The 57,671-nt window shown below is 69.5% G+C and carries 26 protein-coding genes (2 of these 26 cut by a window edge); 10 read left to right on the top strand and 16 right to left on the bottom strand.

Annotated features, from left to right (window positions below; all coding sequences use genetic code 11):
- A protein-coding gene (locus AB0K11_RS16360) for a non-ribosomal peptide synthase/polyketide synthase (RefSeq protein ID WP_364978379.1) crosses the window boundary here: on the bottom strand, positions 1 to 108 show its start. Its footprint begins 20,940 nt before the window's first position; only the first 108 of its 21,048 coding nucleotides appear in the window; the start codon lies at positions 106 to 108; the stop codon falls past the left edge of the window.
- Positions 109 to 1,201: 1,093 nt separating this feature from the next.
- Here AB0K11_RS16360 and AB0K11_RS16355 point away from each other — a divergent pair.
- Positions 1,202 to 2,515, top strand: a complete 1,314-nt coding sequence (locus tag AB0K11_RS16355) for a hypothetical protein (RefSeq protein WP_364978376.1) — start codon at positions 1,202 to 1,204, stop codon at positions 2,513 to 2,515.
- Between the two features lie 46 nt (positions 2,516 to 2,561).
- Here AB0K11_RS16355 and AB0K11_RS16350 read toward each other — a convergent pair whose 3' ends face one another.
- From AB0K11_RS16350 to AB0K11_RS16335, 4 genes are all read right to left on the bottom strand, one after another.
- Positions 2,562 to 2,900, bottom strand: a complete 339-nt coding sequence (locus AB0K11_RS16350) for a hemophore-related protein (RefSeq protein WP_364978373.1) — start codon at positions 2,898 to 2,900, stop codon at positions 2,562 to 2,564.
- 159 nt (positions 2,901 to 3,059) lie between these two features.
- Positions 3,060 to 6,005, bottom strand: coding sequence for an RND family transporter (locus tag AB0K11_RS16345; protein WP_364978370.1), 2,946 nt, complete (start codon positions 6,003 to 6,005; stop codon positions 3,060 to 3,062).
- A gap of 9 nt (positions 6,006 to 6,014) precedes the next feature.
- Positions 6,015 to 8,924, bottom strand: coding sequence for an RND family transporter (locus AB0K11_RS16340; protein WP_364978367.1), 2,910 nt, complete (start codon positions 8,922 to 8,924; stop codon positions 6,015 to 6,017).
- A complete protein-coding gene (locus AB0K11_RS16335; protein WP_364978529.1) occupies positions 8,921 to 9,397 on the bottom strand; it encodes an MmpS family protein in 477 nt (158 codons plus the stop codon). The genes AB0K11_RS16340 and AB0K11_RS16335 overlap by 4 nt, the downstream gene beginning before the upstream one ends.
- Before the next feature lie 680 nt (positions 9,398 to 10,077).
- Between AB0K11_RS16335 and AB0K11_RS16330 the strand changes: the two genes are divergently transcribed.
- Positions 10,078 to 10,575 carry a DUF2505 domain-containing protein gene (locus AB0K11_RS16330; protein ID WP_364978364.1) on the top strand — a complete coding sequence of 166 codons (498 nt, stop codon included), beginning with the start codon at positions 10,078 to 10,080 and terminating at the stop codon, positions 10,573 to 10,575.
- A gap of 15 nt (positions 10,576 to 10,590) precedes the next feature.
- Here AB0K11_RS16330 and AB0K11_RS16325 read toward each other — a convergent pair whose 3' ends face one another.
- The 3 genes from AB0K11_RS16325 to AB0K11_RS16315 all read right to left on the bottom strand — a co-directional run bounded on the left by AB0K11_RS16325 (position 10,591) and on the right by AB0K11_RS16315 (position 43,685).
- A complete protein-coding gene (locus AB0K11_RS16325; RefSeq protein WP_364978527.1) occupies positions 10,591 to 41,826 on the bottom strand; it encodes a non-ribosomal peptide synthase/polyketide synthase in 31,236 nt (10,411 codons plus the stop codon).
- A 41-nt stretch (positions 41,827 to 41,867) separates the two neighbouring features.
- A complete protein-coding gene (locus AB0K11_RS16320) occupies positions 41,868 to 42,092 on the bottom strand; it encodes a hypothetical protein (RefSeq protein WP_364978361.1) in 225 nt (74 codons plus the stop codon).
- A gap of 672 nt (positions 42,093 to 42,764) precedes the next feature.
- Positions 42,765 to 43,685, bottom strand: a complete 921-nt coding sequence (locus tag AB0K11_RS16315) for a LysR family transcriptional regulator (protein WP_364978358.1) — start codon at positions 43,683 to 43,685, stop codon at positions 42,765 to 42,767.
- Between the two features lie 85 nt (positions 43,686 to 43,770).
- Here AB0K11_RS16315 and AB0K11_RS16310 point away from each other — a divergent pair, with 85 nt between their 5' ends.
- Positions 43,771 to 44,787, top strand: a complete 1,017-nt coding sequence (locus AB0K11_RS16310) for an alpha/beta hydrolase (protein WP_364978355.1) — start codon at positions 43,771 to 43,773, stop codon at positions 44,785 to 44,787.
- A gap of 129 nt (positions 44,788 to 44,916) precedes the next feature.
- Positions 44,917 to 45,723, top strand: a complete 807-nt coding sequence (locus AB0K11_RS16305; protein ID WP_364978352.1) for an Ig-like domain-containing protein — start codon at positions 44,917 to 44,919, stop codon at positions 45,721 to 45,723.
- 827 nt (positions 45,724 to 46,550) lie between these two features.
- Here AB0K11_RS16305 and AB0K11_RS16300 read toward each other — a convergent pair.
- The gene (locus AB0K11_RS16300; RefSeq protein WP_364978349.1) at positions 46,551 to 47,483 is read right to left on the bottom strand and encodes an AraC family transcriptional regulator; all 933 of its coding nucleotides are present in this window, start codon (positions 47,481 to 47,483) and stop codon (positions 46,551 to 46,553) included.
- An 80-nt stretch (positions 47,484 to 47,563) separates the two neighbouring features.
- On the opposite strand from AB0K11_RS16300, the gene AB0K11_RS16295 reads away from it, so the two are divergent.
- The gene (locus tag AB0K11_RS16295; RefSeq protein ID WP_364978346.1) at positions 47,564 to 48,412 is read left to right on the top strand and encodes an NAD(P)H-binding protein; all 849 of its coding nucleotides are present in this window, start codon (positions 47,564 to 47,566) and stop codon (positions 48,410 to 48,412) included.
- A complete protein-coding gene (locus tag AB0K11_RS16290; RefSeq protein ID WP_364978524.1) occupies positions 48,409 to 48,831 on the top strand; it encodes a pyridoxamine 5'-phosphate oxidase family protein in 423 nt (140 codons plus the stop codon). Before AB0K11_RS16295 ends, AB0K11_RS16290 begins: the two co-directional genes overlap by 4 nt.
- On the opposite strand, the gene AB0K11_RS16285 is transcribed toward AB0K11_RS16290, so the two are convergent.
- The 3 genes from AB0K11_RS16285 to AB0K11_RS16275 are packed head-to-tail and all read right to left on the bottom strand — an operon-like array spanning position 48,794 to position 51,805.
- On the bottom strand, positions 48,794 to 50,509 hold the full coding sequence (locus AB0K11_RS16285) for an alkaline phosphatase D family protein (protein ID WP_364978343.1): 1,716 nt from the start codon (positions 50,507 to 50,509) through the stop codon (positions 48,794 to 48,796). The genes AB0K11_RS16290 and AB0K11_RS16285 overlap by 38 nt on opposite strands.
- Positions 50,510 to 50,513: 4 nt before the next feature.
- Positions 50,514 to 51,377, bottom strand: a complete 864-nt coding sequence (locus AB0K11_RS16280) for an NmrA family NAD(P)-binding protein (protein ID WP_364978340.1) — start codon at positions 51,375 to 51,377, stop codon at positions 50,514 to 50,516.
- Positions 51,374 to 51,805, bottom strand: coding sequence for a nuclear transport factor 2 family protein (locus tag AB0K11_RS16275; protein WP_364978338.1), 432 nt, complete (start codon positions 51,803 to 51,805; stop codon positions 51,374 to 51,376). Before AB0K11_RS16275 ends, AB0K11_RS16280 begins: the two co-directional genes overlap by 4 nt.
- A 79-nt stretch (positions 51,806 to 51,884) precedes the next feature.
- Between AB0K11_RS16275 and AB0K11_RS16270 the strand changes: the two genes are divergently transcribed.
- A complete protein-coding gene (locus tag AB0K11_RS16270) occupies positions 51,885 to 52,478 on the top strand; it encodes a TetR/AcrR family transcriptional regulator (RefSeq protein ID WP_364978335.1) in 594 nt (197 codons plus the stop codon).
- 24 nt (positions 52,479 to 52,502) lie between these two features.
- Here AB0K11_RS16270 and AB0K11_RS16265 read toward each other — a convergent pair whose 3' ends face one another.
- Positions 52,503 to 52,772 carry a 50S ribosomal protein L12 gene (locus AB0K11_RS16265; RefSeq protein ID WP_364978332.1) on the bottom strand — a complete coding sequence of 90 codons (270 nt, stop codon included), beginning with the start codon at positions 52,770 to 52,772 and terminating at the stop codon, positions 52,503 to 52,505.
- A gap of 14 nt (positions 52,773 to 52,786) precedes the next feature.
- A complete protein-coding gene (locus tag AB0K11_RS16260; protein ID WP_364978329.1) occupies positions 52,787 to 53,707 on the bottom strand; it encodes an ATP-grasp fold amidoligase family protein in 921 nt (306 codons plus the stop codon).
- 147 nt (positions 53,708 to 53,854) lie between these two features.
- Between AB0K11_RS16260 and AB0K11_RS16255 the strand changes: the two genes are divergently transcribed.
- The 3 genes from AB0K11_RS16255 to AB0K11_RS16245 are packed head-to-tail and all read left to right on the top strand — an operon-like array spanning position 53,855 to position 56,006.
- Positions 53,855 to 54,484: a TetR/AcrR family transcriptional regulator gene (locus AB0K11_RS16255; RefSeq protein ID WP_364978326.1), complete on the top strand. Its 630-nt coding sequence runs from the start codon at positions 53,855 to 53,857 to the stop codon at positions 54,482 to 54,484.
- Positions 54,481 to 55,809 carry a glycosyltransferase gene (locus AB0K11_RS16250; RefSeq protein WP_364978323.1) on the top strand — a complete coding sequence of 443 codons (1,329 nt, stop codon included), beginning with the start codon at positions 54,481 to 54,483 and terminating at the stop codon, positions 55,807 to 55,809. Before AB0K11_RS16255 ends, AB0K11_RS16250 begins: the two co-directional genes overlap by 4 nt.
- Entirely contained in the window at positions 55,740 to 56,006 is a 267-nt protein-coding gene (locus AB0K11_RS16245; protein ID WP_264012553.1) for a F0F1 ATP synthase subunit C, read from the top strand. Before AB0K11_RS16250 ends, AB0K11_RS16245 begins: the two co-directional genes overlap by 70 nt.
- Before the next feature lie 13 nt (positions 56,007 to 56,019).
- On the opposite strand, the gene AB0K11_RS16240 is transcribed toward AB0K11_RS16245, so the two are convergent.
- Both AB0K11_RS16240 and AB0K11_RS16235 read right to left on the bottom strand, forming a co-directional pair.
- Complete coding sequence (locus tag AB0K11_RS16240) at positions 56,020 to 57,294, bottom strand: HNH endonuclease signature motif containing protein (protein ID WP_364978319.1); 1,275 nt, start codon at positions 57,292 to 57,294, stop codon at positions 56,020 to 56,022.
- Positions 57,295 to 57,352: 58 nt separating this feature from the next.
- Positions 57,353 to 57,671 carry the final stretch of an ammonium transporter gene (locus AB0K11_RS16235; protein ID WP_364978316.1) on the bottom strand. It continues 1,031 nt past the right edge of the window, so 319 of the gene's 1,350 nt are visible here — the last part of the coding sequence; its start codon lies beyond the right edge, outside the window — the gene reads right to left on this strand; its stop codon occupies positions 57,353 to 57,355.

Genomic DNA, 57,671 nt, shown 5'->3' with positions numbered 1-57,671 from the left:
GAACATGCCCAGCTGCCACGCCGTGCCGAGATCACCCGTCTCCTGCGCGAGCCAGATGTCGAGCTGGCCGCGCGTCAACGGAAGGGCGCCCCCACCCGATTCCCCCATCGGTATCAACTCCTCAACCCCCTGCTGGTGTCACACACGTCGAGACCGATCCGCCACCAGTGGCCCGCATGGGCGTCCCGGCCGGACCTCGCGCCGGTCCGGGCTCACGTGGCCGGTGCCGCAGCGCGCTCGGCTTTGCCGTGGTCCACCAGCCGGTGGACTCCTCCGTGAGCGGACACGCGCGGGTTGCGTTGCTCGATGTGACACATCAAGGTCAGAGGGACGTCCCGATCGTGATCGGACGGAATGACGTCCACCTGGCCCTCCCCTCGCTTCGCCCGCGTCCAACGGAATAACTCACAGCACACTACTGGAAGGTAGCAAGGGCGTTCGGCCGATTCGTCAGGTTCGGGGCGGAGCAGCGAAAACATTAGCCGAATCCGTACGGAATTTCATCCCGCAGTGCCGTCCGAGATGTGCGCACACAGCACTCTGCCTGCACTGATCGCCGAAATACCCGGTGCATCGATCGTCGGGCGAATAGCTGCGTCGACCAGCAGTGACATTTGCGTCTCCATCGCCGACAGCGAATTCACCCTCGCCATCAGGGGGCGACGTGGCAAACGGCCGTTCAGTGCCGGTGCTGACAGCGGAGCATCGTAGGCCGGCGACCGAGGAAACCGGGGCGCACCCGTCCCATCTGGCGACGCAATATACGAGATACATATCGCCGGCGTTGCTCAGAGTGTTACAGGTCCATTCAAGCCACCTGCGAGGAGGCGTAGCGCCGATAATTGCGAGATGTCGCGTCGGCCCGCCTCCGACCCGTGCGCGACCGCGCAGCGATGCCACGGACTCGACCGTCGCAAACACGCGAATCGGCACACCGCAAAGCAGCCACACCCCTATGGGCGCGACCGGCCACAGTGGAATGCGAACCCGGTAATTGCCGGGGCAGTTCGAGCCCGACGTGCACGCTGTGACACGAAAGCCGGCCGGATTCGATCTCGCCGAAACGGCCGCGGAGTGAGGCCGCAGAGCTACCTTGAGAATGGCTCGGAGAACGGTCGAACGTCGAACTCGGGGGATGCTGTGGGCTCGGATCGAAATGCCGCCGAAAGTCCTGTCGACCGGCGATTGTGACCACGATCCGATGACGAACGTCCTCGAGCCGCTCGATCAGGCGGTGTTCGACATCGAGCGGGCGACAGGTACGGCCAATCTCCTCCAATGCGCCTGGATTCTCCCCGGCCCGGTGAACCGGCCGGGCCTCGAGCTGTTCCACGAGCGCCTCCGGCGCGGTGTCCTGGTATCCCGCCGCATCGAACGTTCGGCTCTGCCCTTCGGTCGCCATCGCTGGGTTGCGTCCTCGCGCGCGTCGGACATCGAGTTCGTGAGCTCGGCGCGGCCGCGTGGTGAGTTCAGCGACTGGCTGAACGAGCAACCGAGCATCACGCTCGATCCCGAGCACGGACCGGGCTGGCACCTTGCGGCACTCCCCTTCACCGACGGCGGCTCAGGGGTGAGCCTCGTCATCTCTCACTGCCTCACCGATGGCATCGGGTTGTGCGAGTCGTTGGTCAGTGCGGTCGGCGACCGCGACGTCGGCAGGACCTGGCCCGAGGCGGCATCGCGGAAGCGCTCGCGCGCCCTCCGCGAAGATCTCCGTCAGGTGGTGCGCGACGCTCCCGCCATCCGACGAGCCGGTGCCGCGGTGTTCAGAATGGGCCGGCAGAGGCGTGAGGCGGCGGGATCGACGACGCCCCCTGAACGCACCGGTGGAGACGAGATGGTCGTCATCCCGAGGGCGACGATCCTCGTCGACGCCGGCGACTGGGACAGCCGCGCCGAGGCGCTCGGCGGAACAAGCAACACCCTGCTCGCGGCCTTCGCCGCCCGGCTCGCGAGCGGGCTGGGGCGAGTCACCCCGGACGGATTCGTCACGCTGGACATGCCCGTCAACGAACGCACGCTCGAGGACACCCGCGCAGGCGCCGTGCGGGATGCCCACGTGACGGTCGACCCGAGGTCCGCGACGAGCGATCTGCGCGAGATGCGGGCCGCGATCAAGCACGCCCTGATCCAGCACAAGGACTCGGTGGACGATGAGATGGCCCTGATGCCGCTCGTCCCGCTGCTCCCGCAGCGGGTGGTCAGACGCATGGTCAACGTCGTCCACGGCAGCGCGACGAGAGTTCTCTCGTCGAATCTCGGGGCCATCGACGGATCGGCGAATCGACCCGACGGCACCGAAGCCGACTACTTCGCCATGATGTGGAAGTACCCGCACGTGACGAGGAAATTGCTCCATCTGGGCGGGGGAATACTGGCGCTGCTCTCCGGGCGGCTGCACGGGAGCGTCTTCGTGTCAGTCTTCGCGTACCAGCCGGGTCACTCGAACGACCAGCTGCCGCAACGCCTGTTGGACACTCTGCGTGAGTTCTCGCTCACCGGCGCCGTGATGTGAATCAGCGGAGCAGATCGGTCGCGATCCGCTCCGCCGATTCGGCCGCTCAGTACTTGCTGCAGGAATTGAAAGCCTGCGCCATGACCGGAACGTTCTGGTCGGCGCCCGGCAGGCTCATGAACATCTGCGCCAGCTGCTGGCGCTGCGCGGGACCGGAGGCGAAGAACTGCCGAAGGTAGGACTGCGACATCGGCTGTGAGTCGAATGCGGAGGCAGGCCCGGGGTTCTCGGTGCGCAGTGCCGCGACCCACTGGTCGTAGGTACAGGTGGAGTTGATCGCCGGCCCGAGATCAGGCTGTGCGGCGGCCACGCCGGCCCCGGCGCTCAGCGTCAGCGCGAGCCCTCCGAGCGCTACGGCGACTTTGCTCATCGACAATTTCATCATGCTTGTCTCCTTTCCCCCCGGCATCGAATCCTAATCGCCGAGACCGATTGTTGCCCATACTTTTGTGTCATCGTCGGCGCCTGAATGTTCGTTACCGACCCGGACCCATTTGCCCGCGCAATGTGAAAAGACCGGTACCGCCGACGGACAATGGCGCGCCTAAACGGGCGCCCGGGGGAACTCGACCGTGGGCGGATCGTCGTCGTCGCGGCGCATGGGGGTGCCCAGCAGGGCCCGCACCAGTGGTCGCGGCCCGTACGGGCGCAGCATGGCGCTCGCAGGACGCGGTCGCACCCGCTGCGGCCACCAGAACCAGCGGCCCAGCAGCGCGGCGATGGCGGGGGTCATGAACGAGCGGACGATCATCGTGTCGAACAGCAGGCCGAGGCCGATGGTCGTGCCGATCTGACCGATGATCCGCAGGTCGCTGACCGCCATGGACGCCATCGTGGCGGCGAACACCAGACCGGCGGTGGTCACGACCTTCCCGGTCCCGCCCATCGCCCGGATGATGCCGGTGTTGATGCCTGCGCCGACTTCCTCCTTCATCCGGGACACGAGCAGCAGGTTGTAGTCGGATCCCACGGCCAGCAGGATGATCACCGACATCGCCAGCACCATCCAGTGCAGGTTGATGCCCAGGATGTACTGCCACAGCAGCACGGACAACCCGAAAGAGGCACCCAGGGACAGCACCACGGTGCCCACGATGACCAGCGCCGCGATGAGGCTGCGCGTGATGACCAGCATGATGATGAACACCAGGCAGATCGCCGCGATGCCGGCGATCAGCAGGTCGTAGGTGGACCCGTCCTGCCAGTCCTTGGCGGTCGACGCCGTCCCGGCGAGATAGATCTTGGCGTCGCTCAGGGGTGTGCCCTTGAGCGCCTCCTCGGCGGCGACCCTGAGCTTCTCGACGCGTTCGATGCCCTCCGGTGTGGCCGGATCACCGTTGTGGGAGATGATGAACCGGGCCGACTTTCCGTCCGGCGACAGGAACGACGCCATCGCGCGTTTGAAGTCGGGATTGTCGAAGACCTCGGGCGGCAGGAAGAACGAGTCGTCGTTCCTGGCCGCGTCGAACGCCTGTCCCATCGCACTGACCTCGGTGGTCTGCTCATCCATCTGTGCCGAGATCCCCGACATCGTGGAGTACATGGTGAGCGACATCGTCTGGATGGTCTTCAGTACCTCGATGATCTGCGGAAATTGCGCGGCGAGTTGGGGCAGGAGCACGTCCAGCTGCTCCATGTCCTTGGTGAGGATCTGAATCCTGTCGTGGAGCGCGTCCACGCCGTCAATGGTGTCGAAGATCGACCGCAGCGCCCAACAGATCGGGATGTTGTAGCAGTGCTTCTCCCAGTAGAAGTAATTCCTGATCGGTCGGAAGAAATCGTCGAAGAGGACGACACTGCCCCGCAGTTCGTCGGTGATCGCCGCGATCTCCTGTGTGCTGACGATCATTTCGTGCGTGACTTCGTTCAGGCGCTGGATCATCGCGTACTGCTCCTGCATGATCTCGATCATCACGCCCATGCTCTCGGCCTGCTTGAGCATGTCCCCGTTGCGTTCGCCCTGGAACTTCTGCACTTGGACCTGGGTGGCTTGCTGGAGGCTGAGCAGGAAGGGGATGGACGTCTTCTCGATCGGTGTCCCCTCTGGGCGGGTGATCCCCTGCACCCGCGAGATCCCGGGTATCCCGAAGAGGGCCTTGGCCAGCTTGTTGAGCGTGATGAAGTCCGTGGGGTTCCGCAGGTCGTGACCCGTCTCGATCATGAGGACGTCGGGCGTCAGTCGCGCCTGGGTGAAGTGGCGTTCCGCTGCCGCGAACCCCTGGTTCGCCGGAATGTCCGGGGAGATGTACTCGCGGTCGTTGTAGCTCGTTTCGTACCCCGGCAGCGCCAGCAGTCCGACGAATGCCGTCGCGAGAGCGGCAACGAGGATGGGACCCGGCCAGCGCGTGATCGCCGTGCCGATCCCCCGCCACCTACGGGACTTGAGTCTGCGCTTGGGTTCGAGCAGCCCGACAGCGCTCGCCAGGGCAATCCCGCCAGGCACCAACGTCACCGCGACGGCGACCGCGGCCAGCATGCCGATGGCACACGGGATACCCATGGTGTGGAAGTACGGCAACCGGGTGAAGCTGAGGCAGTAGATGGCGCCGGCGATCGTCAGTCCTGATGCGAGGACGACAGGAGCGGTACTGCGATAGGTGGTGTAGTAAGCGGTTTCCCGGTCTTCGCCCGCTTGCCGCGCCTCCTGATAGCGGCCGAAGAAGAAGATGCCGTAGTCGGTGCCCGCCGCTATCGCCAGGAACACCAGCATGTTCACCGCGAAGGTCGAGAGCACGAAGACTTGGTTGGCGCCCAGTATCGCGACGATGCCACGGGCCGCCGCCAGTTCCACGCCCACCATGACCAACAGCAGGATGACCGTGATGATCGAGCGGAAGACGATGAGCAGCATCGTGAAGATGATCACGACCGTCACGATCGTGATCTTGAGGATCGAGTCGTTGCCGCTGTGCTGCATGTCCGAGGCCAGCGGCGCCGCGCCGGTCACGTAGACCTGCACACCGGCGGGCGGCGAGGAACGCGCGGCGATGTCGCGCACCGCTGCCACCGACTCGTCGCCCAGCGGCGTGCCCTGGTTCCCGGCGAGATTCAACTGCACATAGGTGGCCTTGCCGTCCGGGCTCTGGACGCTCGACGACGTGAGCCGGTCGCCCCACAGATCCTGCACGTGGGTCACGTGTTCTGGATCGTCGCGCAACTGCTGGATCAGCCCCGCGTAATACTGCCGGGCGGCCTCACCGAGCGGCTCCTGGCCTTCCAGGACGAGCATCGCCGAACTGTCCGAGTCGGATTCCTCGAACGCCTGTCCCATCCGCCGCATGCCCTGCGCCGAGGGCGCATCGGCCGGCATCAGGGACACCGAATTCTCTTCCGCCACCTTCTCGAGCGCCGGGATCGCGGAGCGCCATTCCCAGCCGACCGAGGCCAGCGTCGTGTAGATGATCACGGCGATCCAGGCGACGATGATGATCGGCGAGAACCGGCGTATCGTCCGCGGGATGAACGGCGGGCGGTCTCTTCTTGTCCTCATGCGACCTGACTAGTCCCGCGACAGCAGGGAGCGGACCAGCGGGCGGGGACCCACCGGTCGGAGCATCGAGCTGGCGGGACGGGGACGCACCTGCTGCGGCCACCAGAACCACCGGCCGAGCAGGGCGGCGATGGACGGCGTCATGAACGCACGCACGATCAGGGTGTCGAAGAGCAGGCCGAGACCGATGGTGGTACCCACCTGTCCGATCGTGAGCAGGTCGCTGACGATCATCGAGCCCATCGTGGCGGCGAACACCAGACCTGCGGCGGTCACGACCTTGCCGGTCCCGCCCATGGCCCGGATGATGCCGGTGTTGATGCCTGCGCCTACTTCTTCCTTCATTCGCGACACGAGCAGCAGGTTGTAGTCCGAGCCCACCGCCAGCAGGACGATGACGGACATCGCCAACACGACCCAGTTGATCTGGATCCCGAGTAGGTGCTGCCACACCAGGACGGACAGGCCGAACGACGCTCCCAGCGACAGCGCCACGGTGCCGACGATGACCAGGGCCGCGATCAGGCTCCGCGTCATGATCACCATGATCAGGAAGATCAGGCACAGGGCGGCGACGCCGGCGATCAGGAGATCGATCTTCGAGCCGTCGATCTGGTCCTTCACCTGTGCGGCGGTGCCGGTCAGGTACAGCTTCGAACTCTCCAGCGGAGTTCCCTTGAGCGCTTCTTCGGCCGCGGTCTTGATCGGCTCGACCAGCTTGGTCCCCTCGGGCGTCGCGGGATCGCCCTTCTGCGAGATCAGTAAGCGCGCCGCCTTGCCGTCTGGAGACATGAAGATGTCCAGAACGCGCTTGAAGTCCTTGTTCTCGAAGATGTCCGGCGGCAGGTAGAAGGACTCGTCGTTGTTCGAGGCGTCGAACGCCTTGCCCATGGCGGTGGAGTTGGTGTTCGAGTCGTCCATCTGGGCGAAGATCCCCGACATGGTGCTGTGCATCGTGAGCATCATCGTGCGGGTGCTCTGCATCTGAGCGATCATCGGCGGGAACGAGGTCAGCAGCTGCGGCATCAGCTCATCGAGCTGGTCGAGGTCCTCCGTGAGGTCCTTCATCTTGAGCGTCACCTGGTCGATGCCGTCGATGGAATCGAAGAGGCCCCTGAACGCCCAGCAGATGGGGATGTTGTAGCAGTGCTTCTCCCAGTAGAAGTAGTTGCGGATCGGCCTGAACCAGTCGTCGAAGTCGGCGATGTGGTCCCGCAGCTCCACGGTGATCTCTTCGATCTCGTGGGTGGTGCCGACCATGCGATGCGTCGTGCCGACCATCTCGGTCATCAGGCTCTGCATGCGCTGCATCACGGCGATCGTCGTGGACATCTCGTCGGCCTGTTTGAGTAGATCCTCCATGCGCGCCCGCTGGAACGGCATGGTCAGCTTCTGACTGGCGTTGCTCATGCTCAGCATGAACGGGATCGACGAGTGCTTGATCTGCGTACCTTCGGGGCGCGTGATCGACTGCACGTTCGCGACACCGGGGACGGCGAAGACCGCCTTGGCGAGTCTGTTGAGCACCAGCAGGTCTGCGGAGTTACGCATGTCGTGGTCCGACTGGACCATCAGGAGCTCGGGTGAGGCCATCCGGGACTCCGGGAAGTGCCGCGCGGCAGCCGCGTAGCCCTGGTTCGCCGGGATGTCCTGGGGCAGGTACTTCTGGTCGCTGTAGCTCGGGTTGTAGCCGGGCAGCGTCAACAGGCCGATCAACGAAATGGCTATCGTCGCAACGAGAATCGGCGCCGGCCACCGGACGATCGCGGTACCGACTCGCCGCCACCGGCGAGTCGCCACCGTCCGTTTGGGGTCGAAGGTGGCCCAACGACTGGTGGCGGCGATGCAGGCGGGCACGAGTGTGAGCGCCACCGCGACGGCGACGAGGATTCCTATCGCGCCGGGGACTCCGAGCGGTTGGAAGAACGGCAGTCGGGTGAAGCTGAGGCACGCGATCGCGCCGGCGATCGTCACACCGGACGCGAGTACCACTTTGGCGACACTGCTGTACGACGTGAAAAACGCGTTCTCCCGGTCCTCACCGGCCTGGCGTGCCTCCTGATATCGGCCGGCGAAGAAGATGGCGTAGTCGGTACCTGCGGCGATGCCGACGGAGACGAGGAGGTTGACGACGTATGTGGTGAGGCCGACATAGCCCTGCAGGGCCAGGAACGCCACCACACCCCGGGCCACCTGAAGCTCGACGAAGACCGTGAACAGCAGGATGATGACGATCAGGATCTTGCGGTAGAGCAGCAGCAGCATGATGCAGATGACGCTGATGGTGACCAGAGTGATCAGCAGAACCGTCTTGTTACCGCTCGTACCGAGGTCGGCGACGATTGCCGACGGACCGGTCACATAGGTCTTGACGCCCGGCGGAGCGGGCGTGCGGTCGACGACGTCGCGGACGGCCGTGACCGAGTTCGTCGCCTCGGCCTGACCCAGTTCACCGACCAGGTCCATCTGCACATACGCGGCTTTTCGATCTGCGCTCTCCGCTGCGCCCGCGGTCAACGGGTCACCCCAGAAATCCTGGACGTGCTGTACGTGCTGGGGGTCGTCCTTCAGCTGACGGATGATCTCGTCGTAGTACCTGTGCGCTTCTTCGCCCAGGGGCTCGGTGCCCTCGAGGACGATGATCGCCACGCTGCCGCCGGTGGATTCCTCGAAGGCCTGACCGATGCGCTCCGCCGCGATCACGGACGGCGCGTCCGCCGGGCTGAGCGAAACCGATCGCTGCCGCTCGACCACCTCCAGCGGAGGAATGGTGACGGACAGCAGGACCATGACAGCCAGCCAGCCGATGATGATCAGGGGCGAGAAGGATCGGATGAACGAGGCGATCCGCGGCCGTCGCACCCGCCGGTGCTCCGTGGAGACGTTGCTCGTGCGGCCTTCAGGAGGCAAGTTGCTCATGCGGCCTTCAGGAGGCATGAGGTGAACGCGTTGGTGTTGTCGGACACCTTCTCGGACTTGACCTCACCGTCCACGGTGATACGGCAGCCGATGTAGTTGCTGTCGCCCTGCGCCATGAGACTTCCTGTCGCAGTGGCGTTCCCGATGTCGAACTGCAGCGTCCAAGGCAGGCTGATGCCCGTGATGTACTGCGGCTCGGAGTACTTGTCGAAGTAACTGATGTTGGCGACGGTGCCCGACGCGCCGAACACCTCGTACACCAGCTGCTTCGGATCGAACGGCTTGGTGTCGGCTGCCCTCGTGTCGGCATAGGAGACTCTTCTCTCGGAGCCGAAGATGCCGTGCAGACGCGACACGGTGAAGCCGCCGGCAGCGACCACGGCGAGTACGAGCAACGGAATCCACGCCCGTTTCAGCAGCCTGAAAATCGCAGGACTCCTCCCCTGTGCCACACCAGCACCATGCTGAGGCATGGCGCCGTCTGATCGCAAACGCTGAACGCCCCTTCGGGCGTCAACCGGTGGATGAAGGGTAACCCATGCCCGAAACCCCCATATGGGCTTGTGCCCGACGCGATATGCGATTGCGATGATCGCTTGATAAGTGCACGGCAGTACGAGTTTTATCGTTGCTATAGCAAACGACTCCGAGCGCTACTAAGTGTGCCGTCCCCGCAGGTGACAGCAACCTCGTGTCCTAGTGCCCAAGGCGGCGCTGAACTGGAACGAATTCACAGATGGAAATGTCTGGCGAATTTCTCATGCACACAGGCCGGCGTTGCTCGCGGCGGTGGTCGTGAAGTCCGCCGCCGGTTCTTCACATCGAATGCGAGGACGGGCGTCACCAAAATGTAATCAATTACGGTGGCCGTTCGGCTTGACCACTCGGGCCGGCGAACCCCGTTCTCAGGACCCGACGGGGACTAGCGCCTCCGTCAATTAGCTGTTGCGCCGGCCCCCCGGCCTCATGTGGACCGGAGTCGCCCGCCTCCTCGACACTGTCCGTTTGCCCGATGTGTTCCGAGCGCTCATTTCGACTGTTCGCCTCTGTACCGTTCGCACTCGCACGAACCGTTCGAAACCCCTTCGGCGCGCATCTCTACGGTGGGACCGACAGTCTGCACTGCGCAGGACGCGACGGGGTGGGAGCTTGCATGTCACGAACGGTCGACTTCCAGGTCGAGTCCGCGATCGGCGTCGAACAGATCCATGCCGCCTATTCCGAGGCGGACTACTGGGTGTCACGACTGGCGGCCTACGGCGACAACGGCCGTCTCGACGCGATCGACGTCGTCGACGGCTCCGTACAGGTCGTCACCGTCCAGGACCTGCGTACCGCCCTGTTGCCCAAGCCGTTCGGAAAGCTGTATCCCCGGGACCTGGAGATCGTCCAGGATCAGACGTGGACCCTGGTCGACGGCGAGCTGCACGGAACGGTCCGCATCGAAGCGCGGGGCGCACCGGGTTCCGGTCGCAGCAGCGTGGTGCTGGCGCCCGCGGGCGATGACACGCAGCTGCGCTGTACCGCGACGGTGAAGGTCGACGTCCGCTTCGTGGGCAGCACGATCGAAGGCATGCTCAGCCGCCAGATGGTGGACGACACCCCCGAGATGCTGCGCTTCACCACAGAGTGGCTGAACGAGCAGGCCTAGCGGACGAGCCCGTCGTCACCGGACCCGGCGCAACCGGCGTCCGGTGGAGTCGACGGACGCCAGCTCCTCGACCGGGCCCAGCCTCAGAGCCTGCTCGAGTTGCTCGCCGTAGCGGGTCAGCGTCTCCGCGCCCAACATCTCCTCGTGCGTGCAGTCGACCGAGTGCACGGTGATGTTGCCTGCGACATGAGGACTCCAGGCGCGCAGTATCTCGGCACTTCTGTCCTGGTGAGCACCCTCGGCCCCGAACAGCACCATGTCACCGCCGAACACACCCGGCTCGTGAATCCGGTACGACTCGATGTTGGCGCTCCCGTTGCGGATGATCCGGTCGACGAGCTCCTTGTACCGGCCGAACACCGCCTCGCCCTGCATGCGCAGCATCACGTCGATCTGCTCGTTGGTGACCGACTCGTCCAGGCCGGCGTTGCTGATCTGATAGAAGCGTGCGAGCTCCTCCCGGACGTGCGTCATGCCCAGGATCTGATTCGGCGTCGCGAGCCGCCCGTCGAGTTCCGGCTGGGCGTCCAGGATGATCAGGCGCGCCACCTCGCCGCCGCGCCGTTCCAGTTCGATCGCCACTTCGTGGGCGACGACGCCGCCGAAGGACCAGCCGAGCAGGTGGTACGGCCCGTTCGGCCGCATCTGCTGGATCCTGTCGGCGTAGGTCCGCGCCATGCCGCGGATCGACCCGGCGGCATCGTCATCCGTCTGCTGGATTCCGACGATCGGGCAATCGAGATGGCGGCCGAGCGCCTGGTAGGGCCAGCTCAGCCCGCTCGCGGCGTGGATGCAGAACAACGGAGCGCCGCTGCCCTTCTTCAGGGTCTGGATCGGGGTGACCTCCCGCGGGGAGTCGGCGCCGATCCGCAGTTGCTGACGCAGTCCGGCCACGGTGGGCACCTCGAACACCGCCGACACCGAGATGTCGGCATCGAGGCTGCTGTTGACCGCGGCGACGAGGCGCATCACCGACAGCGAGTCCCCACCGAGTTCGAAGAACGAGTCGTCGACGCCGACGCGCGGCAATCCGAGGATCTGTTCGAAGATGCCGACCAGGACCTGCTCGACGGTGTCGGCGGGGGCGCGGTACTGCGCTGCGGTGTACTCGGGGGCGGGCAGGGCCCGGGTGTCCAGCTTGCCGTTGACGGTGAGCGGCAACGTGTCGAGCACCACCACCGCCGCGGGCACCATGTACGTGGGCAACCGCTCCGCCAACCGCGCACGGATAGCGCCGGGATCGACCGCGCCGCTGCGTGATTCGGTGACGTAACCGATCAGCCGCGTGATGCCGGTTCCGCTCTCGAGGGCGACCACCGCGGCCCGGTCCACCTCGTCGAGCGCAGCGAGTGCGGACTGCACGTCGCCGAGTTCGATCCGGAAGCCGCGGATCTTGACCTGCTCGTCGGAGCGTCCCACATAGCGCAACTGCCCGTCGTCACCCCAGCACACCAGGTCTCCGGTCCGGTACATCCTCATGCCCGGCGCCCCGAACGGGCATGCCACGAACCGCGATCCGGTCAGGCCCGCCCGACGCACATAGCCCTGTGCGACGCCGTCGCCGGCGATGTAGAGCTCCCCGACCACGCCGGCGGGTACCGGCCGCAGCCAGTCGTCGAGCACGAACAACGCCGCTCCGGCCACCGGCGCACCGATGGGCGCCGGCCCGGATCCCGCTACGAGCGGGGTGCTCATCGACGCATAGATGGTGGTCTCGGTCGGGCCGTAGGCGTTGACCATCACCCGGCCGGGCGCCCAGCGGTCCACCGCCTCAGCCGGGCAGGCCTCACCACCGACCAGCAGGGCGGTGCGCTCCAGTCCACTCGGCGAGAGCATCCCCACCGCCGACGGCGTCTGGGTCAACACGTTGACCCCCTCGTCGGCGAGCAGCGCATGGAAGTCCTCCGGTGATGCGGTGACCTCCTCGGGCACCACGACCAGCCGGCCACCGCCGAGCAGCGCACCCCAGATCTCCCAGACGGAGAAGTCGAAGGCGTACGAATGGCACTGCGTCCACACCTGTCCCGGCGGCAGACCGGCATCCAGCGACGCCAGCAGCGAGGTGACGTTGCGATGGGTGATCGCCACGCCCTTCGGCACACCGGTGGTGCCGGAGGTGTAGATGATCTGGGCGATGTCGTCCGGCGCCGGCTCCGGCACGGCGCCGTGCCAGAAACCGATCCCCCAGTCGTCGACCGGATCGTCGACGTCGATCACCGCCACGTCATGGGCCGCGACCCGCCACCGCAGATCCGAACGGGTGATCACCGCCGCCGGTGCGGCGTCGCCGAGCATGAAGTCGATCCGCGCGTCGGGGTGCATCGGATCCATCGGGACGTAGGCCGCACCGGACTTGAGGATGGCCACGATCGCGATGACCGCCTCCGCGCACCGCGGCATCAGCAGCCCCACACACTGTCCGGCTCCCACTCCGCGGCCCATCAGCACCCGGGCCAACCGGTCGGACGCCGCATCCACCTCGCGATAGGACAGCGCGTCGCCGCCTGCCGACAGCGCCACCGCCTGCGGTGTCCGCCGCACCTGCGCAGCGAACGCCACCGGCACCGAGACACCGGCCGCCGCGGGGCGGGTCAGTGTCGCCCGGTTGCCGACCTCGTCCAGCCGCGCCCGCTCGGTGTCGGCCAGCACCTGCACCGAGGACAGCCGCCGTCCCGGATCGCCGGCCATGGCGGCGAGCACACGACTCAACCGGTCCATCATCCTGCCGATCGCGGCCTCGTCGAACGCCTCGGCGTCGTACTCGACCCGGAAGCCGATCTCGTTGCCCGGCAGCGCTTCCAGGGTCATCGGATAGTGGTTGTTCTCGTGGTGGTTGAAGTCGCTGACGGACAGCTCGTGCTCACCTGTCACCGCAGCGGCGTCGATCGGATAGTTCTCGTAGACGAACAGCGTGTCGAACAGCTGGTCGTGGCCCGTCACCCGGTGGATGTCGGTGAGCGCCAGGTGCTGATGATCGAGCAGCCCGTTGTGGAAGTCCTGCAGCTGGTCGAGCAGATCGGCGACGGTGGTGGCCGGCGTGATGTTCGCCCGCACCGGCACCGTGTTGATCATCAGACCCACCATGGACTCCGCGCCCGCCACGTCCGACCGGCCGGACGCGGTGGCGCCGAACGCGACATCGTGCTGACCCGTCAGTGACGTCAACAGCATCGCCCAGCCGGCCTGCAGCACGGTGTTCATCGTGGTGTGGCACGAGCGGGCCAGGTCGCCGAGCGCCTCGGTGACCTTCTCGGACAGCCGGTGTGCACTCACCCCGCGCGGGCCCGCATACGGGCGCGGAGCGACCAGGGTGGGGGTGGCGAAGCCGTCGAGTGCCTCACGCCACGCCGCGCGGGCGGCCTCGACGTCGCGACCGTCGAGCCAGGTCACGAACCGGCGGTACGGCGGCGGGGAGGGCAGCCGGTGTCCGTGGTACCCGGCGAAGATCTCGCCGAGCAGGATCGGCAGCGACCATCCGTCGACCACGATGTGGTGGAACGTCAGGACGAGCCGGTGCCGCTCGCCGGGCATGCCGATCAGCGCGGCCCGCACGGCCGGCCGGTGGGCCAGGTCGCACACCTTCGCGCGCTCGTCGGCGCACAACTGGGCGATCTCCGGCCCCGGATCCCGGTCGTCGCCCCGCAGGTCGAGGTACCGCCATGCCATCAGCGGATCGGCCGGGATGATCTGCACCGGTTCGTCGAACTCGTCGCAGAAGCGGGCCGCCAGGTGCGGGTGCCTGCGGACAACGGCGTGCACGGCATCGCTCAACCGCTCCGGGTCGAGCGGGCCGGTGATGGTGAAGTCCAGTTGCACGGCGTACACGTCGTCGTCGGTGCGGGCGGTGGCCGCGTGGAAGAGCAGGCCCCGCTGCAGCGGGGTCAGCGGCAGGATGTCGGCGGCCCGGCACTGCTGCTGCAGCTGGTCGATCTGTCGCTGTTCCAGCTGGGCGGGAACGATGTCCGACGGCGTCAGCCCGCCGCCACCGGAGCTCACGTGAGCGCAGATGCCTGTCAGCGCTTCGAACCACAGCTCGCTCAGCCGGCTGACCTCATCGTGGTCCAGCGCCGACGGCGCCCACGTCCATGAGGCCTGCAGGCGCGGTCCGGCGTCGGTGTCCATGGTGACGGCGTTCAGTTCCAGCGTGTGCGGCAACGGCATCGGCACCGCCGCGGCGGCACCGGTCAGCGACAGGCCCTCCTGGGAGATCCGCCAGAGGTCGTCGGACAGCTCACCGCCCGACACACCCAGCCGGCCGAGGTAGTTGAAGCCGACGGTCGGGTCGGCCGCGGTCAGCCCGACCTCCGGCTTCAGGTAGCGCAGCAGTCCGTAGGTGAGGACGTCGGGCAGCGCCCGGAGTTGTTCCTTGGCGGCCTTGACCGTCGCACCGAGCGCCGGGTCGCCCGCGCACACCTGCGCCCACGACAACCCGCCGGGCGTCAGCGCCACCGGGTACTTGGTGGTGAACCATCCCACCGTGCGCGAGAGGTCGACGTCGTCGGCGAGTTCCTCTGCGCGCCCGTGCCCTTCGACGTCGATGGCGACCGGGGCCGTGCCGGTGCCCAGCAGCTCCGCGACCGCGAGGCCGAACGCGATCAGCAGGATGTCCTGGACCCCGGCGTGGAAGGCCGCGGGCACCTCACCGAGCAGACTGCGGGTGGTCTCGGCGTCCAGCGCGGCCGAGAGGTGCCCGGCGGTGGCGAAGGTGTCGCGCTCGGGTTGTACGGCGGGCAGCATGGCGGTGGTCTCGGCGATCTCCCGCCAGGCGGCGGCGTGCCCCGCCACCTCTGCGGTGCTGGCGTGTTCGACCAGCAGCCTCGACCAGCGCAGGAACGACGTGCCGCCGGCAGGCAGCGCCACGGGTTGGCCGCCGCGGTGCTGCGCCCACGCGATGTTGAGGTCTTCCAACAGGATTCGCCAGGACACCCCGTCGATGGCCAGGTGGTGCACCACCAGCGCGAGCCGGCCGGTGGACGTGGCCCACAGCGCGCTGAGCATCGTCCCGGCGGCCGGGTTCAGGCGGGCCCGCACCGCGGTCATCGCGTCGTCGGTGAGCTCGTCGACGGTGTGCAGGCAGCTGCGGGCGTCGACCGAGCCGGGGTCTGGCACGTAGATCGTCCAGACGCCGGAGTCCCCGTCTGCGGCGCGCAGGCGCAACGTGGCGTGCCGGTCCAGCAGGGCCTGCAGCACCACCACGACGTCATCCTCGGTGACTCCGGCCGGGGCCTGCAGCACCATCGTCTGGTTGAACTCGTCGACCGGGCCGTGCACGCTGTGCAGCCAGCGCATGATCGGCGTCGGCACCACCGGTCCGACGCCCTCGTCGACCTCGGTGGCCTTGCCGTCGGCTGCGGTGGCCACCCGGGCCAGCCTGGCCACGGTCTGCTCGACGAAGACGTCCCGCGGCCGGCACAGGATCCCTGCCGCGCGAGCCCTCGCGACCACCTGCATCGACAGGATGCTGTCGCCGCCGAGTTCGAAGAACGAATCGTCGACGCCGACCCGCTCGACGCCGAGCACGTCGGCGTAGATGCCCGACAGGATCTCCTCGACCGCGTCGGCCGGGGCACGGTATCCCTCGACGGTGTACTGAGGTGCGGGCAGGGCGCGGGAATCCAGTTTGCCGTTGACCGTCAGCGGCACCGCCTCGATCGCCACCACCGCCGCGGGCACCATGTATGCGGGCAGCACCTGCATCAGGGCGTCCCGCGCCTGCACGACATCGACTGCGCCGGTGTGTGACTCGATCACATAGCCGACCAGACGCCGGTCGCCCGGGCGGTCCTCGCGCACGGTCACCACCGCCTGTTCGACGCCGGGCAGCTCGGAGAGCGCGGTCTGGATCTCGCCCAGCTCGATGCGGTAGCCGCGGATCTTCACCTGCTCGTCGGCGCGACCCAGGTACTGCAGTTGCCCGTCGGCGCCCCACCGCGCGAGGTCGCCCGTGCGGTACATCCTCTCACCCGGCGCACCGAACGGGCATGCCAGGAAACGTGATCCGGTCAGACCGGGGCGCCGCCAGTAGCCGAGAGCCACCCCGGCGCCTGCCACGTACAGCTCGCCGACGACGCCCTGGGGCGCAGGCCGCAGCGACCTGTCGAGGACGAACAGCGCGCCGCCCGGCACCGGTGATCCGATCGGCACCACGCCGGTTCCCGCGGCCAGCGGCCGACTCATCGCCGCGTAGATCGTGGCCTCGGTCGGCCCGTAGGCGTTCAGCATCACCCGCCCCGGCGCCCACCGGTCCACCACCTCCGCCGGGCAGGCCTCGCCGGCGACCACCAACGCGGTCGACCCCAGGCCGTCCGGTGTCAGCATCCCGACCGCCGAGGGCGTCTGGTGCAGGACGGTGACCTCCTCGCCGACCAGCAGCTCGTGCAGCTCGTCCGGTGCGGCCACCATCTCCTCGGGCACCACCACCAGCCTGGCGCCGTGCAGCAGGGCACCCCAGATCTCCCACACCGAGACGTCGAAGACCAGCGAGTGCCACTGCGACCACACCTGGCCGGGCCCTGCGGGTAGGTCGGCGTGCAGCGTGTCCAGCAATCGGGTCAGGTTGCGGTGCGTCACCGCAACGCCTTTGGGGACGCCCGTGGTGCCGGAGGTGTAGATCAGGTACGCGAGGTCGGCAGGGCCGGGCTCGCGGGCACACCGCGGCGAGCCGGTCACAGCCGGTGCGGGGTCGGCGACGTCGACGATCGCGACACCCGATCCCTCGAGCCGGATGCGCAGCTCCGCCGTCGTGACGGCGGCCACCGGTTCGGCGTCGGCGAGCATGAACTGCAACCGCGCCGCGGGCAGAGCCGGATCGATCGGCAGATACGCGGCGCCGGTCTTGAACACCGCCAGGATCGCCATGACGGCGTCGGTGGACCGCGGCAGCAGCAGGGCCACGCACCGTCCCGGTCCGGCGCCCTCGGCAGCCAACGCCGACGCCAACTGCCCTGCGGCGTCGTCGAGTTCGCGGTACGTCATGCGTCGTCCAGCGCCACTCAGCGCGACGGCGTCCGGTGTCCGGGCCACCTGTTCGGCGAAGAGCGCGGGCACCGGGACCGGCGAGACGGCCCGATCGGCCAGCACCGCCCGGTGACCCCAGTCGTCGAGTCGTGCCCGTTCGACGTCTCCGAGCACGTCCGTCGACGACACCCTGCGGGTGGGGTCGGCGGTCATCGCCTCCAGCACCCGCCGCAACCGTGCCACGAATGTCTCGATGGTGGCGGCGTCGAACACGTCGGTCCGGAACTCGACGTTGCCACCGATACCCGCGCTCGTGCCGTCCCCTGACCAGCGTTCGGCCAGTGAGAACACCAGATCCATCCGCGCGGTGCGGGTCTCCGTGGGCAACGGTGTCGCCTCCAGGTCCCCGAGAGCCAGCCCGGCGCCAGGGTCGCCCGCGTAGTTCTGCCAGGCCAGCATCACCTGGACCAACGGGTGGTGGGACATGCTGCGTGCCGGGTTGAGCCGCTCGACCAGCACCTCGAACGGAACGTCCTGGTGTTCGTAGGCGGCCAGGCTGCGGCGCCGCACCTGTGCCAGCACCTCGGCGAACGTCGGGTCCCCGGCGAGGTCGACGCGCAGTACGAGGGTGTTGACGAAGAAGCCGACCAGGTCGTCGAGGGCGGGATCGCGACGGCCGGCGATCGGGAAGCCCACTGCGACATCGTTACTGGCGCTCAGCGTGGAGCAGAGCACCGACAGCGCGGCCTGCATCACCATGAAGGTGGTCGCCTTGTTGTCGCGCGCCACCCGGGCGACCGCGTCCTGCAGTTCGGCCGACCAGTCCACCGGCACGGCGGCGCCACGATGGTCGGCCACCTGGGGACAGGGCCGGTCGGTGGGCAGTGCGAGGCGCTCGGGCATGCCTGCCAGGGCGTCCTGCCAGTACGCCAGTTGCGCGGCGATCGAGCTCTCGCCGTCGTCGAGATCGCCGAACTGCTCGCGCTGCCACAGCGTGTAATCCGCGTACTGCACCGGGAGCTGCTCCCAGTCGGGACGACGCCCCGCACACCGGGCGGCATACGCCTCGCCGAGGTCGCGCACCAGCGGGGTGATCGACCAGCCGTCGGCCGCGATGTGGTGTACGACCGCGACCAGTAGATGCTCGTCGCCGTCGACGTGGAACAGCCTCGCGCGCAGCGGGATCTCGGTGGCCAGGTCGAAGCTGTGGCAGACGGTCTCGGCGACCGCCGACTCGAGCCGGCTGCGCGACCAGGTGCTCGCGTCGACGACCTCCCAGCCGAAGTCGGCCCAGCGGGCAGGCAGGACGAGCTGCTGGGGCACGCCGTCGGGCGCGGCGATCAGGGTCCGCAGGCTCTCGTGGCGGTCCACCACGTCGGTCAGGGCCGCGGCCAGCGCCTCGCCGTCGACCCGCCCCCGCAGCTGCAGCGCCACCGGCATGTTGTACATCGGTGAGGGACCCTGCAACTGGTCGATGAACCAGAGCCGGTTCTGGGCGAACGACAACGGCAGTACGTCGGGCCGCTCGACACGCGCCAGCGGCGTGCGCCCGGCCGCCTGCTCGTCGAGCCGCGACACCAGCTGTGCGACCGTGGGTGCGTCGAACACCGCGCGCACCGACAGCTCCGACTCGAGGATGTCGTTGACCGCGGAGATCAGCCGCATGGCCGAGACGGAGTCGCCGCCGAGGTCGAAGAAGGAGTCGTCGACCCCGACCCGGTCGACGCCGAGGACCTGACCGTAGATGGTGGCCAGGATCTCCTCTGTCGGGGTCGTGGGGGCGCGGTAGCTGTCGCCGTCGCGGTACTCCGGCACGGGAAGCGCACGGGCGTCGAGCTTTCCGTTCACGGTGACCGGGAGGGCGTCGACGACGACGACGGCCGCGGGCACCATGTACCCGGGCAGCCGCTCCGCCAGCGCCGAGCGAGCCGCGGCGGGGTCGAGGGTTCCGACGAGGTAGCCGACGAGGCGCTTGTCGCCCGGGCGGTCCTCGCGGGCCACGACCGCGGCCTGCTCGACCCCGTCCAGCGCCGCGAGCGCGCTCTGGATGTCGCCGAGTTCGATGCGGTAGCCGCGGATCTTGACCTGCTCGTCGGCACGGCCGAGGTAGCGCAGTTGCCCGTCGGCGCCCCACCGCACCAGGTCGCCAGTGCGGTACATGCGGGCACCCTGGCCGCCGAACGGGCACGCCACGAACCGGGCCGCGGTGAGTCCGGCGCGGCGGAGGTACCCGGCTCCGACGCCGCGGCCAGCGACGTAGAGCTCGCCCACCACGCCCTCGGGCACCGGACGCAGCCACTGGTCGAGGACGAACAGTCCGGCCCCCGGCACCGGGAGGCCGATCGGCACGTCCGAGTCGGCGCTCAGCGGCGCGCTGATGGTGGCGTAGACGGTGGTCTCGGTGGGCCCGTAGCCGTTGATCATGGTGCGGCCCGCGGCCCACCGGTCGACCACGTCGGCCGGGCAGGCCTCGCCGGCGACCATCACGGCCACCGAGTCGAGGCCGGCGGGAGACAGTGCCGCGATCGCCGACGGTGTCTGGCTGAGCATGGTGACGTGCTCCGCCACGAGCAGCTCGTGCAGGTCCTCCGGTGCCGCGGTGACCGACTCGGGCACCACGACCAGGCGGCCGCCACGCAGCAGGGCGCCCCAGATCTCCCACACCGAGAAGTCGAAGGCATACGAGTGGCACTGTGTCCACACCTGGTCGGTGGCCGCGTCCAGGCCGACGTCGAGGGAGTCGAACAGTCGGGTCACGTTGTGGTGGTTCACCGCAACGCCTTTGGGCACACCGGTGGTGCCCGAGGTGTAGATCACGTGCGCGATGTCATCGGGTGACGGGCCCGGCAGCGCGCCGCTGGACCGGGTGGCGATGCGTGGGTCGTCGACCCAGACGACCGGCAGGTCGCCCACCGCGAAGGTGTCGGCCAGCTCGGTGGTGGTGATGGCCACCACCGGTGCTGCATCGGCGATCATGAACTCGACGCGCGCCGCCGGGTGGGCCGGGTCGATCGGCACGTACGCCGCACCGGACTTGAGCACCGCGAGGAGGGCGGTGATCGCGTCGGCCGACCGCGGCAGCAGCAGCGCGACGTACCGGCCGGGCCCCGCCCCGAGCTCGACCAGCAGGTGCGCCAACCGGTTCGACGCCTCGTCGAGCTCGCGGTAGGTCACCGACCGCGCACCACACGACACCGCCACCGCGTCGGGCGTCGCCGCAGCCTGCGTGCCGAACGCGGCCGGAATCGCCACCGGCGCGCAGGCTTCCGTCAGCACCGACCGGTGGCCGACCGCATCGAGGTGCGCGTGCTCGGCGTCGTCCAGCACGTCGACCTTCGACGGCCGCAGCGCCGGGTCGGCGGTCATCGCCTCCAGCACCCGCCGGAACCGGTCGACGATCGCCGCGATCTCCGCTGCGTCGAAGACCGCCGTGTCGAACTCGATCCGCAGGCCGAGTTCCTCACCGGGCAGCGCCACCACCGACAGCGGGTAGTGGTTGTGTTCGTGGCTGGCCACCTCGGTGACGGCCAGTTCGTGCGCGCCGGACAGCGCCGTGGCGTCGACGGGATAGTTCTCGTAGACGAACAGCGTGTCGAAAAGCTGGTCGCGACCGGCGATCCGGTGGATGTCGGTCAGTGGAAGATGCTGGTGCTCGAGGGTGTCGGTGTGCGCGCCCTGCAGCTGACCGAGCAGGTCGGCGACGGTGGTGGTCGCGGAGATGGTGGCCCTCACCGGCACCGTGTTGATCAGCAGGCCGACCATCGATTCCGCACCGGCCAGGTCGGTCGGCCGCCCCGAGACCGCGACGCCGAAGGCGACGTCGCTCTGGCCGGTCAGCCACATCAGCATCTGCGCCCACGCGGCCTGCAGCACCGTGCTGGCGGTGGTGCGGCACGAGCGGGCCAGCTCGCCGACGGCATGTGTGTCGGCCGCAGACATCCGGAACGTCTCGACGCAGCGAGCGCTGCGTCCCGCCGCGTGCGCCGGACCGACCAGGGTGGGGGTGTCGAATCCGTCGAGCACCGTCCGCCATGCGGCGCGGGCGCTCTCGGCGTCACGCTCGGCCAGCCACGTCATGAATCTGCGGTAGGGCACCGCCGGGGGCAGCGGCTGCCCGTAGTAGCCGGCGAAGATCTCCTGCAGCAGGATCGGCAGAGACCAGCCGTCGAGCAGGATGTGGTGGTTGGTCAGAACGAACCGGTGCTCGTCCTCGGCGACGCGGATGAGGGCGGCACGGAAGGCCGACTCGTGGCCGGGATCGAGTACCGCGGCCCGTTCGGCGGCGAGGATCTCCTCGGCGGTGTCCACGGCGCCGAGCTCGACGTAGCGCCAGGCCGCCCGGGGCTCGGCGGGCAGGATCTGCACCGGCTCGTCGAACTCCTGGCAGAACCGCGCCACCAGGTGGGGATGGCGCCGGACCAGCGCCTGGACCGCGGCGTGCAGGCGCTGCCGGTCGAGTGGACCGCTCAGGCCGATGTTCAGCTGCACCGCGTACAGGTCGTCATCCTGAGCGGCGCCGGCGTGGAAGAGCAGTCCGCGCTGCAGCGGGGTGAGCGGCAGGATGTCGGCGACCTCGTGCCGCTGCTGCAGGACGTCGATCTGCGGCTGGCTCAGGCGCGCGGGCGCGATGTCCGACGGTGTCAGCCCGCCGCCACCGGACCGCACGTGTGCGCAGATGCCTTTCAGTGCCTGCGACCACAGTTCACTCAACCGGTGGACCTGGTCGGGACCGAGTGCGGACGGCGCCCAGGTCCAGGTCGCCTGCAGGCGCGGGCCCGAGACACCGTCGATGGTGGCGGCGTCGAGCGACAGGGTGTGGGCCAGCGGCATGGGCACCGCGGCAGCCGCATCCGTCGGGACCGCCTGGTCGACCCGCCACAGCTCGTCGGACAGCCCGGTCGCGTCCGCACCGAGGCGGCCCAGGTAGTTGAATCCGACGGCCGGGTCGGGACCGGTCAGGTCGACGTCCGGGTTGAGGTAGCGCAGCAGCCCGTAGGTGAGAGCGTCCGGGAGGGCGCGAAGCTGTTCCTTGGCGTTCTTGACCGCGGCGCCCAGCCCGTCGTGGCCGCCGGCGACCTGTGCCCACGGCACGTCGCCGACCGCGAGTGACACCGGGTGTTTGGTGGTGAACCACCCCACCGTGCGGGACAGGTCGACGCCGGCGGACAGTTCCTCCACCCTGCCGTGGCCCTCGACGTCGATGCCGACCGGGCCGGCGCCGGTGCCCGCGAACTCGGCCACCGCCAGCGCCAGCGCGATCAGCAGTATGTCCTGCGCGCCTGTGTGGAACGCCGCGGGCACGTCGCCCAGCAGCATCCGGGTGGTCTCGGGGTCGAGGGACGTAGAGAGGTGACCCGCGGTCGCGTAGGTGTCCGCGGCGGGTTGCACCGCGGGCAGTACCGCGGGGGTGGCCGCCGTGTCCCACCACGTCTGCGCCTGCGCCACGACCGGCGCGCTGTGTGCGTGCTCGGCGAGCAGCTTCGACCACCCGACGAACGACGTCCCACCCGCGGGCAGGTCCACCGGTTGGCCGCTGTGGTGCTGAGCCCAGGCGATGTTGAGGTCTTCCAGAAGGATTCGCCACGACACGGCGTCGACGGCGAGGTGATGGATCACCAGCGCCAGCCGGCCGGTCTCCGGCACCCACAGCGCGCTGAGCATCGCCCCGGCCGCAGGGTTCAGCCTCGAACGGGCGTCCACCAGGGCCTCGTCGGTCAGCCGCTCGGCGACGCGCACGCACGAGCCGGCGTCCACCGAGCCGGGCTCGGGTACCTCCAGCGACCACTCGCCTGCGCCGTCGTCGTGCACGGACATGCGCAGCGCGCCATGCCGGTCCAGCAGCGCCTGCAGCACCGTGTCGACGTCGGCGCGGGTGACGCCCGCCGGGGCCTGGACGACCACGGTCTGGTTGAACTCGTCCACCGGACCGTCGATGCTGTTGAGCCACGCCATGATCGGAGTGGGAGCCGCCGTGCCGACACCGTCGTCGGCCGGGCCATGATGTGCCGCGGTGACCGTGGCGATCAGGGCGAGCCGGGCCACGGTCTGCTCCACGAAGATGTCGCGCGGCCTGCACGTGACCCCCGCCGCCCTGGCGCGCGCGACCACCTGCATCGACAGGATGCTGTCGCCGCCGAGGTCGAAGAACGAGTCGTCCACGCCGACCCGTTCGAGGCCGAGGACCTGCGCGTAGATGCCCGCGAGCAGTTCCTCGACGGCGTCGGTGGGTGCGCGGTACCGGCCGGCGTCGCGGTACTCCGGTGCGGGCAGCGCCTTGGTGTCGAGTTTCCCGTTGACCGTCAACGGCAGCGCGTCGAGCGCCACCACCGCCGCCGGAACCATGTAGGCCGGTAGCTTCTCGGCCACCGCGGCGCGCGCGGCGGCCGGGTCAGCCCCGCCCGTCACGTACCCCACGAGACGCTTGTCGCCGGGGCGGTCCTCGCGGGCCACCACCGCCGCCTGGTCCACGCCGTCCACCGCGGCGAGCCCGGCCTGCACCTCACCGAGTTCGATGCGGTAGCCGCGGATCTTCACCTGTTCGTCCGCACGGCCCAGGTACAGCAGCTGCCCGTCGGGACGCCAGCTCACCAAATCCCCGGTGCGGTACATCACGAGTCCCGGGGCGCCGTCGGTACCGCCGAAGGGGCAGGCGACGAACCGCGACGCGGTCAGGCCGGGGCGATTGCGGTAGCCCTGTGCCACACCGGCGCCCGCCACGTACAGTTCGCCGGCCACACCGACGGGCACCTGCCGCATCCACTCGTCGAGCACGAACAGCGCCGCGCCCGGTACCGGCGAACCGATCGGCACCCCCGACCCTGGGGCCAGTTGTGCGCTGATCGCCACGCACATCGTCGTCTCGGTGGGACCGTAGGCGTTGAGCATCACCCGCCCTGGCGCCCACTGCTCCACCACGTCGGGCGGGCAGGCCTCGCCGACCACCACGAGCGCCGCCGATTCCAGACCGGCGCGCGGAAGGGCCGTCACCGCCGACGGCGTCTGCGTCAGCACGTCGACGCGTTCGCCGACGAGCAGCGCGTGCAGGTCGTCGGGCGAGGCGGCCACGTCCTCGGGCACGACGACCACGCGTCCGCCGCGGAGCAGGGCGCCGAAGATCTCCCACACCGACACGTCGAAGGCCAGCGAATGGCACAGCGGCCACACCCCGGCGGGCGGGAGACCCGCGTCGAGGGACTCCAGAAGCTGGGTGACGTTGTGATGGCTGACCGCAACGCCTTTGGGCACACCGGTGGTGCCCGAGGTGTAGATCAGGTAGGCGACGTCGTCCGGTCGGGGCTCGGGCAGGGCGATCGCGGGGCCCGCCCCGGCGGTGGAGTCGTGCACGTCGATGATCGGCAGGCCGCACCCGTCGACACGCGACCGCAGACCCGCGGTGGTGACCACGGCCACCGGCGCGGCGTCGGCGATCATGAAGTCGGCTCGGCCCGCGGGCACCACGGCGTCGATCGGCAGGTACGCCGCACCCGTCTTCAGCGCCGCCATGATCGCCACGATCGCCTCGGCGGAGCGGTCGAACAGCAGCGCCACGCACTGCCCGGGGCGCGCACCGTGATCGACGAGTCTGTGCGCCAATACGTTTGCGGCCTCGTCGAGTTCCCGGTAGGTCATCGAGCGTTCGCCGGCAGTGACCGCGACCGTGCCGGGCGACCGCAGCACGTGTTCTGCGAACAGCGCCGGGATCGTGACCGGTCTCGGCGCCGGCCGAGTCAGCGCCGCCCGGTTGCCGAACTCGTCCACCCGGGCGTGCTCACCGGCGTCGAGCATGTCGATCGCCGACAACGGCGCGGCGGGGTCGCTGGTCATGGCGGTCAGCACCCGCGCCAACCGGTCGACGAGCGTGGTGACGGTGGCGGCGTCGAAGACGTCGGTACGGAACTCCACCGTGCCGCCGATCCCCCCGAGTTCACCGTCGGCGGCGAAGTGTTCCGACATCGACAGCGTCAGGTCCATCCGGGCGGTGTGGGCGGACATCGGCACCTCGGACACCTGCAGGTCGCCGAGGGTCAGTCCGCCCGCGTCCTCGTCGGTGGTGCCCGGCGCATTCTGCCACGCCAGTGCCACCTGGACCAATGGGTGATGGCTCATGGACCGGGCGGGGTTCAGCCGCTCGACGAGCACCTCGAAGGGCACGTCCTGGTTCTCGTAGGCGGCCAGGCTGCGTCGGCGGACCTGTTCGAGCACCTCGGCGGCGGTGGGGTCGCCGGCCAGATCGACGCGCAAGACCAGGGTGTTGACGAAGAACCCGATCAGTTCGTCGAGTGCGGGATCGCGCCTGCCCGCGATGGGGAAGCCGACCGCGACATCGGTGCTCGCGCTCAGCCGCGACAGCAACACCGCCAGCGCCGCCTGGACCACCATGAAGCTGGTTGCGTTGTGCGCCTTGGCAACCGCACGCACCGCCCGGTGCAGTTCGGCCGGCCAGTCGACGGCGACGGTGGCGCCGCGCTGATCGGCGACGGACGGATACGGCCGGTCGGTGGGCAGGTACAGGCGTTCGGGCATGCCGCCGAGCGCTTCCTGCCAATAGGCCAACTGCCCGGCGATCCGGCTGTCACTGTCGTCGAGATCGCCGAATTGTGCGCGTTGCCACAGGGTGTAGTCCACGTACTGCACCGGCAGCGGCGACCATTCGGGCGCATCTCCCGTCCGGCGGCTCTCGTAGGCCTGCCCCAGATCGCGCACCAGCGGGACGATCGACCATCCGTCCGCGGCGATGTGATGCAGCACGCCCACCAGCAGGTGCTCGTCCACGCTGACGCGGAACAGCCTGGCGGACAGCGGGATGTCGGCCTCCAGATCGAAGCTGCGTCGCGCGGTGTCCGCGACGGCATCCTGAAGTCGTGCCGGGGACCACCCGTCGGCGTCGACGACCTCCCACCCGAAGTCGGCGTCCTCGGGCGCCAGCACGAGCTGGCGGGGCACGCCGTCGGGAGCGACGATCCGGGTGCGCAGGCTCTCGTGGCGGTCGACCACGTCGGCCATCGCGGCGCCCAGCGCGTCGACGTCGAGGTGTCCACGCAGTCGCAGCACCACCGGCATGTTGTAGACCGGCGACGGCCCCTGCAGCTGGTCGAGGAACCACAACCGGGACTGCGCGAACGACAACGGGATCTCCGCCGGACGGTCACCGGCGACCAGGGGGTCGAGGCCGCGTCCGCCGGCGGTGATCCTGGGCGCCAACTGCGCCACGGTCGGTGCCTCGAACAGCACCCCGACCGGAAGATCTGCGCCCACTCCGGCATTAACCGCCGCGATCAGCCGCATCGCCGAGAGCGAGTCGCCGCCGAGATCGAAGAAGGAGTCGTCGACACCGACCCGCTCGAGTCCGAGGATCTGCGCGAAGATCCCGGCCAGGATCTCCTCGACCGCGTCGGCGGGCGCCCGGTACCGGTCGGCGGTGTACTCCGGCGCGGGCAGCGCGCGCGTGTCGAGTTTGCCGTTGACGGTGAGCGGCAGCGTGTCGAGCACGACGATCGCGGCGGGCACCATGTAGGCCGGCAGCCGCTGCGCCAACGCGGCCCGCATCTCCGCGGAATCGCAGGCGCCGGAGCGGGATTCGGTGACATAGCCGACCAGGCGTTTGTCGCCGGGCCGGTCCTCACGGGCGATGACGGCGGCCTGGGACACCCCGTCCTGCCCGGCGAGCGCGGTCCGGATCTCGCCGAGTTCGATGCGGTAGCCGCGGATCTTGACCTGCTCGTCGGCACGGCCGAGGTAGCGCAGCTGCCCGTCGGCGCCCCAGCACACCAGGTCGCCGGTGCGGTACATGCGCGTGCCGGGCGCTCCGAACGGGCACGCCATGAACCGCGATGCGGTCAATCCGGTCCTGCCGACGTAACCGGCGCCGACGCCCGCACCGGCCACGTACAGTTCGCCGACCACTCCGGCAGGCACCGGGCGCAGCCACTCGTCGAGCACGAACAGCGCGGCACCGGACACCGGCGAGCCGATCGGCACCACACCGGATCCCGGTGTCAGGGGAGCGCTGATCGCCACACACATCGTGGTCTCGGTGGGGCCGTAGGCGTTGATCATCACCCGGTCCCGCGACCACCGGTCCACCACCTCGGGCGGGCAGGCCTCACCGACCACCACGAGCGCCGCCGACTCCAGGCCGTGCTGCGGCAGTGCCGAGACCGCGGACGGGGTCTGGGTCAGCACGTCGACACCTTCGGCGGCGAGCAGTGCGTGGAAGTCCTCCGGTGACACCACGACCGTCTCGGGCACCACCACCACCCGGCCGCCGCGCAGCAGCGCGCCGAAGATCTCCCACACCGACACGTCGAACGCCAGGGAGTGGCACAGCGGCCACACCCCCGCGCGCGGCAGCCCGGAGTCCAGCGTCGCCAGCAGTTGCGTCACGTTGTGGTGGGTGATGGCCACGCCCTTGGGCACCCCGGTGGTGCCCGAGGTGTAGATCAGGTACGCGATGTCGTACGGGGTGGCGCCGAATGCCTGCGGCGCCGCGGGCCGGTCGGCCAGGGCCGGGTCGTCGACGTCCACGACGGGGGCGGCACATCCCTCGAGCCGGGACCGCAGGTCCGGTGTGGTGATCACCGCGACCGGCGAGGCGTCGGCAAGCACGAAGTCCACCCGCGTCGCAGGCACCGCCGGGTCGATCGGGACGTAGGCCGCCCCGGTCTTGAGGACAGCCAGAATGGCCACCACCGCTTCGGCACGGCGCGGCACCAGCAGCGCCACGTACCGCCCCGGCTCGGCGCCCCGCTCGGCGAGCAGGTGCGCCAACCGGTTCGACGCCTCGTCGAGCTCGCGGTACGTCCACGACCGCTCGCCGCAGGTGACGGCGAGCGCCTCCGGCGACCGTGCCACGTGTTCGGCGAACATCGCGGTGATCGACCACGGCTCCGGTGCGACGCGGTTCAGCGAGGCGAGGTTCCCGAGGGTCTCGAGCCGGGCACGCTCGCCGGCGTCGAGCAGTTCGATCGCCGACAGCCGCGCGCCGGTATCGGCCGTGATGGCCCGCAGCACCAGCTGCAGCCGCGTGACCATCGCCTCGACGCTGCGCGCGTCGAACACATCGGTCCGGAACTCGACCTTCCCGGCGATCCCCGCCGGTGCGCCGGCCTCGGTCCAGCGCTCGGCGAGCGAGAAGACCAGATCCATGTGGGAGACCTGCGCATCGAGCGGTACCGACGCCACCCGCAGTCCGTCCAGCGCCAGTCCCGCGGCCGGGTCGTCCTGGCCGGCGAAGTTCTGCCAGGCGAGCATCACCTGCACCAGTGGGTGGTGGCTGAGGCTGCGGGCGGGATTGAGCCGTTCGACCAGCACCTCGAAGGGCACGTCCTGGTGCTCGAAGGCCTCCAGGCTGCGGGTGCGGACCCGGGCCAGCAGTTCCGCGGCGGTGGGGTCTCCGGCGAGGTCGACGCGCAGCACCAGGGTGTTGACGAAGAAGCCGACCAGCTCGTCGAGAGCCGGGTCGCGCCGCCCTGCGATCGGGAAGCCCACGGCGACATCGGAACTCGAGCCGAGTTTCGACATCAGCGTCGCCAGTGCGGCCTGCACGACCATGAAGGTGGTGGCGTTGTGCTCGCGGGCGGTGTCGCGCACCGCCTGCTGGAGGTCGGCCGGCCAGTCCACGGTGACGGTGGCGCCGCGGTGGTCGGCGACCCGCGGGTAGGGGCGGTCGGTGGGCAGCTGCAACCGCTCGGGCATGCCGGCCAGGACGTCCTGCCAGTACGCCACCTGGCCGGCGATGCGGCTGTTCTCGTCGTCGAGGCGGCCGAACTGGTCGCGTTGCCAGAGTGTGTAATCCGCGTACTGCACCGGCAGTTCGGCCCACGCGGGTGCCTGCCCGGCGCTCCGGCCCGCGTAGGCGATCGCCAGATCGCGCACCAGCGGCGTCAGCGACCAGCCGTCCGCGGCGATGTGGTGCACCACGGTGACCAGGATGTGCTCGTCGTCGGCCACGCGGAACAGAGCCGCCTGCAACGGGATCCGGTTGGCCAGGTCGAACGGCCGGCGTGCCGTCTCCTCGACGGCCTCCGCCAACCGGTTCGCCGGCCCGCCCGTGGCGTCGACGACCCGCCAGCCCAGATCGGCCTGCTCGACGGGGACGATGAGCTGCTGCGGCGTTCCTGCGCTCGCCGGGAACGTGGTCCGCAGGCTCTCGTGGCGGTCGACCACGTCGGCCAGGGCCGCGGCCAGCGCGTCGGTGTCGAGCCGACCGCTCAGGCGTAGCGCGGCAGCCATGTTGTAGGCCGCCGACGGTCCCTGCAGCTGGTCGATGAACCACAGCCGGTTCTGCGCGAACGACAGCGGGATCTCCGCGGGCCGCTCACCGGCGACCAGCGGCTCCAGCCGGTGCGCGCCGGTGCCGATCCGCGGCGCCAGCTGGGCCACCGTCGGCGCCTCGAAGACGGTGCGTACCGCGACATCGGCGTCGAGCGCGGCGTTGACGGCCGAGATGAGGCGCATGGTGGTCAGCGAGTCGCCGCCGAGGTCGAAGAAGGAGTCGTCGACACCGACCCGGGGCAGGTTGAGCACCTGTGCGTAGATGCCCGCGAGGATCTCCTCGGTGGGCGTGGTGGGGGCGCGGTACTGGTCGGCCTGCTGGTAGTCGGGGGCGGGCAGGGCGCGGGTGTCGAGCTTGCCGTTCACCGTGACCGGCAGGTCGTCGAGGACGACGACGGCGGCGGGCACCATGTAGGACGGCAACCGGTCGGCCAGCATCGCGCGGGCCCGTGCCGGGTTGATCGTGCCGGTGGTGTACCCGACGAGGCGCTTCTCGCCCGGGGTGTCCTCGCGGGCGACGATGACCGCCTCCTGCACACCGTCGAGTTCGGCCAGGGCGGCCTGGATCTCGCCGAGTTCGATGCGGTAGCCGCGGATCTTGACCTGCTCGTCGGCGCGGCCGAAGTACCGCAGCTGCCCGTCGGCTCCCCAGCACACCAGGTCGCCGGTGCGATACATGCGCGTGCCCGGCGCACCGAACGGGCACGCCATGAACCGCGAAGCGGTCAGCCCCGGTCGCCGCCAGTACCCGATCCCGACACCGCGGCCGGCCAGGTAGAGCTCCCCGATCACCCCGGCGGGCACCGGCCGCAGCCATTCGTCGCAGACGAAGAACGCCGCACCGGTGACCGGCGACCCGATCGGCGGCGCGCCCGATCCCGCCGCGAGCGGGGTGCTCTTCGACGCCCACATGGTGGTCTCGGTGGGGCCGTAGACGTTGACCATCACCCGCCCCGGCGCCCAGCGGTCGACGGTCTCCACCGGGCAGGCCTCCGCACCGATCACCAGCGCGGCCACCCCGTCGAGGCCGTCGGTCTCGAGTCCCCTTACGGCCGAGGGTGTCTGGGTCAACACCGTCACGCCCTCGGAGACCAGCAGCCGGTGGAAGTCGCGCGGCGACCGGGTCTCCGCGTCGGGTACGACGACCAGGCGGGCGCCGTGCAGCAGCGCACCCCAGATCTCCCACACCGAGAAGTCGAAGGCGTAGGAGTGGAACTGCGTCCAGACCTGCTCGGCGGACAACGCGAAGCCCACCTCGAGGGTGTCGAACAGTGCCACCACGTTCTGCTGGGTGACCGCGACGCCCTTGGGGGTGCCGGTGGTCCCGGAGGTGTAGATGATGTGGGCGACGTCGTCCGGCGCGGGCCCGGGCAGCGCGGTCGCGGGCTCGGCGGCGATCCAGGGATCGGCGATCCCGATGACCGGTACGCCGCAGCCGGCCACCCTGTCGGCCAGACCCGCCGACGCCACCACCGCGACCGGTGCGGCATCGGCGAGCATGAACTCGATGCGGACTCGGGGATGGGCCGGATCCATCGGCAGGTACGCCGCCCCCGACTTCATCACCCCCAGGATCGCGGTGATCGCCTCGACCGAACGCGACAGCATCACCGCCACAGACGTTCCCGGGCCCGCGCCCGACGTCACCAGCAGGTGGGCCAGCCGGTTCGACCCCTTGTCGAGCTCGCGGTACGACAGCGACCGGTCACCGCACGTCACGGCCACCGCGTCCGGCGCCCGGCTCGCCTGCCGACCGAACACCGCGGGCACCGTCGTCGGCGTGCTCGACTGCGACAACACCGCGCGGTTACCCCACCGGTCCAGGCGGGCGCGTTCCTCGGCACCCAGCACATCCATCGCCGAGAGGCGTTGCGCGGGTTCGGTGATGACCGACTGCAGCACCTGCTGGAACCGGTCGACGAACGCCGCGATGGTCGTCGCGTCGAAGACGTCGGTGCGGAACTCCACGGTTCCGCCGATCCCGGCGGCCGCGCCGCTCTCGCTCCAGCGTTCGGCCAGCGAGATCGCCAGATCCATCCGGGCGGTCCTGGTGTCCACCGGCACCGGGGTGGCGTGCAGATCGCCGAGCGCCAGCCCGGCGGCGTCACTGTCCTGCCACGAGAAGTTCTGCCACCCCAGCATGACCTGCACCAGCGGGTGATGGGTCAGGCTCCGGGTCGGGTTCAGCCGTTCCACCAGCGCCTCGAACGGCACGTCCTGGTGTTCGTACGCGGCCAGGCTGCGCCGCCGCACCTGGGCCAGCAGGTCGGTGAAGCTGGGGTCGCCGGTGAGGTCGACGCGCAGCACCAGGGTGTTGACGAAGAACCCGACCAGCTCGTCGAGGGCCGGCTCCCGCCGTCCCGCGATCGGGAAACCGACCGCGACATCCGAACTCACACTCATCTTGGCGAGCAGCACCGCGAGGGCGGCCTGCAGCACCATGAAACTGGTCGCGTTGTGCTCGCGGGCCAGCCCCCGGATCTGCTGTTGCAGGTCCACCGGCCAGTCCACCGCCACCCGGCCGCCACGCAGGTCGGCCACCGGTGGATACGGCCGGTCGGTCGGCAGCGCAAGGCGGTCCGGCATGCCTGCCAGCGCGTCGGCCCAGTAGGCGACCTGGGCGGCGATCGGGCTGCCGCCGTCGTCGAGCTCGCCCAGCTGCCTGCGCTGCCAGAGCGTGTAGTCGGCGTACTGCACCGCGAGATCGGTCCAGCCGGGTGCCGCACCGGCGCAGCGGCTGGCGTAGGCAACCCCGAGGTCGCGCGCCAGCGGACCGATCGACGAGCCGTCGGCGGCGATGTGGTGCACCGTGGCCACCAGCACGTGTTCGACATCGGTGAGACGGAACAACGTTGTGGCGAAGGGAATCTCGTGCGCGAGATCGAACGTGTGGCGCGCCGCGGTCTCCATGGCCTCGTCCAGCCGGGTCCCGGCCCACCCGGCCGCGTCGACGACCTCCCAGCCGGGGTCGGCCTGTTCGGCAGGCACCACCAGCTGCTGGGGTACGCCGTCGGGCGCCGCGAACAACGTGCGCAGGCTCTCGTGCCTGCCCACCACGTCGGTCAGCGCGGCACCCAGCGCACCGGCGTCCAGCGGTCCGCGCAGCCGCAGCGCCACCGAGATGTTGTAGACCGGTGAGGGACCCTGCAGTTGGTCGATGAACCACAACCGGCTCTGCGCGAAGGACAGCGGCACCACCTCGGGCCGCTCACCGGCCACCAGCGGTTCGAGCCGACTGGCGTCCCCGCCGATGCGCGGCGCGAGCTGAGCGACCGTCGGCGCCTCGAACAGGGCGCGCACCGAGAGGTCGGCGTCCAGGGTGTTGTTGACCGCCGCGATGAGGCGCATCGCCGACAGCGAGTCTCCGCCGAGATCGAAGAAGGACTCGTCGACCCCGACCCGCTCGAGGCCGAGCACCTGGGCATAGATGCCCGCCAGGATCTCCTCGACCGCGCCTGCCGGTGCCCGGTAGCTGTCGGAGTCCTGGAATTCGGGCGCGGGCAGCGCTTTTCGATCGAGCTTGCCCGAGGTCGTCAGCGGGAACGCGTCGAGCACGACGATGTGGGTCGGCACCATGTACTCGGGCAGCCACTCGGTCAGCCGACGACGCACCGCGCTGATCTTCGTGTTGCTGTGCGGGTCGTTGGCCTGGGCGCCGCGACGGTCGGCGCCGGCGGGCGGCATGTAGAGATCCGTCAGCGGCGGAATGCGCCGGCCGTCGGAGGGGGTGTCGGAAGGGGTGAGGAAGACGGCGTCCACGGTGCCGGGTTCGGCGCCCCACGTGACACTCGCGTGGTATCCGGCCGCTTGCGCGATGCGGTGCAGGTCCTCGGGAACGACGGCGCCGGCCGCCGCGTCCTCGGCGTGTGCGAGCGCGCTCGGCAGGGGCAGCCCGTTGGCGATGCCCAGCTCGAGACGGACGTCTTCGATCAGCCCGGCGCGCGGGATCCCGGTGATGCGGACGATGTCGGGACGCTCCGACGACAGCCGGGTGTGCAGCCCGTCGAGGTCGCCGCACCGGGTCCACGCCCAGGTCGGCGCCGCCGCCAGGGAGCGCACCGCTGCCGGTGCCTTGTGCAGGATGACGTCGTAGCGGTACCGGGTGAGCTCGTTGTCGGCTCGGCCGCGCTTGACCTCGATCGCCACGCCCGCCACCGACGGATGGTCCTCGGCGCAGCTGGTGAAGAAGTCCGGCGCCAGCAGCAGTTCGGGTTCGCCGAGGATGGCGCGCTGCGTGCGCTGGCGGATCACGTCGGCGTCGGCGGCCTCGGTGCGGGCCAGCGCGACCGCGGTCTGGAAGGCGCCCTGCAGGGTGTGGTTGCGCACGTCGCCGACGAACATCGCCCCGCCGGGCGCCAGCAGGTCCATCGCGTCGGAGATGAGATCGGCGAGGTATCCCGCGTTCGGGAAGTACTGGACGACCGAGTTGATGACGACGGTGTCGAAGTAGCCCTGCGGTAGTCCGGAGGTGACGTGCGCCGGCTGGGCGGTGAGCTGAACCCGGTCGCGCCACGGGATGTCGAGCTGCTCCAGGGAGTGTGCGAGGTTGTCGATCACCACCGGGGACATGTCGGTCGCGACGTAGTGCTCGCATGCGGGCGCGAGCTGCGAGAGCAGCAGGCCGGAGCCGACGCCGATCTCCAGCACCCGTCGGGGTCGCAGCGCCATGATGCGGTCCACGGTGGCGGCACGCCACTCGGCCATGTCGGCAAGCGGGATGGCCTCCTCGGTGAGGCTGCTGTTCCATCCGCGGAAGTCCATGCCGAACGCAGGCACCTCGACGTCCGCGCCGTAGAGCTCGTCGTACAGGGTCTGCCACTCCTCGACGATCTCCGCGTCGTCGTTCGCGCTGCCGGTCTGTTCGAGCGTGACGTAGGCGATCAGGTGTGCGCCGGTGTCGCTGTGGTGCACGGTCGCGGCGGCCTGGGCGACCTGTGGGCAGGCCAGCAGGGTGTTCTCGATCTCGCCGAGTTCGATGCGCTGGCCGCGCAGTTTCACCTGGGTGTCGGCGCGGCCGAGGTAGTCGAGCGCACCCTCGGGGGTCCAGCGCACCAGGTCGCCGGTGCGGTACATGCGCTCCCCGGCGCCGCCGAAGGGGTTGGCCACGAAGCGTTCCGAGGTCAGATCGGTCCGGCCGACATACCCGTGCGCCAGTGCCGGCCCGGCCAGGTACAGCTCGCCGACGACGCCGACGCCGACCGGGTTCAGCCAGGCGTCGAGCACCGTCGCGCACACCCCGGGGATGGGGGCGCCGATCCAGATCGGCTGTCCCGCCGAGAGTGGCGCACACGTGACCCAGATGGTGGTCTCGCTCGGACCGTATCCGTTGAACATCCGCCGGCCCGGCGCCCAGGCGGCCACGAGTTCCTCGAGGCAGGCCTCGCCGACCGCGATCAGGGTGTGCAGCCGGTCCAGCCGGGAGCGGTCGAGCGACCACAGCACGGTCGGCGTGAGGATCGCCGCGGTGACGCGATGCCGCTCCAGCAGCGTGGTCAGGGCCTCACCGGCGTACTCCTGCGGCGGCGCCACCACCAGCGCCGCGCCGGCCTCCACGGCCAGCAGCAGTTCGCCGACCGACGCGTCGAATGTCGGCGCGGCCACCATCAGCACCCGGGCGTCTGCGTCGAGCAGGAACGTACTGCCCTGTGCCGCAGCCCAACCCAGCAGGCCTGCATTGCTGACCGCCACACCCTTCGGGGTGCCGGTGGAACCGGAGGTGAAGATGACGTATGCGGTGTTGTCCGGCCGCAGCGGCGAGCGCCGGTCGGCGTCGGTGATCGGCTCGCAGGAGTGCTCGGACACGTCGGGACCGTCGACGTGGACCACCGGTCGCCGACCCGCCGCGGCGACGGGATCGCCGCCACGCGCCAGCACGCACTGCGCGCCGACCGCGTCCAGCACGCTGGTGATCCGCTCGACCGGGTGGGCCAGGTCGACCGGCACGTAGTACCCGCCGGCCTTGGCCACCGCCCACCAGGCGACGACCAGTTCCAGCGAGCGTTCCATGGCCACGCCCACCGCGCGCTCCGGACCCACACCGGTTTCGATCAGCACCCGGGCCAGCCGCGTGGACCACTCGTCGAGTTCGCGGTAGGACAGCTGCCGCTCGCCGTCGACGACTGCCGTCGCATCCGGATCGGTGGCGACGGCCGCGGTCAACAGGTCCGGGGCCACGCCCACCGGCGCCGTCACACCGGCGCCGGACAATCCGGACAGCACGAGTTCGCGCTCGCCGCGGTCGAGCAGGTCGATCGACGACAGCCGTCGCGCCGGGTCAGCGGTCATGGCCGCCAGCACCCGCTGGAGCCGGTCGACGATCGCCTCGATACGGGCCGCGTCGAAGAGGTCGGTGTCGTACTCGACGCGCATGCCGATCTCGCGGCCCGGCATCGCCTCGACCGTCAACGGGTAGTGGTTGTACTCGCGGTTGGCGAACTCGGTGATGGTCCAGTCGTGCTCGCCCGCCAGCGCGCTGGTGTCGATCGGGTAGTTCTCGTAGACGAACAGCGTGTCGAACAGGCGGTCGTGGCCGCTGGCGCGGTGGATGTCGATCAGCGCCAGGTGCTGGTGGTCCAGCAGGTCGTTGTGCGTGTTCTGGAGCTGGTCGAGCAGTTCGGTGGTGGTGGTGGCCGCCGTGATGGTGGCCCGTACCGGCACCGTGTTGATGAGCAGGCCGACCATCGCGTCCGCGTCGGCGATGTCGGCCTGGCCGACGCGTGACCGAGGCGTGCCGAAGGTGACGTCGGAGTGGCCGGTCAGCGACGTCAGCAGCAGCGCCCACGCGCCCTGCAGCACGGTGCTGACGGTGGTGTGTCGGGAGCGCGCGAGCTCGCGGAGTGCTGCGGTGATCGGCTCGGGCACCTGGAACGAGGCGATGCCACGGCGCCCCACCCCGAACCGGTCCTGCGTACCGACCAGGGTGGGGCTGTCGAATCCGGACAGCGCCTCCCGCCAGGCCTCGCGTGCGCCGGCGAGATCGCGGTCCGCCAGCCAGGTGAGGAATCGGCGGTAGGAGCCGGGTGCCGACAGCGGATGCCCGTGGTAGATCGCGAAGATCTCGCCCAGCAGGATGGGCAGCGACCAGCCGTCCACCACGATGTGGTGGAACGTCAGCACCAACCGGTGCCGCTGCGGCCCGACCCTGATAAGCGCCACCCGGAACGCCGACTGGTCGGCGAGGTCGCAGACCGCGACACGCTCCGCCGCACACAGCCGGTCGCCCGCCGCGGTGTCCGTATCCGTGAGATCGGCGAATTGCCAGGCGATCTCGGGGTGGCGCAGAATCACCTGCACCGGCTCGGCGAATTGGTCGCAGAAGCGGGCCGCCAGGTGGGGATGGCGGTTGACGACGGCGCGGACCGCGTCTCGCAATCGCTGCGGATCCACCTGGCCCGCCACGGTGAAGTCGAGTTGCACCGCGTACATGTCGTCGTTGGCGTGGTCAGAATCGGCGTGGAAGAGCAGACCCTGCTGCAGCGGGGTCAGCGGCAGGATGTCGGCGACCTCGTACCTGCGCTGCACCTCGTCGAGTTCCCGCTGGGTCAGCCTGGCGGGGGCGATGTCCGACGGGGTGAGTCCGCCGCCGCCGCGTTGCACGTGTGCGCAGATCCCGGCCAGGGCCTCGAACCACAACCGGCTCAGGCGCTCGACACCGGCTTCGTCCATCACCGACGGGGCCCACGTCCATGCGGCCCGCAGGCACGGGCCGGCATCGGTGTCCGTGGTCATCGCATTGACTTCCACGGTGTGGGCCAACGGGATTGCGACCGCCGCGGCGGCCTCGGTCAGCGGGAGACCGTCCTCGCTGGGGCGCCACAGCTCCTCGGGGAGGGCGGCTGTCCCGGCCCCGAGTCGCCCGAGATAGTTGAACCCGATGGCGGGGTCCGCACCCGTCAGGTCGACGTCGGGGTTGAGATACCGCAGCAGGCCGTACGTCAGACCGTCGGGCAGGGCGCGCAGCCGCTCCTTGGCGTTCTTGACGACCTCCCCCAGTGCGGCGTCGCCGGCGCTCACCTGCGCCCAGGACAGCCCGCCTGCCGTGAGTGACACCGGGTATTTGGCGGTGAACCAGCCCACGGTGCGCGACAGGTCGATGTCGGCGCCCAGCTCCTCGGCCCGGCCATGGCCCTCGACGTCGACACCGACCGGTGCGCTTCCGGTGCCGAGGAGCTCCCCGAGCGCCAGACCGAAGGCGATCAGCAGGATGTCCTGCGCCCCGACGTGGAACGCCGTGGGCACCTCGCCAAGCAACCGGCCGGTGGTGTCGGCGTCCAGCGTCACCGACAGGTGCCCGGCCGTGTCATACGTGTCGAGCTCGGGGTTTACCGCGGGCAACGCCGGGGGAAGAGCCGCGACCCGCCGCCACGCGTCGGCCTGCTCGACGACCTCGGGCGCGAGTGCGTGCTGCTCGAGCCGCCTGGACCAGCGCGCGAACGACGTGCCTCCCGGAGGCAGGGCGACGGCTTGGCCGCCGCGGTGCTGCGCCCAGGCGATGTTGAGGTCCTCCAACAGGATTCGCCACGACACCCCGTCGACGGCCAGGTGGTGGACGATCAGGGCCAGCTGTCCGGTGCCGGGCGCCCACAGTGCGATGAGCATCCTCCCGGCGGCCGGGTCCAGTCGTCGCCGCGCGTCGTGCAACGCCCCATCGGTCAGCAGCTCCACCGGATGCACGCAGTCGCGGGCCCGCACGGATCCGGGTTCGGACACCTCGAGCGACCACGCGCCGAAGTCGTCGACACCGGCCGACATCCGCAGTGCGCCGTGCTGATCTAGCAGCGCCTGCAGCACGATTTCGACGTCGGCCCGGGTGACGCCCGCCGGGGCCTGCAACACCATCGTCTGGTTGAACTGGTCGACCTGGCCGTCGACGCCGCCCAGCCACCGGATGATCGGGGTGGCCACCACCGGCCCCGTGCCCTCGTCGACCTCGCCGACCTCGTCGTCGGCGACCCGGGCGACCCGGGCGAGCCGGGCCACGGTCTGCTCGACGAAGACGTCGCGCGGCCGGCACACCACTCCTGCGACCCGGGCGCGCGCCACCACCTGCATCGACAGGATGCTGTCGCCGCCGAGCTCGAAGAACGAGTCGTCGACGCCCACCCGTTCGAGTCCGAGGACCTCGGCGTAGATGTCGGCGAGGACCTGCTCTACCGAGTCGGCCGGGGCGCGGTAGGTCTCGGTGGTGTAGACGGGTGCGGGCAGGCTGCGGGTGTCCAGCTTGCCGTTGACGGTCAGCGGCACGGCGTCGATCACCATGACCGCGGCGGGCACCATGTAGGCGGGCAGTCGCCGGGCCAGTCGCGCCCGGAGCTGCGTCGGATCGAGTCTCCCGGAGACGATTTCGGTGACATAGCCGACGAGTCGCCTGTCCCCCGGACGGTCCTCCCTCGCGATGACCGCCGCCTGTTCGACGCCGTCCAGTTCGGCCAGCGCCGCCTGGATCTCGCCGAGTTCGATGCGGTAGCCACGGATCTTGACCTGCTCGTCGGAGCGGCCCATGTACCGCAGCTGCCCGTCGGCACCCCAGCGCACCAGGTCACCGGTGCGGTACATCCTCAATCCGGAAGCGTCCCCGGGAGTTCCGAACGGACACGCCACGAACCGCGACCCGGTCAGGGCCGTACGGCCCACGTAGCCCATGCCGACACCCGGACCGGCGACGTACAACTCGCCCACCACCCCGGCAGGCACCGGTCGCAGCCAGTCGTCGCAGACGAAGAGCGCCGCCCCCGCCGCGGGTGCGCCGATCGGCGCCGCACCCGAACCCGCCGCCAGGGGTGTGCTCATCGACGCGTAGATGGTGGTCTCGGTCGGACCGTAGGCGTTGACCATCACCCGGCCCGGCGCCCATCGGTCCACCACCTCGGCCGGACAGGCCTCACCACCGACGAACAGCGCCGTCGAGCCCAGCGCCTTCGGCGACAGCATCCCCGCCGCCGAGGGGGTCTGCGTGAGCACGGTGACCTGCTCGGCCAGCAGCATCGCCTCGAAGTCCTGCGGCGATGCGGCCACCTCCTCGGGCACGACCACGAGCCGGCCACCCCCGAGCAACGCGCCCCAGATCTCCCATACGGAGAAGTCGAACGCGTACGAATGGCATTGCGACCACACCTGTCCCGGCGACAGCCCGGCTTCCAGTGAGCCGAGCAGCTGCGCGACGTTGGCGTGGGTGATCGCCACCCCCTTCGGCGTGCCCGTCGTGCCCGAGGTGTAGATCACGTAGGCCACGTCGTCCGGCTTCGGCGCCGACAGCGTTGTCTGCGTGTCGATACCGGCGGCGGGCCGGTCGATGTCGATGACCGGCACACCGCAGCCGGCCAGCCGGCCGGCCAGTTCCGAGGTGGTGACGGCGACGGTCGGCGCAGCGTCGCCGAGCACGAAAGCGATCCGCTCATCGGGGTGCATCGGGTCCATCGGGACGTACGCCGCCCCGGTCTTGAGCACCGCCACGATCGCCACGATCGCTTCGGCCGACCGGGGAAGCAGCAATGCCACCGAGCCGCCGGGGCCGACGCCGCGCCCGGCGATGGCGCGGGCCAACCGGTCCGACGCCGCGTCGAGTTCGCGGTAGGACAGTTGATCGTCACCGCAGGAGACCGCCACCGCGTCCGGTGACCGATCGGTCTGCGCGGCCAGCAGTTCGGGGACCGTCGCGGCCGGCGGCGCCGGGTGCGCCGCCAGCTCGCGACGGCCCGCCCCGTCCAGATGGGCGGCTTCGCCCGCCCGCAACACGTCCATCGACGACAGCCGCGTCTCCGGATCGTCGGACATCGCGACCAACATCCGCTGCATCCGCTCCGCGAGATCCGCGACCTCGAAGCCGGCGAAGGGTTGGCCGGCGCCCACGGTGCTGAGGAACTGCTGGTCGCCGAAGCCGAGCAGGAAGAGCCCGAAGTGGCCCACCGGGCCGAAGGTCGTATAGCTCGCCGTCGCCGTCGCACCTGCGAAGTCCATCGTGAGCCGGGCGGGCACGAAGTTGACGACCACCCTGTTGCGCGCTTGCCGCGAACTGGCGTTGGCAGCCAGCGTCTCCACCGGGAATTGCTGATGGCGCAACAACTCTCGGGTGCGGGTGTCGACCTGCCTGCAGAAGTCGGCGACGGTGCACCGCGGATCGGTCTTCAGTACCAGCGGCACGATGCCGGCGAGCATCCCCGGCAGGAGCTTGCTTTCCGGGCTCACCCGCCTGCTGACCGGGAAGTCGAGCACCAGTTCGTCGGAGTCGCCGCCGCCGAGCCCACGCACCAGGAGCGCGCACACCGCGGTCATGATCGATGTGCGACGGACACCGAATTGCTTGGCCAGCGTCTTGATCCGGCCGACCACGGCGGGGTCCATCTGGACCTGGGCCGACGGCCAGTACGTCTCGCCACCGGTGTCCTGAGGCGCGCCGAGGTCCGGACCGCTGCCCGACGGAAGGTTCCGGCTCCAGTACTCGCGGTCATCGCGGAATTCGGCGGAGGCTTCGTAGGCCGACTCGCCGTCGACCAGGTCGCGCAGCGAGGGGAAGTAGGCCGGCGGGACCGGGCGGCCGGTGGCCAGCGCGGTGTAGATGGCGGCGATCCGCCGGCCGATCAACGAAAGGCCCAGTCCGTCGAGGATGATGTGGTGACAGCAGGTGTACCAGATGTACTGGTCGGGACCCGTCTGCAACAGCGAGAAGTTGATCAGCGGACCGTCCAGCGGCATCGGCGTGCGCTGAATACCGGTCGCCATCTCGCGGGCGTCCCGCTCCGGATCCTGCGCGCCCGTGAAGTCGTGCCGGCGCAACCGGGTATCAGGATCGTCGACCACCCGCTGGAACACCTGGCCGTCGACCTCGAAGAAGGTGGCCCGCAGCGCGTCGGCCTCCTGCACCACCTGCCGTATCGCCTGCTCGAACAGGTCGTGCTCGATCCTGCCCTCGATGTGTACGAGGACGCCGAGCTGCCACTCGGTGCTCTGCCGGCTCGTTTGCTGAGCCATCCAAATGTCCATCTGGGCGCGTGTCAGCGGCAACGCCCTGTCGTCCGGCTCCACTCGATTCACCGAGACTCCCCCTGAACGTTCGTGTCACATCTCTAGGACGTCGAGCCCTTTGCCGCTTCTTCGCAGGAGCCCTTCGACCACGCATCGGTGCAGTTCTGTCCGATCCCGTTCAGGCGTGAGGCGCGAGCGCCGCCGCCGCCGACCGCCCACCGGGCGGCCGGTTCCTCGGCGGAGGACGACCACGAGTCGATCCGGTCCCCGTTATTGACGTCGGCGAAATAACTGTCGCGGTCAATATCGGCCCGAGCCGTGGTCATGGGAGTAGCTGTAACACGCCTTATGCGAAGACCGCAAGCGTTTGCGCAACAAAGCCCAATAGTTGACCTGAATTAATGATGCGAACCCGAAACGCAGTACGCAATTCCTTGTCGATGCAACCATTCCTCGGGCCTGTTGGCATACGGATTTCCTCGTATAACGCCCTGATTAGGTTTGTTGACAGCTCATTTGGCTCGCTGAATCAAACCCGCCGTACAACGGTCACGCTTCGCCGAGCCGGGAACGAAACACTCGACGTTCACTGAGGGGAATCCTAGAGAGGAAGCAGCGGTGTATGTGCTGCTTTTGCCATAGCCATCTGAGAGTTGCGCGCGCGATGCGGTTCAGGAAGGTCGAAGGCATATCGGTGATTCGTTTGCTGTTGCAGTACGCCGCTGCGCTTCACCGTGAGGGTCGCCGATCGTGACCGGCGCTCAGCTTCGGCGTCCGATGGGATCGGGACGGGTATGCAGGCCGCCAACTCTTCTCGGCTCTCTGGCGGGCGCGGCGGCCCGCACCCGTCTTCGTCCGCACCGGGCGGACCGCATGACGGGTATTGCTGTGACCGGCCAGGCCGTCGCCGGGCCGTCACAGAGCTCCCTGCATTCCGGCCCGCCCACGCCGCTCGAACAACGCTGACCGAGGCGCTCCACCTCGATCTATGCCATCCATCAGTGGCGTTGCGGGGCGTGCACCGCCTGTCGCGCGGCGGGCGCGGCGCCGAGCAGCGTCTCGGCCAGGCGGACGGTCGACGGCGTGCAGCGGTCGATCGGCGGCGATGCGAGGTAGACCTGCCACGTCACGGGTTCGGTGACGTCGATAGCGTTCAGGTGGTCGAACTTCTGCGCCTCCGACGCCGGCATGAACGCGGTGCCGAGCCCGCTGCCGACCAGTTCGGCGACGGCGGCGAAGCCGGCCGGCACCTCGTAGGACGTACGCGCGGTGACACCTGCGGCGCGGCAGGCGTCGTCCGTCAGTCGACGAAGCCCGAATTCCGGTGGAAAGCCCACGAGGTCTTCGCCGGCGACGTCGGCGAGGCGGACTCGCCGCCGCCGGGCCAGCGGGTGATCCCGACGGCACACGAAGACCATCGGCTCCTCGAAGAGCAGCCGCATGTCGAGCTGCGGTGGGAACCGGTTGGGCACCGAGATCAGCGCCAGGTCGAGCGAGCCCTCGATGAGTGCGGCGAGGTAGGCCGAGGCACCGGACTGGCTCAGCCGGAGCCTTAATCGTACGAAGGGGTTGGCGCGGTGGAACTCGCCGAGAGCACCGGGGACGTCGAGGGGTCCGAAGGAGATGAGTGAGCCGAACTCGATGGTGCCGCTGAGAGCCCCGCGGTACTCGGCGACCGATTCGCCGGCCGCGCGGGTCACCCTCACGACGTCATGGGCATGAATGCGGAAACGGTCGCCCGCCGGCGTGAGCCTGATCTGCTGCCGTGTCCTGTCGAACAACTCGACTCCGAGTTCGCGTTCGAGTTTCGCGATCGACGTGGACAGCGCCGACTGCACGACGTGAACCCGCTCGGCTGCCCGCGTGAAACTCAGCTCTGCGGCGACGGCGAGAAAGTGCTCGACCTGGCGGAGTTCCACACGCGTCATCGTATCTATGTCACAGATGTGCCTCATGGCCAACGATCATTGGACTCGATGATGATTCTGAGGTCGGATGGTCGGTATGACCTCAGTCAACAGACGGGACTTCGCACGCTTGGCGACGCTGGCGGCCACCGGCGCGACTGCGCTCGCAGCGTGCGCACCGTCGCCGGCGCAAGCCGGTCCGCCGCCGGCTCCCGGGCATCGACTCGGCCCGATCCGACAGATCGACGCTGGGGACTTGAACGTCGGATACGCCGAGGCGGGGCCCCCGGATGGGCCGCCCGTGATCCTGTTGCACGGCTGGCCCTACGACGTGAACAGTTACGCCGACGTCTCCGCCCTGCTCGCCGGTCAGGGTTTCCGGGTCATCGTGCCGTACCTGCGCGGCTTCGGGACCACCCGCTTCCTCTCGGCGGACACTCTCCGGAACGGGCAACAGGCCGCGCTCGCGCACGACGTGATCAGCCTGATGGACGCGCTGCAGATCCCCGCCGCCATTCTCGGCGGATACGACTGGGGCGGCCGCACCGCCAACGTCGTCGCGACGCTGTGGCCGCAACGGTGTACCGGCCTCGTCGCCGTCAGCGGCTACATCACGGTCGATCTGACCGCGAATCTCGAACCCCTGCCGCCGAAGGCCGAGCACGGTTGGTGGTACCAGTACTACTTCGCCACACCCCGCGGAGAGGCCGGCTACCGGAAGAACACCCACGAATTCAACAAGTTGATCTGGCAGCTCGCATCGCCGGCGTGGAAATTCACCGACGACACCTACGACCTGTCGGCGGCGGCGTTCGACAACCCCGACCACGCCGAGATCGTCATCCACAACTACCGATGGCGGCTGAGCCTCGCCCCGGGTGAGAGCCGCTATGACGCCGACGAACGCCGGCTCGCCGACCGGCCGCCGGTCACGGTCCCGACGATCACCATCGCCAGCGACTTCGACGGCGCCGCCAAGGACGGTGCCGCCTACCGCGCGCTCTACACCGGGTGGTACCAGCACCGGGTCCTCGACGGCATCGGCCACAACGTGCCCCAGGAGGCGCCGCAGGATTTCGCGTCGGCGATCGCCGAGGTGGCCAGACACTCCTGATATCGCCGCCGTGGCCGAACCGTGACCAACGCTTGACCGAATCCTCAACGCGCGCCGTGCTGTTCGAGCATTGACGCACCCGTAAGATGACGACGTTCAAGATCATGCGTCAGTCAGGGGTTCGAGCCGATGCGGGCAGTTGTTCAGCTTGTCCTACCGGTGGTGGTCGCCACCACAGCCGTGCTCGGGGGCACACCCGACGTCGACACCGCAGCGGTCAGTCTGCCGATGTCCGGGGCCGTCGATGCCGTCGCGCCGACCCGGGGTGCGCGCGTCGGAGTCGGGCACCCGGTGGTGGTGACGTTCGCCGGCCCGATCGCCGACCGGGCCGCCGCCGAGCGCGCTCTCCGCATCACCTCGACACCCGCAAGGACCGGCCGCTTCGAATGGTTGGAAGACGCAGTGGTGCAGTGGGTCCCGGATGAGTTCTGGCCGGCGCACAGCACGGTCGCCCTGTCGGTGAACGGCAAGCTGACGCAGTTCGAGACCGGTCCAGCCGTCGTCGGGGTCGCCGACCTGTCGGATCACACCTTCACCGTGACCATCGACGGGGCAGGGGTCGGATCACCGATCGCACTGCCCGCGCCGCACCACCTGCCACGCTTCGGCGAGGAGGGCGTGTTGCTGGCGACCATGGGGCGGCCGGAGTATCCGACCCCGGTCGGCACCTACAGCGTGCTGGCGAAAGATGCCACGGTGGTGATGGATTCGAGCAGCGTCGGCATCCCCGTCACGGCACACGACGGGTACCGGCTCGAGGTGGAGGACGCCGTACGCTTCACCCGGCGTGGCCTTTTCGTGCATTCCGCGCCGTGGGCCGTCAACTCGATGGGGCTGGAGAACGTCAGCCATGGATGCATCAGCCTGGCTCCGGCCGCCGCGCAGTGGTACTTCGACACCGTCAACATCGGTGATCCGGTGATCGTGCAGGACTAGTAAATCAGCGCAGAGAGTCCACGCCACAACGGAATCCGGGCCACATGGCGTGCGAAGCACACCATGTGACCCGGGAGTGGGCGCGGCGACGCCGCGCTACCTGACCAGGACCGCCTTGTCCACGGGAGCCGCCTGGACCGGCGCACCCGCGGCGGGACCGGTGGCCGAGGTCTTTCCGGTCGGCACTCCCTTTCCGCCGAGACCGCCCATTTCGAGGAGCGGAGCGCCGCCGGCCGCGGGTGCGATGGGGGCGCCTGCCGGCACGGGCGGTACGACCGGGACCGGTGGGACGAGGGGAACGGGCGGCACGGGCGGCACGGGCGGCGCGGCCGGGACCGGTGGGACGACGGGCGGCGCGACCGGTGGCACCACGGGCACGGGCGGAGCCAACGGCGCTGCGGCCCCGGCTGCCTGACACAGCGGCGCCGCGCCGGCAGCTCCCGGTGCAGCGGCAGCCGCCGGCGCACCGGCGGCCTGGTCCACGCACTGGTAACCACCCGTCTTCAACGGGGCGGCTGCCGCGTGCGGGCTCAGCGCCGCGGCCGCCACACACAAGCCGGCACCGGCTACTACTCGTACAGCAATCCGACCAAAGGTGCTCATTGCCGGTGACTCCTTCAACTCTGCTCAAAAATGACTGCGACGAAAATTACCTGTTGCGCAACCGTAGGGCAGACCGTAATGCCTGTCTACGCAACGCCACTAGAGGTTGCCAGGCTGACGCCCAAGCGAGTTGCCCCCGTGACGGGGCCGTTTCCGTGTCGTGACACTGGACCCTGATCCGCGCTCTACCGCGCTGGCGCAGCTAATCGATCGAGCGGCGCGAACTACCCGGACGCGGCGCGCCGGAACTCGCTCGGGTTGACGCCGCGGACCCGTTTGAACGCTGCGCTGAAGCCGAACGGGTCGGAGTAACCCACCGTGCCGGCGATGTCGGCGACGGTTGCCGCCTTCCTCTCGATCAGCAGATCGGCCGCAAGCGTCATGCGCCACCGGGTGAGATAGGTCAACGGGGGTTCGCCGACCAGGTCCGCGAAGCGCTTCGCCAGCGTCGAGCGTGAGACCCCGATGCGGTCGGCCAGCGACGCCACCGTCCACGGCGCGGCGGGTTCGGCGTGCAGCAGCCGCAGCGCGTCGCCGGCGACCGGATCGCGCTGGGCAGCCCACCACGCCGGCGGCTCACCGCCGGGCCGGTCGAACCATTCGCGCAGCGTGCACACCAGCATCCAGTCCAGCAGGCGGTCCAGCACCACCTGCTGGCCGGGCGCGTCGACGGCGACCTCGGCGGCGAGATGATCGAGCACCGCGTCCCCCGTGCCGCCCGCCGGGACGCGAAGGACGACAGGCAGCGCCTCCAGGAGCCGGCGGCTGATCTCGCCGCGCACCGGATAGGCGCCGACGATCAATGTCGGCGCCGCGTCGCCGCCGTCGCGGGGGTCGGTCCACCCGAGCCGATGCCGGGTGCCGCCCTGTTCAGGCGTCGCACAGTGCTCGCCGCACGCGATGGGCTCCGCGTCGGTGTCCAGTTCGTCGACGAAGGTGAACGTCCCGGGTCCCCGCACGACGACCGTCTCGTAGGCGTGGAGTGGTTCGGGCGGGCCGGCCTCCGGAACGATCCAACCCTGCCCGCCCAGCACGGTGCACAGCGTGAGTGGCGCGCCGTCCACGAAGTGCAGCGCCCACGGCGGCGACAGGGTGGTGCTGCCGAACAGCGAACCGTGGGCCCGCACCCCGCGGAACAGATCACCGAACGCATCCATGTCGGCAGATTAGACGATTGGACATGCATTGCGGCTTGTCACCCATGGAAGTGTCCGACTCATCGCCGTTCACTGGACACATGAGCAGTGACAACACCCTCGTCCTCGGCGGAACCGGCAAGACCGGCCGTCGGATCGCCGCCCGGCTTCGGTTGCACGGAATACCGGTCCGCGCGGTTGCGCGAACCACCGAGATCCCGTTCGAATGGTCCGACCCCGGCACCTGGAATCCGGCCCTGCAGGGGGTCTCCGCCGCGTACATCGTCGCGCCACCGCTGCCCCGTGGAAAGCCAGGCCCCGCGCACGACTTCGTGGCGCAAGCCGAGAACGCCGGGGTGCGGCGCCTCGTCCTGCTCTCCGGGCGCGGCGCCGACAGCTGGGGCGACTCCGCGTTCGGCCTGGACATGCGCGACGCCGAAGACGCAGTGCGTGGCTCGGGCCTGGAGTGGACCGTGCTGCGGCCGAACAATTTCGCGCAGAACTTCGACGAGGAACTCTGGCATGCCCCGCTCATCGCGGGCCATCTGGCGCTTCCGGCCGGCGAGGTACCCGAGCCGTTCATCGACCTCGAGGACGTCGCCGACGTCGCCACCGCGGTGTTGACCGAACCCGGTCGGCACGCCGGACAGGTCTACGAACTCAGCGGACCGCGGTCGGTCACCTTCGAGGATGCGGTGCAGTTGATCTCCCGCGCGGCGGATCTGCCGATCGCCTACAAGCAGATCTCCGCCGACGAGTACGCGGCGGGTCTGGCACCCGACGGCCTGAGCGAGGACGACGCCCACCATGTCGCCGAGATGTTCGTGTTGATGGAACGCGGACTCATCGCCGAGACGACGGACGGTGTCGCGACCGTGCTGGGCCGTCCGCCCCGCACCTTCGAGAACTACGTGCTGCGGACCGCCGTGGCGGGGGCGTGGCGGCCGTGAGCGCCGATGCGTTGACCGCCGAGGACCGCGTGTTCCTCCGACGCCCGCTGCACGGCTTCCTGTCGGTGGCTGCCGGACCGCGCCCACCCCAGCCGCGCCCGGTGTGGTTCGAGGTCACCGACGTCGGCACCGTGCAGCTCTTCACCGGGCCGGACACCGCGAAGATCCGCCAGTTGCGGGAGGATTCGCGCGCCTCGCTCGTCGTCGCCGCGCCGGTGGGCGAACGCGAACGCTGGGTGTCGGTCACCGGACCGGTGACGGTGGAGGCCGACGGAGCGCACGACCTCGCCGCGCGGCTCGCCGCCCGCTACTGGGACCTCCGCGACGCCGGCCGGGCGGGCGACCTCGCGGACATCTTGGCGCAGGACCAGGTTCACCTGGTCATCCGCCCGCAGCAGGTGAGTCGCTACCTGATGTGACCGTCCCCGAATGCTCGGCCACGGATGGCCGAGCTGCGCGCGTCAGGGGGATCCGGCCGACCTCGTCGAGTTCAGCCGACCCGCGAGGCTGCTCGAAGAACACCTCGGCCTGCCTGCCGTCGGCTTCCATGGTCGCAATCGTGTTGCCGAACAGCGGACCGCAGACGTTCGACCAGCTCACCGGCAAGGCAGGTAGGTCACGATGGCGGGCCCAGCGCCGGGTCAGCCGAGCCACCGGCTGCGACCACCCGAGACGGAACGCCGGCTTCACCGCGGCGGGCACATAGTTGTGCACCGGCGAGCAGACCAGCTGGTGCACGGTGGCGCCGCGATCCGCCGCCGGTAGGTCGGTCAGATGTGCGCGAGCGGCGTAGCTGTGGTGCACATCGCCGGAGAGCACGCTCACGGTGGCAGGCCCGTCGGGATGGCTTGCGACCCGCCCGATCAGTTCGGTCAGGCGCAGGAAGGACTTCAGGAACGCCGCCCAGTGCTCGAAATCGCCGGCGCGCCGGATCTTCTCGGCGAGGCGGCCGCGCCGGTCGGGACGGTTGGCGGCCTGCTCGTTCATCATCTGCAGATCGCTGATGGCCGGCGGCAGCAGCCACGGCAGCGACGAGGCGAGCATCAGGTGGTCGACGTCTTCGACGCCGTCGGTGGCTTCGCCCTCCAGCCAGGCGAATTCCCGTTCACCGATCATCATCCGGTTGCCCGACTCCAGGATCCGGCCGTTGCGGGAGTCGATCATGATCAGCCGGGTGCGACCGAGATCCCATCGGTAACTGAACCGGATGCCCTTGCTCTCGTCGACCTCCTCGTCGGCACGGTCGGCGAGATCCACCAGGAGCGGCCAGGTGTCACCGTCTGCGGCGAGGAGGCGCTGATAGTCCTCGTTGCCTGCCAGATCCTCGGGGCTGAGATTGCCCAGGTGTTGATAGACCCAGTACGACGCCAAGCCGGCGCGTATCCGGTCGCGCCACCAGGGCTTCGTGTTGATGTCCGCGCGCCATGCTTCCGACGTGTTCCAATCGTCGCGGATGTCGTGATCGTCGAAGATCATCGCCGTGGGAACGGTCGACATCAGCCAACGGATCTCCGGATCACCCCACGAATGACGGTACAGCCGTTCGTATTCGGCGAATGTGACCACTTCGTCCGGGGGGCGGCTGCCGTTCGAACTGCGCCGGGTGCGCTTGCCCGCCAGGTGTTGCCGCGATTCCGGGGTGAGCTCGTCGGCATAGAGCTGATCCCCCAGCAGGATCAGGGCATCGGGCCACGCCTCCATCGCCTGCCCGGCCATGCGGGTCGCATACGAGTCGAGGGCGTCGCGGCCGAGCTTTGAGTCGACCTTGTCGTCCTCGGTCTTCGGATACCGGCACGATCCGAAGATCGCACGCATCCGAGGTGCGGATTCCGGGCCTCGCGTCCGGATGACGCTCGGGGGATAGGGCGAGTCCTCGACCGGCCACACCTGCTGCCCGTCCACTGTCACCTGATATTCGGTGACCGAGTCCGGGGTCAGGCCGGTCACCTCCACGAGGGCGTAGTGGTGACCCTGCACGTCGAACGTCTGGGCCGAGCAGCCGAGGACGCTCACCGTGGCCGCCTGCTCGGTCTGCACCCACACCGACGCGGTCGTCTCGCCGACATGGCGGAGCGCTGGACCGAGCACAAGAGGCACTCCCTCACCCTACGGACCGTCGGACCTCGGTTGCATCGGTCGCGCACATCGGAAGATTTCGGGCGCAGAATTCCTCGAATGTCCGCGCGGGGCGGCCCGTGACGTCTTCGACCGTGCGGGTGACGCGGTCTTCGGCGCCGCCGGCGATGTCGACGTCGAGCGCGGAGAGTATCCGGGCGAACTCCCGTGGTATCCCGTCCGCCGCGATGCGCTCGGCGAGTTCGTCCGCCGGCACCGACCGATGCCGGACCGGGCGGCCGAGGTGTCGGGCGACGATCGCCGCGGCCTCGTCGTAGCCCAGCGCCCGCGGGCCGGTGAGGATGTGGTCGGTGTTGTGCGCCACCGGGTCGGTGAGTGCGTGTGCGGCGACGGCCGCGATGTCGTCCGCGTCGATGAACGCCACCCGGCCGTCGCCCGTGGCGGTGACGATCTCGCCGTCACGCACTCCCTGCGCGACGAGGTGGTCGCCGGTGAAGTTCTGCATGAACCACGAGGGGCGAAGGACGGCCCACTCGGGCATCGCCGTTCGGACGAGCCGGTGCACCACTCCGAGGCCGGGGTCTCCTTCGGAGAGTGCTGACGAACTGAGTTGCACGACGCGGCGCACGCCCCGCCGCAGTGCTTCCTCCAGGAACGGCTCGACCAAGGGGGCCGGATCGGGCTCTCCCGGCGGCGCGACGAGGTACACCGCGGCGATTCCCTCGAGCGCCGGCGCGTGGGTGGCGCGGTCCCCCCAGTCGAATCGGACATGACCCGGCGACGTCGGATTCCGCGTCGCGGACCGGACGGGGACGCCGCGATCGGTCAGGACGGCCGCGACACGGCGCCCGGTCGTCCCGGTCGCCCCGAGCACCAGGACGTCGTTCATCGCGCAACGCCCCCGAAGGACTCCAACTGCTCCGTCCCGCCCATGGCCTCGGCCGCGGCCAGCGGGCTCCAGTAGTCGCGGTAGTTCTGGATCCGGCCGTCACGCACCGTGATCACGGCGATGTACCGCATCCGGTACGGCGCCCCGGAGGCGACGACGGTGCCCGCCGCTTCGAACTCCACGATCACCACCGCCGGATCGACGGTCTGGTGGACGACCTTGTGCGGGAACCCCTCGATCCGGAGCAGCTCGGGGTACCCGCGCATGTACTCCGCGACGGCTTCGCGGCCGACCACGCGTTCGGGATACCCCGGCGCGGCGAAGGGGAATTCGATCGCGCCGTCGTCGGCCCAGAGGTCGGAGAATCCGGCCATGTCCTGCCTCACCAGCAGATCGAGCGCGCGGTCGACGAGTTCGACGGGTTGCATATCCGGCCTCCTCGGTCTGGACGATACGGTACCGTTCCGTCGTAAACGATACGCGGGACGGGGCGGTATCGTCCACTCCATGTCCCGTCGCCCGCCCACCGGTGCCGCGATCCTCCAGCCGGCGGTCACCGCCTCGATCACCGAGGCAGTCCTCGACGAGATGGCCGACCTCGGATACGCGCGGTTGTCGATGGAAGCGGTCGCGAAACGGGCGGGCGTGGGCAAGAGCGCGCTGTACCGGCGCTGGCCGTCCAAACAGCAGATGGCGCTGGCGGTGCTGGCCGAGTTCAGCGTCGATCAGGCTCCGGCGCCCGACACCGGTTCGCTGCGCGGCGACCTCAGGGAGTCGCTCGACGCCGTGGCACGCTGGCTGTCACACCCCCGCTTCTCCCGGATCCTGCCCGACCTCGTCGCGGAGATGGCACGCAATCCGGAACTGAGCGACCTGGTGGAGAACATGATCGGCCGGCCACGCCGGGACCGCGGCACCGTCATCCTGCAGCGAGCGATGCGCCGGGGAGAGTTGGCGCCAGACACCGATCTGGACATCGCCCTGGATCTGATCGGCGCGCCCGTGTACTGGCGGCTGACCGTCCGCGATGCCGACGCCGAGCCGGGCTACCTCGACAAGCTCACCGACATGCTCGTGCGGGCGCTGGGAGCGCAGTCCTAGGCACGGTCTGGCCCAGGGGTCGACTCACAGCCGGTCGACGATGTCCTTGGCGTCCTTGAGTCCCATGCCGGTCTCCTCCACGAGGGCTTTGATCGCTTCGAGCTTCCTGCCGTCGAACGCGAGTTGTCGCACCGCCGGGCTCACCTGCGCCTCCGTCGGCGCGCCCTCATACGCGACGGGGATCGGGATGCCGTAGCCGCGCACCGCCCGCTCGAGCAACGCGACGCGATGCTCCAGTTGCGCGACGCGATCCCGCAGTTCGTCGCCACTGTCAGAGGAATTGAACATGCCCATCGCAACAGTCTGGCCTACCGGTAGCGGCGGGGCACAGTCCACGGGCGGCCGAATTCCAGGTCGAACGATTTCGGATCGAACGGACTGTCACCGCCTGCCGGGAAGCTGGTGAGCTCACCGAAGACGATGCGCCCGTCGACCTCGTACAGATCGACACGGACGAAATCGGTTCCGGCGCCTAGCCTTTCGGACAGTTCGATCATCTGGGCCAGGCAGCCTGGCGCAGCGGGCTCGGGATGTGCCCACGGCGGTCCGCCGCGCAAGGGTAGGTGCTGCCAGTCAGGTCGGAAGAAGTCCATCGTCCGCGAGCCGAACCGTCCGACATCGACCTGAACGAACGCGCAGCGGCCGTGGAAGACGAAGAACTTGTAGTCATCGGGGATCGCACCGTCGGCACCCGCGAGCATCTCCTCGACGATGATCCGCCGCACGATTTGCCCGTACACCCACTCGCGGTTCGGGCCCTGGCCGTAGAGCTGGGACACCCAGCCCTGCGCGATCAGGACGACGTGCTCCCGCGGCGCAACCTCCGGCCGAACGTGGCAGTACACCCAACTCCCCGGTTCGGACGGCAGTCGCGCCTCGGCCGGAGCGCTGCCGGAGACGACGATCGCCGCGCCGCTGCCGTGCGTCGGCTTGACCACGTACGTGTCGGGCAGATCGACGTCCCACAACGCCGTCGGGTCGTCGACGATCGCGTACACCCGCGGGAGGTACCGTTCCCCGACGATCGACGCGACGTGATCGCGTACCGCCGCCTTGTCCGCGAAGGTCACCACGAGTGCGCGGTGGTCGCGGAGCATCTTGTACCGCACCTTCTCCCGAAAGGTCTGCGGGTTCCGGGTGCGCCAAAGACGAACCGCGCGAACAAGTCTGCTGCGCTCGCGCCACCGAACGCCCTGCCGCTCGCTGCGGAACCGCGGCGCCGGAATCACCAGGTCAGGCTACGGCCGCGCGCGCTCCCCGCGCCCGGCGGACCGCCCGGTGAGTCACGAGCGGCGTCGACGAAAGAACATTAGATCGCTTGATCTGATATCAGATCGCCCCTTCTAATACCGGGCCGGCCGATCTACGGTCTGGACATGCGATCCACTTCCGCCCGACCGGAGTCCTTCACCAGGACGGCGCGTAGAGCACAGATCGTCGGCTGCGCGATCGAGGTGATCGCCGAGGTCGGCTATCCGCAGGCGTCGATTCGCAAGATCGCCGATCGAGTGGGGATCGCGATGAGCGCGGTGCTCTACCACTTCGGGAGCAAGGACAATCTCGTCGACGCCATCGTCGAGCACATGTACCGCACGATGCTCGCGCTGGTCGTTCCGGCGGTGGACGCCGAGCCAACGGCTGCGGGCAAGCTCAACGCCTACATCCGGTCCACCATCCGGTATTTCGGGACCCACCGGGTGGCGCTCGTCGCGCTGACCTCCACCGCGACGAGTTTCCAGCCCGGCGACGGGCGGCGCTTCGCGGAGCTGGGGCTCGACGACGAACTCTCCGAGCAGTTGGCTCGGCTGGACCCGCTGGCGATCCTGCAGGCGGGTCAGCGGACCGGCGAGTTCGGCGAATTCCCCGCCGAGTCGTTGGCGATCGCCGTGCGCGGCGCCGTCACCGCCGTCGTCGACCAGATCCTGCGCGATCCCGGATACGACGCGCGTGGGTACGGCGAAGACCTGGTCGAGATCTTCGGTCGCGCCGTCGGTGGCGCGCGGTGAGCACTGTCGCGATCGCCGCCGTCGGCAGCCGGGGAGACGTCGCGCCGCTCACCGGCATCGGGGTGCGCCTGCGCGAAGCCGGTCACCGGGTGGTGATGGCCGCGTACACCCCGTTCGCCGGCTTGGTCACCGGCTGCGGGCTGGAGTTCCGCGAACTGCCCGCCGACTTCACCCCAGGCGCCGACCACGCCGCCGCCACCTCGCGGGAGACCTTCGCCGCCATCTTCGGACCGCGTGGGGTTCGGGACGCGGGCCGGCTCGTCCTTGATGCCCTGGGCGATGTCCCGGCCGACATCCTGCTGCTCGCGCCGCTCGCCGAGCTGGCCGGTCATCCCCTCGCCGAGGCGAAGGGAATCCCGTCACTGGGAGTGCGCCTGCAGCCGCTGTCGGCCACCGCGGCGTACCCGCCCTCCGTGCTCGGCGCCTGGTCGGCCGGCGACAGAGGCAACCGCTTCGCCGCCGACGCAGGCGCATGGCTGGTCGACCGCCTCTACGGCAAAGTCGTCGCCGGATTCCGCCGCGACCTCGGGCTCCGTGAAGTCGGCGCGCGCGCACTTCGGCGCCACCGCACCGACACGCGATGGCCCGTCCTGCACGGCTATTCGCCCACCGTTCTGCCGCGGCCAGCTGACTGGCGGCCTGGCCTGGATGTGGTGGGGTACTGGTGGCCGCCGCCCGATCCGGACTGGCAGCCGCCGCCGGTGCTGACCGACTTCCTGTCCGCCGGCCCGGCCCCGATGTTCGTCGGCCTGGGCAGCACGGTGGTCACCGCATCTCGCGCCGGAGAGCTGGCCGAGATCATCACGCGCGCACTGCGGCAGGCAGGTGTGCGCGGAGTCGTCCAGTCCGGCTGGGCGGGTCTCGCGGTTCACGACGACGACGTCCTGACAATCGGTGAAGCACCCCACGAATGGCTCTTCCCGCAGATGAGTGCCGTCGTCCAGCATTGCGGCGCCGGGACCACCGCAGCGGCACTACGCGCAGGCGTTCCGACGATCGCCGTGCCAGGACCCGTCGGCGATCAGCCGTTCTGGGCGCGACGGCTGGCCGACCTCGGCGCCTGCGCCGCGACCATCCCGCAACGCACGCTCACCGCGGACAACCTCGCCGAGGCGATCCGCGTCGCGGTCGACAGCCGCGAATTGCACCTCTCCACGGCACGACTCGCCGATCGCATCGCCGGCGAGGACGGTGCAGCCCGTGCGGTCGCCGTTGTCGAAACTCTGCTCGACCCGTCCACCCACCAGGAGAACACATGGCCGCAGACCCGGAACTCGTCCGAGCGATCATCACCGCGGGAGCACTCGCCGGAGGCGGGATCATGATGGCCGGCGGCGCCATCGGAGCGGGCATCGGCGACGGCATGGCAGGTGCGCAACTCGTCGCGGGAGTCGCGCGTCAACCCGAAGCGCAGTCACGGATGTTCACGCCGTTTCTGATCACCGTCGGTCTTGTGGAGGCCGCGTTCTTCATCAACGTCGCGTTCATGGCGCTGTTCGTGTTCGCCACTCCGGGACTGTAGGCCGCGCTTCGACCTAGTTGATCGACGGTGGTGGCTGTGGTTCGAATGGTGAGTACCACCACCAGTCCGCCCGTTCGCCGGTGGGCCCGGGACAGGGTGGTACATCGGGTGGCGGTTTCGTCGGTGGGCGGGCCAGTGACGCCGAACTCAGCTGTCGCCCATCGCAATCGGTCACGATAAGGTGCTGCGCGGGTCCGGTGATGGTGATACCGCCGCGATGGTGCATCCGGTGGTGATACGGGCACACCAGCACGAGGTTGTCGAGTTCGGTGGCGCCGCCGTCCTCCCAGTGCCGGATGTGGTGGGCGTGCAGACCCCTAGTGGCGCCGCATCCGGGGACCACGCAGCAGCGGTCCCGGTGCTCGAGCGCCCGGCGTAGTCGGCGGCTGATCTGGCGGGTGTCGCGCCCGGAGCCGATGGGTTGCCCGTGGCGTTCCAACCACACCTCGAACGTGGCGTCGCACAACAGGAAGCGCCGCTCGGCGTCGGTCAACACCGGACCCAGATGCAAAGAAGCCACCTGTTCCTTGACGTCCACGTGGGCGATCACGGTGGTGCGGTGTCCGTGCGGGCGACGCGCCACCTCGGTGTCCCAGCCGGCATCCACGAGACTCAGGAACGCATCGACCGTCGTGGGCATCGGCGGAACCTGCTCCGACGCGCCAGCGGGGTCGCCGTCGCCGTCGGCGTGGTCGCGTTTCCAGTCCGCGACCATCCCGTCGAGATGTGACTGTACGGCGGCGTCGAATTTGGCCGCCTCCAGATGCGGCAGCCAGATCCGGTAGCAGGTGCCCTTGTCGTCGGTGGTCTTGCTGAACGACGGTGCGGGTTCAGGCTTGGGGTCGGGTTTCGGTTGCGGTTGGGGTGGGGGTTCGAGCTTGATCGCGGTGCGCAACTGGTTCACCGTCGCGGCGGTGACCAGCTGGGCGTAGTGCGCATCCGAGCCCGGCCCGGCCTTCTCGGCGATCACCCCGACCTGATCCAGTGACACCCGACCCTCGCGGAGGAGTTGGGTGCAGCGCGGCAATTCCTCCCACCGCTGCGCGACGGCGGTGACGATTTCAGCGTTCCTCGGTGACGACCCGGTCTTCCACGCCACCATCGCCGCCACCGACCGCGCGCCGGTCATGCCCCACAGCCCGTCGCGGTCGATCTCGGCGACGATCTCCACCAACCGCCCGTCGATCGCGTTGCGTTGACCGCACAACTCGGCGATCTCGTCGAACAGCTCCGCCAGCCGGTCCTTCGGCCTCACCGAAGGAGCGAAAGACGTTGCGCTCGAGGACATGACCCCATCATCGCAGAAGGGTCCGACAAGTCGGACCGGCTGGGCGGTCCGCTGCCGCTCAGTCGTCGCCGCGCGTCCCCGGGGGCGGCTCCGCCGCGTTCTCGTGAGACGTCTCGGGTCGCTGTGCCAGCGTGCCCGGCGCGCCGAACTGCCCAGGCCGTCGCGGTGCGGCGTGACCGTGAACGCCTTCGGCATAAGCAGTTTCGGCATGCTGGGACAGGTCGACGCCGGACGTTTCGTCCTCGGCACTGATGCGGAAGCCCATCAGGCGGTCGATCAGCTTGGCCAGCACGTAGGACGCGATGAACGCATACGCCGCGACCACCACGGCGGCCATTGCCTGCTTCCCGAGCTGCGACAGCCCACCCCCGTAGAAC

The sequence above is a fragment of the Mycobacterium sp. NPDC050551 genome (assembly GCF_040674075.1).
Classification (GTDB): Bacteria; Actinomycetota; Actinomycetes; order Mycobacteriales; family Mycobacteriaceae; genus Mycobacterium.
This window is presented reverse-complemented; position numbering and strand designations above follow the sequence as displayed.

Coding starts and splice junctions, on each gene's coding strand:
- AB0K11_RS16240 (WP_364978319.1), bottom strand. CDS start 57,294: ATGTCCTCGAGCGCAACGTCTTTCGCTCCTTCGGTGAGGCCGAAGGAC.
- AB0K11_RS16345 (WP_364978370.1), bottom strand. CDS start 6,005: ATGAGGACAAGAAGAGACCGCCCGCCGTTCATCCCGCGGACGATACGC.
- AB0K11_RS16350 (WP_364978373.1), bottom strand. CDS start 2,900: ATGATGAAATTGTCGATGAGCAAAGTCGCCGTAGCGCTCGGAGGGCTC.
- AB0K11_RS16275 (WP_364978338.1), bottom strand. CDS start 51,805: ATGCAACCCGTCGAACTCGTCGACCGCGCGCTCGATCTGCTGGTGAGG.
- AB0K11_RS16305 (WP_364978352.1), top strand. CDS start 44,917: ATGCGGGCAGTTGTTCAGCTTGTCCTACCGGTGGTGGTCGCCACCACA.
- AB0K11_RS16340 (WP_364978367.1), bottom strand. CDS start 8,924: ATGAGCAACTTGCCTCCTGAAGGCCGCACGAGCAACGTCTCCACGGAG.
- AB0K11_RS16320 (WP_364978361.1), bottom strand. CDS start 42,092: ATGACCACGGCTCGGGCCGATATTGACCGCGACAGTTATTTCGCCGAC.
- AB0K11_RS16270 (WP_364978335.1), top strand. CDS start 51,885: ATGTCCCGTCGCCCGCCCACCGGTGCCGCGATCCTCCAGCCGGCGGTC.
- AB0K11_RS16295 (WP_364978346.1), top strand. CDS start 47,564: ATGAGCAGTGACAACACCCTCGTCCTCGGCGGAACCGGCAAGACCGGC.
- AB0K11_RS16265 (WP_364978332.1), bottom strand. CDS start 52,772: ATGGGCATGTTCAATTCCTCTGACAGTGGCGACGAACTGCGGGATCGC.
- AB0K11_RS16330 (WP_364978364.1), top strand. CDS start 10,078: ATGTCACGAACGGTCGACTTCCAGGTCGAGTCCGCGATCGGCGTCGAA.
- AB0K11_RS16335 (WP_364978529.1), bottom strand. CDS start 9,397: ATGCCTCAGCATGGTGCTGGTGTGGCACAGGGGAGGAGTCCTGCGATT.
- AB0K11_RS16255 (WP_364978326.1), top strand. CDS start 53,855: ATGCGATCCACTTCCGCCCGACCGGAGTCCTTCACCAGGACGGCGCGT.
- AB0K11_RS16310 (WP_364978355.1), top strand. CDS start 43,771: ATGACCTCAGTCAACAGACGGGACTTCGCACGCTTGGCGACGCTGGCG.
- AB0K11_RS16300 (WP_364978349.1), bottom strand. CDS start 47,483: ATGGATGCGTTCGGTGATCTGTTCCGCGGGGTGCGGGCCCACGGTTCG.
- AB0K11_RS16245 (WP_264012553.1), top strand. CDS start 55,740: ATGGCCGCAGACCCGGAACTCGTCCGAGCGATCATCACCGCGGGAGCA.
- AB0K11_RS16355 (WP_364978376.1), top strand. CDS start 1,202: ATGACGAACGTCCTCGAGCCGCTCGATCAGGCGGTGTTCGACATCGAG.
- AB0K11_RS16280 (WP_364978340.1), bottom strand. CDS start 51,377: ATGAACGACGTCCTGGTGCTCGGGGCGACCGGGACGACCGGGCGCCGT.